The 57,470-nt window shown below is 67.8% G+C and carries 47 protein-coding genes and 1 riboswitch (1 of these 48 only partly in view); of the genes, 27 read left to right on the forward strand and 20 right to left on the reverse strand.

Annotated features, from left to right (window positions below):
- The 4 genes from radC to corA form a co-directional block, all read left to right on the forward strand.
- A protein-coding gene (gene radC / locus ABFD52_00300) for a DNA repair protein RadC (GenBank protein ID MEN6559200.1) crosses the window boundary here: on the forward strand, positions 1–133 show its final stretch. The gene continues 617 nt to the left of window position 1, outside the view; 133 of the gene's 750 nt are visible here — the last part of the coding sequence; its start codon lies beyond the left edge, outside the window; it ends in the stop codon at positions 131–133.
- A 247-nt stretch (positions 134–380) separates the two neighbouring features.
- Entirely contained in the window at positions 381–1,502 is a 1,122-nt protein-coding gene (recA, locus tag ABFD52_00305) for a recombinase RecA (protein MEN6559201.1), read from the forward strand.
- A 72-nt stretch (positions 1,503–1,574) separates the two neighbouring features.
- Positions 1,575–2,153, forward strand: a complete 579-nt coding sequence (locus ABFD52_00310; GenBank protein MEN6559202.1) for a Fe-Mn family superoxide dismutase — start codon at positions 1,575–1,577, stop codon at positions 2,151–2,153.
- Between the two features lie 146 nt (positions 2,154–2,299).
- Positions 2,300–3,364, forward strand: a complete 1,065-nt coding sequence (gene corA, locus ABFD52_00315) for a magnesium/cobalt transporter CorA (GenBank protein MEN6559203.1) — start codon at positions 2,300–2,302, stop codon at positions 3,362–3,364.
- Positions 3,365–3,368: 4 nt separating this feature from the next.
- Here the strand turns inward: corA and ABFD52_00320 are convergent, their stop codons facing one another.
- The 3 genes from ABFD52_00320 to uvrA all read right to left on the reverse strand — a co-directional run bounded on the left by ABFD52_00320 (position 3,369) and on the right by uvrA (position 7,264).
- The gene (locus ABFD52_00320; GenBank protein MEN6559204.1) at positions 3,369–3,596 is read right to left on the reverse strand and encodes a helix-turn-helix domain-containing protein; all 228 of its coding nucleotides are present in this window, start codon (positions 3,594–3,596) and stop codon (positions 3,369–3,371) included.
- Between the two features lie 14 nt (positions 3,597–3,610).
- Positions 3,611–4,180, reverse strand: coding sequence for a DUF5658 family protein (locus ABFD52_00325; protein ID MEN6559205.1), 570 nt, complete (start codon positions 4,178–4,180; stop codon positions 3,611–3,613).
- A 324-nt stretch (positions 4,181–4,504) separates the two neighbouring features.
- The gene (gene uvrA, locus ABFD52_00330; protein MEN6559206.1) at positions 4,505–7,264 is read right to left on the reverse strand and encodes an excinuclease ABC subunit UvrA; all 2,760 of its coding nucleotides are present in this window, start codon (positions 7,262–7,264) and stop codon (positions 4,505–4,507) included.
- A 110-nt stretch (positions 7,265–7,374) separates the two neighbouring features.
- Here uvrA and ABFD52_00335 point away from each other — a divergent pair, with 110 nt between their 5' ends.
- Positions 7,375–7,941 (forward strand): manganese efflux pump MntP family protein, encoded by a 567-nt coding sequence (locus ABFD52_00335; GenBank protein MEN6559207.1) that lies wholly within the window; start codon positions 7,375–7,377, stop codon positions 7,939–7,941.
- A gap of 13 nt (positions 7,942–7,954) precedes the next feature.
- On the opposite strand, the gene ABFD52_00340 is transcribed toward ABFD52_00335, so the two are convergent.
- Together ABFD52_00340 and ABFD52_00345 are read right to left on the reverse strand one after the other, a co-directional pair.
- Entirely contained in the window at positions 7,955–8,620 is a 666-nt protein-coding gene (locus ABFD52_00340) for a type II CAAX endopeptidase family protein (protein MEN6559208.1), read from the reverse strand.
- Positions 8,617–9,552, reverse strand: a complete 936-nt coding sequence (locus tag ABFD52_00345) for a prenyltransferase (protein ID MEN6559209.1) — start codon at positions 9,550–9,552, stop codon at positions 8,617–8,619. The genes ABFD52_00340 and ABFD52_00345 overlap by 4 nt, the downstream gene beginning before the upstream one ends.
- Before the next feature lie 250 nt (positions 9,553–9,802).
- Between ABFD52_00345 and ABFD52_00350 the strand changes: the two genes are divergently transcribed.
- The 12 genes from ABFD52_00350 to ABFD52_00405 all read left to right on the forward strand — a co-directional run bounded on the left by ABFD52_00350 (position 9,803) and on the right by ABFD52_00405 (position 24,970).
- The gene (locus ABFD52_00350) at positions 9,803–10,573 is read left to right on the forward strand and encodes an SDR family NAD(P)-dependent oxidoreductase (protein ID MEN6559210.1); all 771 of its coding nucleotides are present in this window, start codon (positions 9,803–9,805) and stop codon (positions 10,571–10,573) included.
- A gap of 97 nt (positions 10,574–10,670) precedes the next feature.
- Positions 10,671–11,870: a glycine C-acetyltransferase gene (locus ABFD52_00355; GenBank protein MEN6559211.1), complete on the forward strand. Its 1,200-nt coding sequence runs from the start codon at positions 10,671–10,673 to the stop codon at positions 11,868–11,870.
- Positions 11,871–11,954: 84 nt separating this feature from the next.
- The gene (locus ABFD52_00360; protein ID MEN6559212.1) at positions 11,955–15,212 is read left to right on the forward strand and encodes a S41 family peptidase; all 3,258 of its coding nucleotides are present in this window, start codon (positions 11,955–11,957) and stop codon (positions 15,210–15,212) included.
- Between the two features lie 96 nt (positions 15,213–15,308).
- Positions 15,309–15,887: a rubrerythrin gene (rbr, locus tag ABFD52_00365; protein MEN6559213.1), complete on the forward strand. Its 579-nt coding sequence runs from the start codon at positions 15,309–15,311 to the stop codon at positions 15,885–15,887.
- A gap of 96 nt (positions 15,888–15,983) precedes the next feature.
- Entirely contained in the window at positions 15,984–16,367 is a 384-nt protein-coding gene (acpS, locus tag ABFD52_00370) for a holo-ACP synthase (protein ID MEN6559214.1), read from the forward strand.
- Between the two features lie 23 nt (positions 16,368–16,390).
- Complete coding sequence (gene acsA / locus ABFD52_00375) at positions 16,391–18,091, forward strand: acetate--CoA ligase (GenBank protein ID MEN6559215.1); 1,701 nt, start codon at positions 16,391–16,393, stop codon at positions 18,089–18,091.
- 71 nt (positions 18,092–18,162) lie between these two features.
- Positions 18,163–18,420, forward strand: a complete 258-nt coding sequence (locus ABFD52_00380) for an acyl carrier protein (protein MEN6559216.1) — start codon at positions 18,163–18,165, stop codon at positions 18,418–18,420.
- Positions 18,421–18,432: 12 nt separating this feature from the next.
- Positions 18,433–19,680, forward strand: a complete 1,248-nt coding sequence (locus ABFD52_00385; GenBank protein ID MEN6559217.1) for a glycine C-acetyltransferase — start codon at positions 18,433–18,435, stop codon at positions 19,678–19,680.
- A 181-nt stretch (positions 19,681–19,861) separates the two neighbouring features.
- Complete coding sequence (locus tag ABFD52_00390; protein MEN6559218.1) at positions 19,862–20,317, forward strand: desulfoferrodoxin family protein; 456 nt, start codon at positions 19,862–19,864, stop codon at positions 20,315–20,317.
- 99 nt (positions 20,318–20,416) lie between these two features.
- The gene (locus ABFD52_00395) at positions 20,417–21,004 is read left to right on the forward strand and encodes an acetate uptake transporter (protein ID MEN6559219.1); all 588 of its coding nucleotides are present in this window, start codon (positions 20,417–20,419) and stop codon (positions 21,002–21,004) included.
- A gap of 103 nt (positions 21,005–21,107) precedes the next feature.
- Complete coding sequence (locus ABFD52_00400; GenBank protein MEN6559220.1) at positions 21,108–23,327, forward strand: M28 family peptidase; 2,220 nt, start codon at positions 21,108–21,110, stop codon at positions 23,325–23,327.
- Positions 23,328–23,362: 35 nt separating this feature from the next.
- On the forward strand, positions 23,363–24,970 hold the full coding sequence (locus ABFD52_00405; protein MEN6559221.1) for an alkaline phosphatase: 1,608 nt from the start codon (positions 23,363–23,365) through the stop codon (positions 24,968–24,970).
- A 3-nt stretch (positions 24,971–24,973) separates the two neighbouring features.
- Here the strand turns inward: ABFD52_00405 and ABFD52_00410 are convergent, their stop codons facing one another.
- The 6 genes from ABFD52_00410 to ABFD52_00435 all read right to left on the reverse strand — a co-directional run bounded on the left by ABFD52_00410 (position 24,974) and on the right by ABFD52_00435 (position 35,929).
- Positions 24,974–28,381: a family 16 glycoside hydrolase gene (locus tag ABFD52_00410; protein ID MEN6559222.1), complete on the reverse strand. Its 3,408-nt coding sequence runs from the start codon at positions 28,379–28,381 to the stop codon at positions 24,974–24,976.
- 21 nt (positions 28,382–28,402) lie between these two features.
- Positions 28,403–29,674: a Gfo/Idh/MocA family oxidoreductase gene (locus ABFD52_00415; protein ID MEN6559223.1), complete on the reverse strand. Its 1,272-nt coding sequence runs from the start codon at positions 29,672–29,674 to the stop codon at positions 28,403–28,405.
- Between the two features lie 95 nt (positions 29,675–29,769).
- Entirely contained in the window at positions 29,770–31,659 is a 1,890-nt protein-coding gene (locus ABFD52_00420) for a formate--tetrahydrofolate ligase (protein ID MEN6559224.1), read from the reverse strand.
- A 184-nt stretch (positions 31,660–31,843) separates the two neighbouring features.
- On the reverse strand, positions 31,844–33,157 hold the full coding sequence (locus ABFD52_00425) for a hypothetical protein (protein ID MEN6559225.1): 1,314 nt from the start codon (positions 33,155–33,157) through the stop codon (positions 31,844–31,846).
- Positions 33,158–33,174: 17 nt separating this feature from the next.
- Entirely contained in the window at positions 33,175–34,488 is a 1,314-nt protein-coding gene (locus tag ABFD52_00430) for a hypothetical protein (protein ID MEN6559226.1), read from the reverse strand.
- Between the two features lie 160 nt (positions 34,489–34,648).
- A complete protein-coding gene (locus ABFD52_00435; protein MEN6559227.1) occupies positions 34,649–35,929 on the reverse strand; it encodes a hypothetical protein in 1,281 nt (426 codons plus the stop codon).
- A 179-nt stretch (positions 35,930–36,108) separates the two neighbouring features.
- Between ABFD52_00435 and ABFD52_00440 the strand changes: the two genes are divergently transcribed.
- Positions 36,109–37,914, forward strand: a complete 1,806-nt coding sequence (locus ABFD52_00440; GenBank protein MEN6559228.1) for a beta-galactosidase family protein — start codon at positions 36,109–36,111, stop codon at positions 37,912–37,914.
- Here ABFD52_00440 and ABFD52_00445 read toward each other — a convergent pair.
- On the reverse strand, positions 37,906–40,593 hold the full coding sequence (locus ABFD52_00445; GenBank protein ID MEN6559229.1) for a bifunctional acetate--CoA ligase family protein/GNAT family N-acetyltransferase: 2,688 nt from the start codon (positions 40,591–40,593) through the stop codon (positions 37,906–37,908). The genes ABFD52_00440 and ABFD52_00445 overlap by 9 nt on opposite strands.
- A gap of 101 nt (positions 40,594–40,694) precedes the next feature.
- Entirely contained in the window at positions 40,695–42,638 is a 1,944-nt protein-coding gene (locus ABFD52_00450; GenBank protein ID MEN6559230.1) for a TonB-dependent receptor, read from the reverse strand.
- 58 nt (positions 42,639–42,696) lie between these two features.
- Positions 42,697–42,874, reverse strand: a riboswitch (cobalamin riboswitch).
- 610 nt (positions 42,875–43,484) lie between these two features.
- On the opposite strand from ABFD52_00450, the gene ABFD52_00455 reads away from it, so the two are divergent.
- Positions 43,485–44,906, forward strand: a complete 1,422-nt coding sequence (locus ABFD52_00455) for a pyridoxal-dependent decarboxylase (protein ID MEN6559231.1) — start codon at positions 43,485–43,487, stop codon at positions 44,904–44,906.
- Here the strand turns inward: ABFD52_00455 and tsaA are convergent, their stop codons facing one another.
- The 4 genes from tsaA to ABFD52_00475 form a co-directional block, all read right to left on the reverse strand.
- On the reverse strand, positions 44,907–45,410 hold the full coding sequence (gene tsaA, locus ABFD52_00460; GenBank protein ID MEN6559232.1) for a tRNA (N6-threonylcarbamoyladenosine(37)-N6)-methyltransferase TrmO: 504 nt from the start codon (positions 45,408–45,410) through the stop codon (positions 44,907–44,909).
- Positions 45,386–46,351: a branched-chain amino acid transaminase gene (locus tag ABFD52_00465; protein ID MEN6559233.1), complete on the reverse strand. Its 966-nt coding sequence runs from the start codon at positions 46,349–46,351 to the stop codon at positions 45,386–45,388. Before ABFD52_00465 ends, tsaA begins: the two co-directional genes overlap by 25 nt.
- A 223-nt stretch (positions 46,352–46,574) precedes the next feature.
- Complete coding sequence (locus ABFD52_00470; GenBank protein ID MEN6559234.1) at positions 46,575–47,519, reverse strand: radical SAM protein; 945 nt, start codon at positions 47,517–47,519, stop codon at positions 46,575–46,577.
- Complete coding sequence (locus tag ABFD52_00475; GenBank protein MEN6559235.1) at positions 47,519–47,722, reverse strand: DUF6485 family protein; 204 nt, start codon at positions 47,720–47,722, stop codon at positions 47,519–47,521. The genes ABFD52_00470 and ABFD52_00475 overlap by 1 nt, the downstream gene beginning before the upstream one ends.
- Positions 47,723–47,993: 271 nt before the next feature.
- Here ABFD52_00475 and queF point away from each other — a divergent pair, with 271 nt between their 5' ends.
- Positions 47,994–48,392 (forward strand): preQ(1) synthase, encoded by a 399-nt coding sequence (gene queF, locus ABFD52_00480; GenBank protein ID MEN6559236.1) that lies wholly within the window; start codon positions 47,994–47,996, stop codon positions 48,390–48,392.
- Between the two features lie 62 nt (positions 48,393–48,454).
- Positions 48,455–49,429: a DMT family transporter gene (locus tag ABFD52_00485; protein ID MEN6559237.1), complete on the forward strand. Its 975-nt coding sequence runs from the start codon at positions 48,455–48,457 to the stop codon at positions 49,427–49,429.
- On the opposite strand, the gene ABFD52_00490 is transcribed toward ABFD52_00485, so the two are convergent.
- The 3 genes from ABFD52_00490 to queC are packed head-to-tail and all read right to left on the reverse strand — an operon-like array spanning position 49,414 to position 51,051.
- Positions 49,414–50,043 (reverse strand): 7-carboxy-7-deazaguanine synthase QueE, encoded by a 630-nt coding sequence (locus ABFD52_00490; GenBank protein ID MEN6559238.1) that lies wholly within the window; start codon positions 50,041–50,043, stop codon positions 49,414–49,416. The two genes, ABFD52_00485 and ABFD52_00490, sit on opposite strands and share 16 nt — an antisense overlap.
- Positions 50,012–50,359: a 6-carboxytetrahydropterin synthase gene (locus ABFD52_00495; GenBank protein ID MEN6559239.1), complete on the reverse strand. Its 348-nt coding sequence runs from the start codon at positions 50,357–50,359 to the stop codon at positions 50,012–50,014. The genes ABFD52_00490 and ABFD52_00495 overlap by 32 nt, the downstream gene beginning before the upstream one ends.
- Complete coding sequence (gene queC, locus ABFD52_00500; protein MEN6559240.1) at positions 50,356–51,051, reverse strand: 7-cyano-7-deazaguanine synthase QueC; 696 nt, start codon at positions 51,049–51,051, stop codon at positions 50,356–50,358. The genes ABFD52_00495 and queC overlap by 4 nt, the downstream gene beginning before the upstream one ends.
- A gap of 144 nt (positions 51,052–51,195) precedes the next feature.
- Here queC and ABFD52_00505 point away from each other — a divergent pair, with 144 nt between their 5' ends.
- The 6 genes from ABFD52_00505 (at position 51,196) to ABFD52_00530 (ending at position 57,320) form a co-directional block, all read left to right on the forward strand.
- Positions 51,196–52,032, forward strand: coding sequence for a hypothetical protein (locus ABFD52_00505; GenBank protein MEN6559241.1), 837 nt, complete (start codon positions 51,196–51,198; stop codon positions 52,030–52,032).
- A gap of 50 nt (positions 52,033–52,082) precedes the next feature.
- Entirely contained in the window at positions 52,083–53,333 is a 1,251-nt protein-coding gene (locus tag ABFD52_00510; GenBank protein MEN6559242.1) for a sodium:proton antiporter, read from the forward strand.
- 277 nt (positions 53,334–53,610) lie between these two features.
- The gene (locus ABFD52_00515; protein MEN6559243.1) at positions 53,611–54,720 is read left to right on the forward strand and encodes a D-alanine--D-alanine ligase; all 1,110 of its coding nucleotides are present in this window, start codon (positions 53,611–53,613) and stop codon (positions 54,718–54,720) included.
- Complete coding sequence (locus ABFD52_00520) at positions 54,717–55,751, forward strand: ATP-grasp domain-containing protein (GenBank protein ID MEN6559244.1); 1,035 nt, start codon at positions 54,717–54,719, stop codon at positions 55,749–55,751. The genes ABFD52_00515 and ABFD52_00520 overlap by 4 nt, the downstream gene beginning before the upstream one ends.
- Positions 55,723–56,196, forward strand: coding sequence for a GNAT family N-acetyltransferase (locus ABFD52_00525; GenBank protein MEN6559245.1), 474 nt, complete (start codon positions 55,723–55,725; stop codon positions 56,194–56,196). Before ABFD52_00520 ends, ABFD52_00525 begins: the two co-directional genes overlap by 29 nt.
- 11 nt (positions 56,197–56,207) lie before the next feature.
- Positions 56,208–57,320 (forward strand): KamA family radical SAM protein, encoded by a 1,113-nt coding sequence (locus ABFD52_00530; protein MEN6559246.1) that lies wholly within the window; start codon positions 56,208–56,210, stop codon positions 57,318–57,320.
- Positions 57,321–57,470 lie beyond the last annotated feature (150 nt).

The raw sequence follows: 57,470 nt of genomic DNA on the forward strand, positions 1-57,470 counted from the left end.
CGTCTTCGCCGCCCGGGTGGTCCAGATCAAGGTCCTCGACCACATCATCATCGGCCACAACCGCTACTTCAGCTTCGCCGACCAGGGGCTGATCGACGACTACGACCTGATGTTCAACGGCCTCCCGCGATGACCACGATTCATGAAAGCGCCGGCCTTCTCCACGGATCAACAAGACCGAGACCGGCGTTTCACCCTGCGGGCAAGCCGGTCCGGCCGCATCCGCTTCGCTGCAGAGGGCGCGCAGCGCTCCGAGTACAGCTTCGCCCTTCGACGCCTTGCATCCGCAGCCGCCTTGGCTTGTGAGCGGCCCAGGCGATCGCCCCGGGTTGAAACCCCGGAGCAATCCGGGTAAACTCTGAGAGCACGAAAGGGACACGATGGCCAAGAAAGAGACGGAAAAGGAGCGAGCCGACATGGTGAAAAAGGACACGCGCGAGCCGGACCAGGTCAAGAACGCCGAGATCGACGAGAAGCAGGCCTCGCGCCATAAGGCGATCGACGCCGCGCTGTCGCAGATCGAGAAGCAGTTCGGCAAGGGCACGATCATGAAGCTCGGCCAGAAGGGCGCGGCAGTGGCCATCGAGGCCATCCCGACCGGCTCGATCTCCTTCGACCTGGCCCTGGGCATCGGCGGCTTCCCCCGCGGCCGGGTAATCGAGATCTACGGTCCCGAGGCCACGGGCAAGACGACCCTGGCCCTCCACGTCATCGCCGAGGCCCAGAAGCGGGGCGGCCAGGCGGCCTTCATCGACGCCGAGCACGCCCTGTCGCCCGAGTACGCCGCCAAGATCGGGATCGACATCGACAACCTCCTCATCTCCCAGCCGGACTTCGGCGAGCAGGCCCTGGAGATCGCCGAGGTCCTGGTCCGCAGCGGCGCGGTCGACGTCATCGTCGTCGACTCCGTGGCCGCCCTCGTCCCCAAGGCCGAGCTCGAGGGCGAGATGGGCGACGCCCACATGGGGCTCCAGGCCCGGCTGATGTCCCAGGCCCTGCGCAAGCTGACGGCCATCGTGGCCCGCTCCAAGACCTGCTTCATCTTCATCAACCAGATCAGGGAGAAGATCGGCGTCTTCATCGGCAACCCCGAGACGACGACCGGCGGCCGGGCCCTCAAGTTCTACGCCTCCCTCCGGATCGACGTCCGCCGGCTGTCCATCATCAAGGACGGCGAAAGCGTCGTCGGCAACCGGGCCAAGGTCAAGATCGTCAAGAACAAGATGGCCCCGCCCTTCCGCGAGGCCCAGTTCGACATCATTTTCGGCGAGGGCATCTCCAAGGAAGGCGACCTGGTCGACACCGGTTTCGACCTCGGCCTCCTGGAGAAGACCGGGACCTGGTATTCCTACAAGGGCGAGCGGCTCGGCCAGGGGCGGGAGAACGTCAAGAAGCTCCTCAAGGAGAACACGAAGCTGGCCGACGAGCTCGAGGAGGAGATCCGGGCCAAGGTCGGGCTGGCGGGCGGGCCGGACGGTGAGGAGAAGCCGGCCGCGAAGTGAGCTCCCTCCGTCGGCGCCTTGCTTGATTCCTACAAATCTGCTAGGATTCGGGCGGAAAAAGGAGGGACGATCATGAACTATACGCCGAAGGACTTCGCCCGGCTCCTGGGCACGCCCGGTTTCAGCGACACGCTCCTGAAGAACCACTTTGCGCTCTACCAGGGCTATGTCGCCAACACCAACAAGGTCCTGGACATCCTCGGCCTGATGGCCAAGGACGGCAAGACAGGCATGCCCGAATACGCCGAGCTCAAGCGCCGCCTGGGCTGGGAGTTCGACGGCATGCGGCTGCACGAGCTGTACTTCGGAAACCTCGGGGGCAAGGCCCCGCTCGACCCGGCGAGCCGGCTCGCCCGCGGGATCGTCGAGCAGTACGGCGACATCGAGTCCTGGGAGAAGGACTTCCGGGCCGCGGGCGCCATGCGCGGCATCGGCTGGGTCGCGCTCTACGAGGACAACGCCAACGGCCGGCTGATCAACTTCTGGATCAACGAGCACGACGCCGGCCACCCGGCCGGGTGCGCGCCGCTCCTGATCATGGACGTCTTCGAGCACGCCTTCATGCTCGATTACGGCCTGAAGCGGGCCGATTACATCGAGGCCTTCTTCAAGGCGGTCGATTGGGCCGCCGTCGGGTCGCGGCTGAAGTAGCCGGGCGGCGGATCCGGGCGGGACACGGCCCCTCCCGGGCGAAGGGCGGCGCGCGGGCCGGCGGCCCCCGGGGACGGTTTTTTTCACAGCTGGAAAATCGCGCCCCATCGGTCTATCCTTGGGGAAACGTCCGCAAGGAGCACGGCATGACCAGCGACGAGATCAAGCGATCGGAGAAGGCGGGACTCTCGCCCGGTACCCTGATGTACATCGGCGACAAGGAGCCCCGGCCGCCCCGGATCACGGTCATCGACTACGACGGCTCGGGCTTCCTCGAGAAGCAGGCGGCCGTCGTCGACGAGTGCTTCCCCTTCAAGGAGACCTCGACCGTGACCTGGATCAACGTCGACGGGGTCCGGGACGCCTCGGTCATCGAGAAGCTGGGCGCGAAGTTCGACATCCACCCGCTGGTCCTCGAGGACATCATGACCACGACCCAGAGGCCCAAGGCGGAGGACCTGGGGAACGCCGTGTTCGTCGTCCTGCGCATGATCGAATGCGACAAGGACGGGGCGGACCTGACGGCCGACCAGCTCAGCCTCATCCTCGGGCCGAACTATGTCCTCTCGTTCCAGGAGACGCCGGGCGACTGCCTCGACCTGGTGCGCGAACGGATCCGCGGCGGCAAGGGACGCATCCGCAAGCTCGGTCCGGATTATCTGGCCTACGCCATCGTCGACGCGGTCGTCGACAACTATTTCTTCGTCCTGGAGAAGCTCGGCGAGCGGATCGACGCCCTGGAGGAGGTCCTCGTCGAAGCGCCGCGCCGGGAGATGCTCCACGAGATCCACGCCCTCAAGCGCGAGATGATCGAGCTGAGGAAGTCGGTCTGGCCCCTCCGGGAAGTCGTCAGCGCCCTGGAGCGGATGGAGACGCCCTTCATCCGCAAGTCGACGGGCGTCTTCCTGCGCGACGTCTACGACCACGCCATCCAGGTCATCGACACCGTCGAGTCCTTCCGGGAGATCCTGTCCAGCATGGTCGAGACGTACCTCTCGTCCGTCTCCAACCGCATGAACGAGGTCATGAAGGTCCTGACCATCATCTCGACGATCTTCATCCCCATCACCTTCATCGTCGGGGTCTACGGGATGAACTTCCCGAACATGCCGGAGATCGGCTGGCGGTGGGGCTATCTCCTCGTCTGGGCGGCGATCGTCGCCTCGGTCGGAGGGATGATCGCGTTCTTCCGCAAGCGGAAGTGGTTCTGAGGCCTCAGGGCGCGGGCTGGCCGGCGCCGATGCCGTAGCGGCTGATCTTGTGGTAGAGGGTCGAGCGCGAGATGGCCAGGATGCGGGAGACCTCGGCCCGGTTCTGGTCGGTGATGTCGAGCAGGAAGCCGATGTAGTCCCGCTCCAGGGCCTTCAGGGTCGGGAAGCCGGCGGGGGAGGGGAATGCGCCCTCCTCGTTGAGCCCCAGATAGCGCTGGAGATAGACGTTCACGGCCGGCCGGCTCCTCAACGGGCCCTGGCCATCTGGATCTGGCGGTAGTTGTTGGCCACGACGTAGGACAGGAGGACGTTGCTGGCCGTGGTCATGATCCAGGCCATGGTCCGGTTCCTTTTGAACAGGACCTTCATGCTGACGTAGGACAGGGCCGTCGTCCCGAACTTGATCGCGGCGAAGGCGGCCGGGTCCTTGACGAATGGCCGCATCAGCGGGTTGGTCTCGACCAGGCCCGGGTATTTCAGGGCCTGGCGGGTCGAGACGTAGTCGGCGACGTTGAGACCGAGCATGATGATCAGGTTGGCCTCGAAGAGGGCCTTGCCGGGCCGGTAGGCCGGCTGCAACGAGGGCAGGCGCGGCGCGATCGTCATGTCCGCCGCGAGCGGCACCGGCTCGATGGACAGGACCTCGAGGGTCGTAGGCGCCGGCGCCGGCAGGGGCGTCGGCAGCATCATCGTCGAGGGGGTGAGGGTCGTCGGCACGATCACGTCCCAGGTGGCTTCCGAGTCGTCGGATGCGCGGGCGGGCACGGCCGCGACAAGGCAGGCCGCGAGGGCGAAGATGGCGATCTTGGCTTTCATTGGCGCCGCTCCTTTTCCTTCGTTCACGCCCTTATTATTGGCAAGAACGGTGCCAGGACCGTGGAATTATGTTAAACGAAAGATATAAAACAAGTAGCGGATATCATGCAGACGAAGTGGGTATCAACAAAAAGTATAAAAAATGAACACATTAGACAGCCTAGGGCGTCGCATCTATATTTATTATAGCTATTTATGGCCTTAATCGGCTATGCAGTTCAATAAATGAACACATAATGGACAGTCGGTAACATTTTGTGGACCCGATAATGAACGGTTTTGCTGACGTGATGCCGCGGCCCCGGCGGGGGGCTCAGGCTTCGTTCAAGCGCTCTTTCGCCGCCCGGTCCGGACCGGCTTCCCGCCGTTGGCCCGTTTGAGGGCTTCCTGCAGATAGACGGCCGTGACCGAGCCGGCGGCCTGGGCGACCTTCTCGGGCGTTCCCTGGGCCACGATCCGCCCCCCGGCCTCTCCGCCCTCGGGACCGAGGTCGATGACGTGGTCGGCGCTCTTGATGACGTCGAGGTTGTGCTCGATGACGACAACGGTGTGGCCCTCGGCCACCAGCCTCTGGAACGAGCGCAGCAGGACGGCGACATCGTTGGGGTGGAGGCCGATGGTCGGCTCGTCGAAGAGGTAGAGGATCTTCTTGCCCTTCTCGTGGACGAGGTGGTAGGCCAGCTTGATGCGCTGCAGCTCGCCGCCCGAGAGCGTCGTCGTCGATTGGCCGAGCTTGAGATAGCCGAGCCCGACCTCGACCAGCGGATAGAGCTTCCTCGTGATCTCGGGGCGTCCGGCGAAGAACAGGCAGGCCTCGGTGACGCTCAAGCCGAGGACCTCGTCGATGTTCTTGCCGTTCCAGCGGACGTCGAGGATCTCGTTCTTGAACCGCTTGCCCTTGCAGGCGTCGCAGAGCAGGCTGACGTCGGACAGGAACTGCATCTCGACGACCTGGACCCCGGCGCCCTTGCATTCCTCGCACCGGCCGCCGGCCGTGTTGAAGGAGAAGTCGCCCGGCCGGAAGCCCATGAGCTTGGCCTCGCGGGTGGCGCTGAAGAGGTCGCGGATGCCGTCCATGGCCTTGGTGTAGGTGGCCGGGATGGAGCGCGGCGACGCGCTCAGCGGCGACTGGTCGACCATGAGGACCTTGGCGATCTTGTCCCGGCCCCGGATCTCGGCGAAGCCGTTCTCGGACGAGCCCTCGAGGCCCTCGTAGAGGACGTCCTGGATCAGGCTGCTCTTGCCCGAGCCGGAGACGCCGGTGACGCAGGTGAAGACGCCGAGCGGGATGCGGACGTCGATGTGCTTGAGGTTGTGCTTGTGGGCGTCGCGGATCTCGAGGAAGGCCTTGGCCGCGCGCCGCGACGGCGGCAGCGGCACGACCTTCTCGCCGCGGATGTATTGGGAGGTCAGGGAGCCGCGGTCGCGGAGGAAGGCCGCCCATGGCCCGGCGAAGACGACCTCGCCGCCGGCCTCGCCGGCCCGCGGGCCCATGTCGACGACGTGCTCGGCGGCCCGGACGATGTCCGGGTCGTGCTCGACGACGACGACCGTGTTGCCGATGTCGCGCAGCGACTTCAGGATCCGGACCAGGCGGTGGTTGTCGCGGGGGTGGAGGCCGATCGAGGGCTCGTCGAGGACGAAGAGCGTCCCGACGAGCGAGGCGCTGAGGGCCGCGGCCAGGCTGATGCGCTGGGCTTCGCCGCCGCTCAGGGTGAAGGTCATGCGGTCCAGGGTGATGTAGTCGAGACCGACCTCCATGAGGAAGCGCAGGCGGCCGCGGATCTCCTGGACGAGCTTCTCGGCCACCTGGCGCTCGTAGGGCCGGAGCTCGAGGCGGTCGAAGAAGGCCAGGGCCTCGGCCACGGTCAGGCGGACGATCTCGCCGATGTTGAGCCCGTTGACGCGGACGCCCAGGGCCCGGGGGTTGAGCCGGGTCTTGGCGCAGGCCGGGCAGGGGACGTATTTCCGGTAGCGGCTGAGGAGGACGCGGACCTGGACCTTGTACTTCTTGGACTGCAGCCAGTCGAAGAAGCCCTTGACCCCGTAGTAGCCGTCGCCGCCGTCAAGGACGAAGCGCTGGTCCTTGGGCTTGAGGTCCCGGAAGGGGATGTTGGTAGGGATCTTGCGGCGCCGGGCCTCGGCCAGGAGCTCCTTCTGCATGCCCCTGGATTGGGGCTTGGTCCAGGGCTCGACGGCCCCCTGCTCGAGCGACTTGGACGGGTCGGGGATGACCTTGTCCTCGTCGATGACGGCCAGGTCGCCGCAGCCGTGGCACTCAGGGCAGGCCCCGTGGGGGGTGTTGAAGGAGAAAAGGTTGGGGTAGGGGTCCTCGGCGGGCAGGCGGCAGACGCGGCACTCGAGCTTGTCGGAGAACCGGTATTCGCGGCCGGACCCGGTCCGGACGAGGACGCGGCCGTCGCCCCTCTTGAGGCCGGTCTCGAGCGAGTCGGCCAGGCGCTCGCGCTCGTCGACGCCGAGGGTGATGCGGTCGACGAGGACGTCGACGTCGGCGTCGGTCTTGGGGACGGCGTCGAGGTCGACCACCTGGCCTCCGGCTACGGCCCGGGTGAAGCCGTCCTTCCGGAGGGCGGCCAGGCCCTTGTCGCGGGGCCAGGCGAACGTCACCAGGGCCCGGGTGCCGGCGGGTTCGGCCGCGAGATCGGCGATGATGCCGTCGATGGTGTCGCGGACCACGGGCCGGCCGCACCGGGGGCAGTGGACCGTGCCGATGCGGGCGAACAGGACGCGCAGGAAGTCGTAGATCTCGGTGACCGTGGCCACCGTCGAGCGGGGATTCTTGGCCGCGCCCCTCTGCTGGATGGCCACGGCGGGCGGGATGCCGTCGATGAGGTCGGCGTCGGGCTTGTCCATGCGCTCGAGGAACTGGCGGGCGTAGGACGACAGCGATTCGAGGTAGCGCCGCTGGCCTTCGGCGTAGAGGGTGTCGAAGGCCAGGGAGGATTTGCCCGAGCCGCTGACGCCGGTGACCACGATGAGCTGGTTGAGGGGGATGTCCAGATCGATCCCCTTCAGGTTGTGGACCCGGACCCCTCTGAGGATGATGCTGTCTGTCGTCGCCATAGGACCGTCGGAATCATCTATTATAGCATGGACCGGCCGCAAAGGGACCGTCGGGGTCCGTCCCTCTTTGCCCGGCTCCTCTGCTATAATGGGCCGTTCGGAGAGAACCTATGGCTTTCGTCTTCATCCTGGGAATAGCCGTGGCCCTGGCCATGGATTGCTTCGCCATCACCATGGGGATGGCCTGCGGCGGCCAAGGGCTGACGGCGAAGCAGGCCGTCCGGATGGGGGCCTTTTTCGGCGGCTTCCAGTTCCTCATGCCCGTGATCGGCTGGTTCGCCGGGGAACGGGCCCTCGGGCTGATCAGGAGCTTCGACCACTGGGTGGCGTTCGGGCTGCTGGCCCTGATCGGCGGCCGGATGATCTACGAGTCGTTCGCGATGAGCGACGAGGAGAAGGCCTGCCGGCCCGACCAGACCCGGGGCACGCGGCTGCTCGTCCTGGCGCTGGCGACGAGCATAGACGCGCTGGCCGTGGGCCTCAGCCTCGGGGTCGTCCGCACGGGCATCCTCTATCCCGCCATCGTCATCGGGATGACCAGCTTCGTCATGACCCTCGTCGGCGCCAGGCTGGGTCCGGTCCTGGGCCGTCTCGTGGGCAAGCGGGCCGAGCTCGCCGGCGGGCTCATCCTGATCGCCATCGGCGTCAAGATCCTGTTCGAGCACGCCGCCCGCTGAGACCTCCCGCTCTTTATAGGAACCGGAAGAACGGGAAGAGCAGGAAGACCGCCAGGTCCCAGGCCGTGTGGCTGACGACGTTCAGGAGGGGCGAGCGGAAGCGCATGTAGAGCCAGCCCCAGAAGACGCCGCAGACCGCGGCGGCCAGCACCAGCATGAGGTTCCCGTAGGCCAGGTGGACGGCGGTGTAGAGCATCGCGGTCAGGGCGAAACCGTAGCTGGGGCAGGTCGTGGCGGCCGCCCGTTCCTGGAAAAAGCCCCGCCAGAAGAGCTCCTCGCCGGGCCCGATGATGAGCCCGAGGAGCAGCGCGACGCGCCAGCTCGAAGAGCCGGACTTCAGGGCGTAGATGTTCGCGATACTGGCCTCGGCGAAAGAGAACAGGCGCAGGGCCAGGTCCCGGCCGATGACGAAGAGGACGTAGAGGGCCGCGGAGGAAACCGCCCCGATGGCCAGCTTCCGGCCGAGGCCGGAGCGGACGTCCTGCCGGAGCCGTCCGGCAAAACCTTTGTCGAGGAGGAGGGCGAGGACGACCAGCAGAACGATGTTCAGGGTCATCCAGGACCAGAAATCGAGCGGGCCCAGGCGCCGGAGCCGGAACAGGGCGATGAACAGGGTCGCCGCCAGCGCTCCCATCGCGCCGACGAGGAGAGAGTCCTTGCGCCTGGTCCCGTCGCTCATCCAAGCCTCAGCATGCCTTCGAGGATGACGGCGGCCGTGCTGAGCAGGCCGAAGACCAGGTTATGATCGGCGGTCGCCCCGTCGAGGATGACGAAATCCAGGGGCCGGCGCGGAGCCGACCGGCGCACGGCCCGGCCCCAGAGACGAAGCGCGCTCGGCAGGGCGAGCAGCACGAGGAGGAACGTCCAGGGCATGGGGCGCAGCCGGCCGGGGGCCAGGCGGGGCACGGCGACGAGCGCCAGGTCGATCAGGAACGGGGCGAAGATCAGGACGCCGTAGTAGGCGAGCGAGCCCCGATCGCCGAGGAATCCCGCGACGGTCCGAACGCGGCGCTCGCCGTCCGAGACGGCGTCGCGCCAGTTGTTGGCGTGGAGGATGGCGATGACCAGCAGGGCCATGGGCACGGTCCAGAGCACGGGCAGCCAGGAGAACGATCCGGTCTGGACTATCCATGCGCCGGCGCCGCCGAGCAGGCCGAAGTCCAGGAAAACCGCCAGGTCGCCGAGGGCCCTGGCCTTGAGCAGGGTGTAAGCGACGCCGACGGCCACGCCTAAGCCGCCGACCGCGAACAGGGCCTTGCCGGTCTGCCAGGCGATTAGCAGGCCCGAGACGGAGCCGGCGGCGAAAAGGAAGGCCGCCCCGCGCCGGGCCTGCCGGTCGGTGATCCAGCCGCGGACGACGGCCCCGCTGACCGGCGTCACGTCGCGGTCGAGGCCGTGCCGGAAATCGTAGACGTCGCTGAGCACGTTGGCCGCCGCGTGGAGGACCACCATGGTGGCCAGGGCCCAGAGGAAGCGGAACGGGGAGAAGCGGGCGCCCCCGGCGACCGCGCCCAGGGCCGTTCCGAAAGCGACCGGCATGGTCGAGGCCGGGAACGACCACGGCCTGCCGGCAATAAGCCATGTCTTGAGAGGCGAGGGTCTCTCTGCCATGCCTCATGTATAACACAAAATTGAAATGGGGGACATGATACCCGTTTCGCCATTTCTCCCCATATAGAAAAGGCGGGACATGATACGCGTTTCCTGATTTCGGCCCGCGGGAGATCGGCGAACGGGCGCGCCGGCGAAAGACGTGAAATCGGCATTGCATCCCTGACCCCGGCGGGCTTGACTTGGGGACGCGGGGCTCCTATGCTTGATCTCCCGCCCCGAGGCAGGGATCGTCCGGAGGAGTCACCCTATGCTTTCTCTCAAGGATAAGATCGTATTCGTGACCGGCGCGAGCTCCGGGATCGGCGAATCCGCGGCCAGGGCCTTTGCGGCTCAGGGCGCGAAGGTCCTGATGTGCGCCCGCCGGCTCGAGCGGATCGAAAAGCTGGCCCGGGCGCTCGAGCGCGAGCACGGGGCCGCCGCCCGCGCCTTCCGCCTCGACGTGCGCGACCGGGCCGCCGTCGACAAGGCCGTCGCCGGCCTGCCCGAGGAATGGCGGGCCATCGAGGTCCTGGTCAACAACGCCGGGCTGAGCCGGGGCATGGACAAGCTCCCGGCCGGCCTGGTCGAGGACTGGGAGGAGATGATCGACGCCAACGTCAAGGGCCTTCTCTACGTCAGCCGGGCCGTCGTCCCGGGCATGATCGAGCGCGGCCGCGGCCACGTCATCAACATCGGCTCGATCGCCGGCCGCGAGACCTATCCCGGCGGCAACGTTTATTGCGCCACCAAGTTCGCCGTCAAGGCCCTGTCGAACGCCATGCGGCTCGACCTCAACGGCACGCCCCTGCGGGTCAGCGAGATCGCCCCGGGCATGGTCGAGACGGAGTTCAGCCTGGTCCGCTTCCACGGCGACGCCGGGCGGGCGGCCAAGGTCTACCAGGGGTTCAAGCCGCTCGGCCCGGACGACATCGCCGACGCCGCGGTCTGGTGCGCCACGCGGCCGCCGCACGTCGACGTCAGCGAGATCGTGATCATGCCCACGGCCCAGGCCTCGACGACGCTGGTGCACCGGGCCTGACGGGGCCGGCCAACTGTCGCCGTCCCGTTCGTCCGCCTGTTTCGCGCCGTTCCCCCGTCCTGTATAATATTCCCGCGTTTTGGAAGGAAATAGCATCATGTATGGACGATTCAAAGACCATCTGACCGCCGAGCTCGACAAGATCCGCGAGCGCGGGCTTTATAAGAATGAACGGGTCCTGGCCGCGCCCCAGGGCGTCAAGATCCGCACCGAAGCCGGGGACGAGGTCCTCAACTTCTGCGCCAACAACTACCTCGGCCTCTGCAACGAGCCCCGGGTCATGGCCGCGGCCAACCTGGCCTTCTTCCGCTGGGGCTTCGGCCTGGCCTCGGTCCGCTTCATCTGCGGCACCCAGCGCGTCCACAAGGAGCTCGAGGGCCGCCTGGCCGAGTTCCTGGGCATGGACGACGCCATCCTCTATTCATCGGCCTTCGACGCCAACGGCGGCGTCTTCGAGCCCCTCCTCGACGAGACCTGCGCCATCGTCTCCGACGAGCTCAACCACGCCTCGATCATCGACGGCGTCCGGCTGGCCAAGGCCAAGCGGTTCGTCTACCGCAACAACGACATGGCCGACCTCGAGGACCAACTGATCGAGGCCCGCGAGGCCAGGTTCAAGCTCATCGTCACCGACGGCGTCTTCTCCATGGACGGCATCATCGCCCAGATCGACAAGATCTGCGACCTGGCCGACCGCTACGAGGCCCTCGTCCTCGTCGACGACTCGCACGCCACGGGCTTCATCGGCCCGGCCGGCCGCGGCACCCACGAGTACCGCGGCTGCATGGGACGCGTCGACATGATCGTCACGACCTTCGGCAAGGCCCTGGGAGGGGCCTCCGGCGGCTGCGTCGCCGGCCGGCGCGAGATCGTCGAGCTCCTGCGCCAGCGCTCCCGGCCCTATCTCTTCTCCAACTCGCTCTCGCCGGCCATCGCCGGGGCCACGGTCGAGGTCCTCAAGATCCTGGGCGAGTCGGCCGAGCTCCGCGAGCGGCTGATGTCGAACACCCGGCTCTTCCGCCAGGGCATGGAGGAGGCCGGCTTTCGCATCGTCCCGGGCATCCATCCGATCGTGCCCGTCCTCTTCGGCCACCTGCCGGACGACGCCCGCCTGGCCCAGGACTTCGCCAACGCCCTGCTCGACGAAGGCGTCTACGTCATCGGCTTCAGCTACCCGGTCGTGCCGGTTGGCAAGTCGCGCATCCGCGTCCAGATCAGCGCCGCCCACAGCCCGGACCAGATCGCCTTCGCCCTGGACAAGTTCCGCAAAGTCGGGCGCCGTCTCGGCGCTATCTGACCCGGCCTTGATTTAGCCGGCCGGAACACGTACTCTGGAGCTGTCACGTCGAGGCGGCTCCGCCCGGCGTTCAAGGAGGCATCGATGAAAAAGACCCTGACAGCGGCGCTTGTCCTGTGCCTTCTCGCGACCGCGGTCCTCGCGGCCGACGAAGGCCGGTTCTTCACCTATCCGACCATCAACGGCGGCCAGATCGTCTTCACCTACGAGTCCGACCTCTGGACCGTGAGCGCCCAGGGCGGGCTGGCCTCGCGCCTGACGACCTTCCCGGGGACGGAGAGCTTCGCCAAGCTCTCGCCCGACGGCAAGTGGATCGCCTTCACGGCGTCATACGACGGCGCCGCGGCCGTCTACCTCATGCCGGCCGAGGGCGGCGCGCCCGTCCGCCTGACCTACAATCCGGGCGGGGCCGCCGTCGTCGCCTGGACGCCCGACGGCTCCGAGGTCGTCTTCCGGTCGATGTTCGAGAACGTCGTCGGCCGCGACCCGAACCTCTACTCCGTTTCGGTCAAGGGCGGCGCACCGGCGCGCCTGCCGCTCGACCGGGGCGTCCTCGTCAGCTTCATCCCGGAGAAGCACCAGTTCCTGTACTGCCGCCGCGGCAGCGAGGAATATTATTGGAAGCGCTACAAGGGCGGCCAGTACCAGGACATCTGGCTCTACGACGCCTCGGCCAGGACCTACGCGCCGGTCACGGATTACGTCGGCAAGAACAGCTACCCGATGTGGGCCGGCGGCGTGATGTACTTCGTCTCCGACCGGACCAGCGGCATCGCCAACATCTACACCCAGAAGCTGGGCGCCAAGGACGCGGTCCAGGTCACCAAGTACGACGACTTCGACGTCATGATGCCGCAGACGGACGGCCGGTCCATCGTCTATGTCCAGGACGGCCGCCTCCACGTCCTCGATATCGCCTCCGGCCAGGACACCCGGATCGCCGTCCGGGTGCCGTCGGACCGCTGGGCCCTCCGCGACCGGGTCATCAACCCGCGCGACTACCTCCATACGGCCAATCTGGCCAACGACGGCGCGACGGTCGTACTGGAGGCCCGCGGCGACGTTTTCCGCGTCCCGGCCGGCTCCGCCCCGGCCGAGAACCTGTCCGCGACGCCGGGCACGCGCGAGACCTACCCGGCCCTGTCGCCCGACGGCAAGACGGTCGCCTTCTTCAGCGACAAGACCGGCGACTACCAGCTCTACACCCAGCCCGCCGCCGGCGGCGACTGGACCCCGGTCACGACGACCCTCGACCGGACCGTCTACCGGCTGGCCTGGTCGCCCGACGGCCGCAAGATCCTCTTCGGCGACAAGGACTATGCCATCTTCTATGTCGACCTGGTCACGAAGAAGCTGGTCAAGGTCGATTCCTCCAACCAGATGAAGAACGACGAGTTCGTCTGGGAGATGGCCGATTACACCTGGTCGCCCGACTCCAGATGGATCGCCTACAGCTTCGTCCAGGCCAACCGCAACAGCCAGATCTTCCTCTACAACATCGAAACGGGCAAGAAGGTCGCGGCCACGACCGACTTCTACGACAACCTCTACCCGGCCTTCGACGCCGACGGCCGGTACCTCTACTACGTCTCCAGCCGGAGCTTCGACCTGCGGATGGATTTCTACGAGGACAACCACGTCATCGCCGCGCCCCAGCAGGTCATGGCCGTCCAGCTGCGCGACGGCGAGGCGCCGCCGTTCGCCGGCGAGCCGGGCGAGAAGGCCGAGGACAAGGCCGCACCCGCGCCCGTGCCCTTCCGCGTCGACGCGGACGGCCTGATCGGGCGGACGTACCCGCTGCCCGTCCCGGCCGGCAACTATTTCTGGCTCAAGGCCGGCAAGGGCAAGGTCCTCTGGGCCTCGATCGACGAGTTCACCGAGGGCGAGTACGAGGACATCTTCAAGAACAAGTACGGCGCGACCCAGTGGACGCTCCACATCTTCGACATGGCCAGCCGCAAGGACGCGACCCTGGCCGACAAGGTCCGCGAATTCTCGCTCTCGGCGAGCGGCGAGCGGCTGCTGGTCCGCCGCGAGAGCGACCTCTACACGACGGCCGTGGACAAGGCCTTCGCCTCCAAGTCGGCCGGCGACAAGCTCAACCTGGGCGGCCTCGTTTACACGGTCGATGTCCGGAAGGAATGGCGCCAGATCTTCGACGACGCCTGGCGCTGGTACCGCGACTTCTTCTACGACGCCGGCTTCCACGGCCGCGACTGGAAGGCCATGGGCGAGAAGTACCGGGCCTACATCCCCGACCTCTCGTCGCGCGGCGAGCTCAACTGGGTCCTGTCCCAGATGGTCGGCGAGCTGTGCGTGTCACACACCTACGTCGGCGGCGGCGATTACGGCCCGGGCGCCGCGCCGTCCTCGCCCCTCTTCACCGGCCTGCTCGGGGCCGACCTGGTCCCCGATAGGGCGACCGGCCTCTACAAGCTGGCCAGGATCTATGGGCCGACCGACATCAATCGCAGCCTGCCCGGACCGCTCGTCCGGCCGGACGTCGCCGTCAAGGAAGGCGATTACCTGCTGGCCATCGCCGGCACCCCGCTCAAGGCCGGCGACGATTATTTCAAGCTGCTCCAGACGACGCCCGGCCGGAAGATCAAGATCACGGTCAACGCCCGGCCGGTCCCGGACGGCGCCAAGACCTACGAGGTCGAGCCTGTCCGCAGCGACCAGCAAATGCGCTACTTCCGCTGGATCGACGACAACATCAAGGCCGTCGACAAGGCCACGAACGGCTGCGTCGGCTACATGCACATCAACGCCATGGGCGGAGGCGGCATCGGCGAGTTCGACAAGTACTGGCGGGCCTTCCGCTACAAGGAGGGCGTCATCATCGACGTCCGCCGCAACTCCGGCGGCTGGACCGAGTACTTCCTCATCGACAAGCTCGAGCGCCAGCTGGTCGCCTACAACAACCTCCGCAACATGGTCCCGTTCCGCTACCCCGGCTCGGCGGGCAACGGCAACTACGTCGTCATCTCCAACGAGAACAACGGCTCGGACGGCGAGGCCTTCATCGAGCATTTCAAGGCGCGCAAGCTGGGGACAGTCGTCGGCGTCCCGTCCTGGGGAGGCCTGGTCGGCATCCTCAACCAGCAGGTGACCATCGATAACGGCACCGTCGAGCAGTCGAACAACGCCTTCTACGGCAAGGAGGGGAAGTGGTGGGTCGAGAACCACGGCGCCGACCCGGACATCCTGGTCGACAACGACCCCGGCTCGGTCATGGCCGGCCGCGATCCCCAGATGGAGAAGGCCATCGCCGTCATGCTCGAGAAGATTCAGGCGAACCCGCTCAAGTTCGCTCCCAAACCGGCCTATCCGAAGAAGTAAGAACCCGGAAAGGGTCAAACCTGCTTCTTGCTCAATAAGGAGCAATAAGCAGGTTTGACCCCCTCTTGAAAAATCGGGAAAAAGGAGGGACGAAGAATGGCCAGATCGATCCATGGCACCGAGACCGAGAAGAACCTGTTGAAGTCGTTCGCCGGGGAATCGCAGGCCCGCAACCGCTATACCTATTTCGCCAGCGCCGCCCGCAAGGCGGGATTCGAGCAGATCGCCAACATCTTCCTGGAGACCGCCGAGAACGAGCGGGAGCACGCCAAGGTCTTCTTCAAGCACCTGCAGGGGGGCGCCGTCGAGATCACCGCCGCCTACCCGGCCGGCGTGATCGGGGACACCAGGGCCAACCTCGAGGCGGCCGCGGCCGGCGAGAGGGAGGAATGGAGCGATCTCTACGCCCGTTTCGAGGCCACGGCCCGGGCCGAGGGCTTCCCGGAGATCGCGGCCTCCTTCAAGGAGATCGCCGAAGTGGAGGAGTTCCACGAGAAGCGCTACCGCAAGCTGGCCGCCAACGTCGGGGCCGGACAGGTCTTCAAGCGGCCCGCGCCCGTGAAGTGGCACTGCACCAACTGCGGCTACGTCCACGAGGGCCCGGAAGCCCCGGCCGAGTGCCCGGCCTGCCACCATCCCCAGGCGTACTACGAGCTCCTGGCCGAGAATTACTGATCTCCCGGGCCGATCCCGGCCGGCTTTGACATTTCCCCGGCCTCATTTATAATACAGGCCGTCGTTTCGAAAGAACGTGGAAAGGCACATCGCGCGTTGATCTTCGGGGCGGGAACGGACATCATCGAAGTCCGACGGATCGAGGACAAGCTCCTCCGGACCGAGAACCTCAAGGCCAAGCTTTTCACCCCGGCCGAGATCGCCTACTGCGAGTCCAAGCACTATCCCGCCCAGCACTTCGCCGCCCGCTTCGCCGCCAAGGAGTCCTTCCTCAAGGCCATGGGCACGGGCTGGTCCGGCGGCCACAAGTTCATCGAGATCGAGGTCATCGACAATCCCCAGGGCAAGCCCGAGCTCTTCGTCCACGGCAAGGTCAGGGAGTTCTGCGAAGCCCACGGCATCGGCGTCATGGAGGTCTCGCTCACCCACATCAAGGATGTCGCCTCGGCCGTCGTCATCCTCGAGAAGAAAGCCCCATAACCCGGAAGGGAGACAAAGCGCGCATGTCGAACATCGGCTCCTACGACGAACGGATCAAGGACTTCAGCTGGTCGATCGCCGAGAAGGAGCTGGGCTACAAGCCCGGCGACGTCATCAACATCGGCTGGTACTGCACCGACCGCATCTGCCGGCTGGGCCAGGCCGGCAAGGTCGCCCTCCACTGGGAGGGCTTCACCGGCGTCGAGAAGACCTACACCTACAACGACATCCGGCTGGCCAGCAACACCATCGCCGTCTTCCTCCGCGGCCTGGGGATCAAGCCCGAGGAGCGGGTCTGCCTGTTCATGGACCGCGTCCCCGAGCTCTACCTGGGCTTCCTGGGCATCCTCAAGACCGGGGCCATCGCCCAGCCGCTTTTCTCGGCCTTCGGCGACGAGTCGCTCCTCGTCCGCCTGTCCAACGCCGAGACATCGGCCGTCATCACCCAGAAGAAGCACGCCCCCAAGGTCCGCAAGATCCTCGACAAGCTGCCGCACCTGCGCCACATCATCATCGTCGACCACGACGGCGCCCCGCTCAAGGACCGCGAGGTCGCCTTCTCCCTCGAGAAGGCCGCCCCGGTCGAGCATTTCGACGTCCACCCGACGACGGCCGAATCGCCTTCGGTCCTGCACTACACCTCGGGCACGACGGGCATGCCCAAGGGCGTCAAGCACGTCCACTATTCGCTCATCTCCCAGTACCTGACGGCCAAGTGGGTCCTCGACCTGCGGGACGACGACATCTACTGGTGCACGGCCGACCCCGGCTGGGTCACCGGCACCTCCTACGGCATCATCGCCCCCTTCGCCCTGGGCGTCACCCAGTGCGTCCTCGACGCCGGGTTCTCGGCCGAAGCCTGGTACAAGTGGATCGAGAAGCGCAAGGTGACGATGTGGTACTCGGCGCCGACGGCCATCCGCTCGCTGATGAAGGCCGGCGACGAGATCGTCAAGAAGCACGATCTCTCCTCCCTCCGCCACCTGGCCAGCGTCGGCGAGCCGCTCAACTCCGAGGCCGTCGTCTGGTCCCAGCGGGTCTTCGGCAAGCCGTTCTACGACACCTACTGGCAGACCGAGACGGGCTCGATCGTCATCAGCAACTACCCGGGCATGGAGGTCCGGCCGGGCTCGATGGGCAAGCCCTTCCCCGGCATAACCGGGACCGTGCTCGACCCGGTCAGGAACGAGCCCTGCCAGACCCACGGCAAGATCGGCCTGGTGGCCCTCAAGTTCGACTGGCCCTCGCGGATGCGGACCTACTGGAACAACCCCGAGGCCTTCCAGAAGAAGTTCCGCAACGGCTGGTACATCACCGGCGACCGGTCCAAGCTCGACGCCGACGGCTACTTCTGGTTCGCCGGCCGCGACGACGACATCATCAACACGGCCGGCCACCTGGTCAGCCCGTTCGAGGTCGAGTCGGCCCTGCTCGAGCACCCGGCCGTGGCCGAGTCGGCCGTCGTCAGCAAGCCCGACCCCATCAACCTCGAGGTGGTCAAGGCCTTCGTCACCCTCAAGCCCGGCTTCACGGCCAGCCAGGACCTCGACCTCGAGATCATGAACTTCATCCGCAAGAAGCTCTCGCCCCTGGCCATGCCCCAGGAGATCGAGTTCATCCCCTCGCTCCCGAAGACGCGGAGCGGCAAGATCATGCGCCGGCTCCTCCACGCCAAGGAATGGGGCGAGGAGATCGGCGACACCTCGACGCTCGAGAACGACTGACCCATGGGGACATGTTCCGAATTCTCCGGAATCCGGTACGCGTCCCCCACTATAAGATAAGGAGCATTCCTATGGCAGACGAACTCAAGGACATCGTGCTCAATTATGTCACCAAGGAGTACCTCGAGGACGACAGCGAGCCGCTGACCTACGACACGCCGCTCATCTCGGGCGGCATCGTCGACTCGTTCTCGATGGTCTCGCTGAAGCGTTTCCTCGAGAACAAGTACCAGATCGCCATCCCGGACGACGAGGCCACGCCCGAGGCCTTCGACTCGGTCAACAGGATCGCCGCCCTGGTCGAGCGCTTCATGGCCAAGAAGGGCTAAGAGGAGGGGACCATGGCCTACAGCGACAAGGTCCGCGGCGCCTATAAGGCCACGCTCAAGGGCATCGAGGACGCCGGGCTGTTCAAGCGGGAACGCCTCATCCATTCGCCCCAGGCGGCCGACATCGAGGTCGAGTTCCCGGCCGGCTCCCCCCTCAGGAAGGTCATCAACATGTGCGCCAACAACTACCTGGGGCTGTCGAGCCACCCCGAGGTCATCAAGGCGGCGCACGAAGGGCTCGAGTCGCGCGGCTACGGCATGTCCTCGGTCCGCTTCATCTGCGGCACCCAGGACATCCACCGCGAGCTCGAGAACAAGCTGACCGCGTTCCTCGGGACCGAGGACACGCTCCTCTTCCCGTCCTGCATGGACGCCAACGCCGGCGTCTTCGAGGCCATCCTGACCAAGGACGACGTCATCATCTCCGACCGCCTCGTCCACGCCTCGCTCGTCGACGGCATCCGCCTCTGCAGCGCCATGCACGACACGATCAAGCACTCCGACATGGAGCACCTCGAGGAGAAGCTCCAGCTCCACGCCGACAAGCGCTTCAAGCTGGTCGTCACCGACGGCGTCTTCTCCATGGACGGCGACGCGGCCAAGCTCGACGAGATGGCCCGCCTCTGCGAGAAGCACGACGCCATGCTCCTCGTCGACGACTCGCACGCCACCGGCTTCATCGGCAAGACGGGCCGGGGGACGCACGAGCGCTGCGGCGTCGTCGGCAAGATCGACGTCATCACCACGACCTTCGGCAAGGCCCTCGGCGGGGCGTCCGGGGGCTGCGTCAGCGGCCGGCGCGAGCTGGTCGAGATGTGCCGGCAGCGGGCCCGGCCGTACCTCTTCTCGAACACCATCGCCCCGGTCGTCGTCGAGGGCGTCCTCAGGGTCATGGACCTGATCACCGGCTCGACCGAGCGGCGCGACAAGCTCGAGCGCAACGCCGCCTACTGGCGCAAGGGCCTGACCGAGGCCGGGTTCGTCCTCAAGGAAGGGGATACGCCGATCATCCCGGTCATGCTCTTCAACGCCAAGCTGGCCCAGGACGTCTCCCAGGCGCTCTACGACGAGGGAATCTACGCCATCGGCTTCTTCTTCCCGGTCGTCGCCCAGGGCCAGGCCCGGATCAGGACCCAGATCTCGGCCGGCCACGAGATCCACCACCTCGACAAGGCCCTGGCCGCGTTCGCCAAGGTGGGCAAGAAGTTCGACATCCTGGGCAAGACCAAGCAGGAGATCATCGCCAAGTACGGCCTGTAAAGGATTTTCCGGAAAGGGGCTGCCCCTGCACGGGGCAGCCCCTTTTTTGATGGTTCTTCTCCCGCTTCCGGGGAGCCCCTTGCGCAGGCCTGGCTCAGGGCATCTTTCTCCATTGTCATTTTCCCGGCATTCTGCCATATTGGAGTCTGGCTGGACGGAAAGTCCGTACGGGGAGGGTGACATGAAGAAGTTCTGTCTTGTGGGGATCTTCGTCGTCGTCGCGGCCATCGGCCTGGGGCCGGCCCTGCAGGCGGCCGAGGCCCAGCACGTCGCGCCGCCGGCGAAGAAAGCGCTCCAGGCCAAGCCGTTCACGATGACCGACTTCGGCCCGTGGAACGAAGAGGTGGCCAAAAAGCACGTTCCCACTGTCACGTTCGAGAAAACGGGCGCCGGCCTCAAGGTCACCGTGCGGGTCGACAACCATCCAATGGACCCCCAGAAGCCGCACTGGATCGAGTGGATCCTGCTCGAGGACGCGGACGGCCGGAAGCTCGGCGAGAAGAGGTTCAAGGCCGCCGACCCGGGCCCGGCGACCGCCGTGTTCGAGCTGCCGGCCGTGCCCGACAAGGTCAAGGCGCTCGAGCGCTGTAACATCCACGGCATCTGGCTGAAAGAGGCGGCCGTCGAGCTCAAGTGACGCGCTGGCGCCGGGCCATTCCCGCCGGCTTCGTCTTGACACTCCCCCGAAGGGTGTATTATACCTGGCCCAACGACATCCGCCCGGAGGAGCATCAAGATGGCCACGAACAGCAGCCTCGCCAATCCCGCGCCGCTCGGCCTGATGGGCTTCGGCATGACCACGGTCCTTCTCAACATCCACAACGCCGGGTTCTTCCCCCTGAGCGCCATGGTCCTGGCCATGGGCATTTTCTACGGCGGCATCGCCCAGATCATCGCCGGGATCATGGATTTCAAGAAGGGCAACACCTTCGGGACGACGGCCTTCACCTCCTACGGCCTGTTCTGGCTGTCGCTCGTCGCCATCTGGATCATCCCCGGGACGGGGGCCCCGAGCGGCGCGGTCACGCCCGCTCCCTACCTGGCCTGGTACCTGTTCCTGTGGGGCCTGTTCACTTTCTTCATGTGGTTCGGCACGTTCGGCAAGAACCGGGCCCTGCAGTTCGTCTTCCTCAGCCTGACCATCCTGTTCTGGCTGCTGGCCGCCCGCGACTGGACCGGCTCGGCGCTCGTCGGCCGGATCGCCGGCTTCGAAGGCATCGTCTGCGGCCTGTCGGCCATCTACCTGGCCATGGCCGAGGTCCTGAACGAGGCCAAGGGCCGGACCGTGCTGCCGATCGGCGTCATCAACAAGATCGTGGACTGAGGGCGTGCCGGACGGCCGGGTTCGCCTTTCCGGTATTGACCCGCCCGGGCTCCCGGGTATATAACGTCCCGGAACGTCGAACGCCGTCCCCAAGGAGTCCGCGATGTCCAAACGCCTGCCGCTCGTCCTCGCCGGCGTCGTCGCCTGCGTTCTCGCGCTGACGACCGCCGCCGCCGCCCAATACACGCCCTGGCTCTACTGGACCTTCCTGCCCCAGGCCCAGACCGACGAGATCGTCGGCGAGGCCTCCGGCGAATCAGCCTGGAACACCATCGCCGAGATCAACGCCTTCAACCGGCAGCGCTTCCCCGAGGAATTCGCCGGCAACTTCCTGGAGACCCAGGTCGTCGTCCGCAAGCTCAAGAGCTACGGCTTCGAGGGCGTCGACATCGTGACCTGCCCGGGCGGGCCGGCCTGGGTGGCCCTCAAGGGCGAGCTCTGGGAGACCAGGCCCGGGCGCCAGAAGCTGGCCTCGATCAACGACATGCTGCCCATGCTGGCCTCCGGCAGCTCGGACGCCGACGTCACGACCGAGCTCGTCTGGATCGGCCGCGGCACCGCCAAGGAGATCGCCGACGCCAACGTGGCCGGCAAGATCGCGGTCACCGAGGGAGCCCTGATGATGGCCTACGGCCCGGCCGTCGGGAAAGGCGCCCTCGGCCTCATCTCGATCAGCCTGTCCCGGCCGTATTTCGACCCGCTCCAGATGCCCTGGAACGGGATCATGACGCGGCGGCGTCCCGCCGGCCCGGGTCCCGCCGGCCAGCCCGGCCAGCCCGGACAAACGCCTCCCCCCGGCGGCGGCCGGCCCCCGGCTCCGGCCGAACAGGCCGCGCCGGCGCCCCAGGCCCAGGGCTTCGCCTTCCAGCTGAACGTCCGCGAGGGCGACATCCTCAAGCGCCGCCTGCTGGCCAACGAGAAGATCACCGTCCGGGCCCAGGTCCGGACGAAGACGGAGACGGCCGACCTCGAGAACGTCGTCTGCGCCATCCCCGGCGCCGACCCCGCCGCCGGCGAGATCATCCTCTCCGCCCATCTCTTCGAGGGCTTCCAGAAGCAGGGCGCCAACGACAACATCTCCGGCAGCGCCACCATCCTCGAGGTCGCCCGGACGCTCCAGACCCTCATCGCGGACGGCCGCCTGCCGCGGCCGAAGAGGACCATCCGCTTCATCTGGGGCCCCGAGTTCTCCGGCATCGGCGAGTGGGTCCGCACTCACCGCGAGATCATGGAGCGGACGCTCTGCAACATCAACATGGACATGGTCGGCGAGTGGCTGTCCAGGAACCAGTCGTTCTTCTGCCTGATGCGGACGACCTACGGCCATCCCCATTACATCAACGACGTCATGGAGAACTATTACCGCTACGTCGGCGAGGGCAACCGCGAGCGCATCCAGAACCGGGCCGGCGCCTCGGGCGTGCCCGTCCGGATCGTCGCCCCCTCCGGCGCGGACGAGCCCTTCGTCTATTCGATCGAAACGCATTACGGGGCCTCCGACCATGAGGTCTTCAACGATTGGGCCGTGGGCGTGCCGGGCGTCATGATGATCGCCTGGCCCGACAAGTGGTACCACACCTCGGGCGACACGGCCGACAAGTCCGATCCGACCCAGCTCAAGCGGGCCGCCGTCATCGGGGCGGCGGGCGCGTACACGGTCGCCGCCGCGGACGCGGAGGCCGCCTCGGCTATCGCCGCCGAGACGGCCTCGAACGCCGTCCGCCGGCTCGGCCATGAGCTCGCGGCGGCCCTCGAAGCGCTCAACGCGGCCACGGCCGGGACGTTCGCCGACGATTCACGCTACGCCAGGGGCATTTTCGAAGCCGCCGTCCTGAACGAGAAGGAAACGCTGGCCTCCGTCCTCGAGCTGGCGCCCGGCGACGCCGGGCTCGCGGCCGACGTGGCCCGGCTGTCCAAGTCCGTGGACGGCACCGGGGCGGCCGGCCTGGCGGCCCTCGAGGCCCGGCGGGCGGCCGTGGCCCGCAAGCTCGGGGTCAAGGCTGCGCCCATGGTCCTGACCGAGCTCGAAAAGAAAGCCGCCAGGATCGTGCCCCGGCCTACGGCCAAGGTCCGGGAGGGCGGCTACCGCGAATACCAGAAGTTCCTGACGGCCGTCACGCCCGCCGACCGGCTGAAGTTCCCCCTGGCCGGCAAGGGCCTGGCCCTGGCCAATCAAGGCGAGCTGCAGCTCCTGGTCAACGGCAGGCACAGCGCCCTGGACATCCTGAAGATGCTCGACGCCCAGAACGAGCGGCGCTCGACGCTCCAGGCCGTTCTCAACTGCCTGGAGATCCTGAAGCTGGCCGGGCTGGTCGAATGGTGAGCGGGGTCTTGGCCTTCGCGATATAATAATAAGTCATGACCTGGAGCCAGGGAAGGAGCGCGCGCGCCGCTTTCGGGGCGCTTTCCGCCACCGCTCTCGCGGCCATCCTGCTTTCGGCCGCCGCGTGCGGCGGCCGCCGCGCCCCCGCGGTCACGCACGTCATCTTCTTCATCGGCGACGGGATGTCGGCCGAGTCGGAGGTCGCGGCCAGCCGCTACCTCTACGGCAAGGACGACGGCCTGGCCTGGCAGCATCTTCCGGCCAGGGCCTACGTCGCGACCTGGGATGTCAACGCCTACAACAGCCATGCCCGGGCGGCCGGCCGGCCGCCCTATTCCCGGTCGTCGTTCGACCCCGCCCTCGGCTACGACGTCAAGACCAGCGGAGCGAAGCCGCTGGCCGGCCCCGGGATCACGCAACGTTTCCCGCCGGGTCCGGCCACCGACTCGGCCTCGGCGGCCACGGCCCTGGCCACGGGCTTCAAGACGGACTCGGGCAACATCGCCTGGCTCCCGGGCGACCCGCCCGGCGGCCGCCTGACGACCATCCTCGAGGACGCGCGGGCGCGGCTCGGGGCGGAGATCGGGGTCATCAGCACCGTTCCGTTCGATCACGCGACGCCGGCCGCCTTCGTCAGCCACAACACCGGCCGCGGCGCCTATTACACCGGCCTCAAGGGCTACCAGGGGCTGGGCCTCGCCGACGAGATCATCCTCAGGACCAAGCCCGATGTCGTCATCGGCGGCGGCTCGCCGCTCCTCGACAATCCGGGTTTCGATACCCGGAAGGGCTACATCTCGGAATCGCTCTACCGGGCGCTCCAGTCCTCCCCGGACTACGTCTTCGTCGAGCGCAAGCCGGGCCAGGACGGCGGCCGGGCCCTGGCCGAGGGGGCGGCCGAGGCCGTCCGCGAGGGCCGCAAGCTCTTCGCGCTCTTCGGCGGCAGGGGCGGGAACTTCGAAGTGCCGCAGGTCGATGATTCGCCCGGCCAGCCGCGGGTCACGCCCGGAAGCGCGGAGAACCCGTCGCTGGCGGAGGCGGCGGAGGCCGCCCTCGGTTATCTCAGTCACGGCCCCAAGGGCTTCGTCCTCGTTATCGAAGAGGGCGACATCGATTGGGCCAACCACGACAACGACTACCGGGCCATGATCGGCTGCGTCGCCGACCTCGACGCCGCCGTCCGGGCGGCCCTGGCCTTCGTCGACAAGCCGGGGGACGACGTCGATTGGACCAACACGGTGCTCCTGGTCACGGCCGACCACGCCACGGGAGGGCTGCTGCTGGGGCCGGGCGCGACGCTCGGCGCCGGCGGCTTGCCCCGCGAGGTGGCCCGCGTCGACGAGGAAGGGCAGCCTCCGGCCAAGATCGGCAGCGACCGGGGGCCGATGAACGGCCCGGTCATCAAGAAGCCCGACTATCCCTCGCCCTACGACTACCCGGACGGCGATGTTTCCTACGGCACGGCCGGGCACACCAACGAACTCGTCGATCTGGCCGTCATCGGCGCCGCGGCGCCGGACTTCATGCGCTTCCGCGGCGCCTGGTACCCCGGGCCGATCCTCGACAACACCCAGATCAACGCCGCCCTCAGGCAAGCCCTGGGCCTGCCGCCGCTCGGCCGTCATGCCGGCCGGGCGAACTGATCCCTACCGGAGCTCCTTCAGCCGGATGTCGCGGAACTCGACGATCGAGCCGTGCCCGAGGAAGCCGATGTGGCCGGAGCCGCGCCCGAGGCCGGGATGCTCGTTGTGGTCGATCGTGCCGCCGGCCGAGGCCTGGTCGAGGTCGGCGTCGACGATGGTCGAGCCGTTGACGGCGACGGTGACGCGCCGGTCCCTGACCGTGACCTCCTCCGAGTTCCATTCCCCGGCCGGCCGCAGGAAGCCGCGGCGGGCCGGGACGACGCCGTAGATCGAGCCGTGGTACTGGTACGGCCGGAGGCCCCAGTAGACAGGCGACCCGTCCTCGAGGATCTGGATCTCCATGCCGGCGTAGGCGGCGTCGCCTTCGATCGGGGCCCGGACGCCCAGGCCGTTGTTGGCGGCCGGCGTCAGCTTGAACTCGAACCGCAGGGTGAAGTCGGAATATTCTTTGGCCGTGTAGAGGTTGCCGCTGCCGCGGTCGGGGTGGATGACGATCTTGCCGTCCTCGGCGACATAGCCCTTGGTGTCGCCCGTCCAGCCCTCGAGGTCGCGTCCGTTGAAGAGCGCGACGAAGCCCTCGTCCGCCTCGGCCGGGGTCAGCCCGGGCGACGGCGCGTCGCGGGGGATCTCGCGGAGGAAGATGTTCCGGAAATAGAGCGGATTGCCGTGGGCCTGGAGCTCGATCTGCCCCGCCGGGTAGATGGGCATGGCCCTCTCCCAGTAGTTCTCGAGGGCGACGTTGTCGACGACGAGCTTGTCGTTGAGATAGACGCTGACGCGCTCTCCGATCATGATGACGCGGAACGAGTTCCACTCGCCGGCCGGGCGGTCGGCCCTCTCCGAGGGGACGCTCTTGCCCTTCTGGTTGTTATAGAGGCCGCCGGAGCCGACGGGATTGGCGGCCGGGTCCCAGATCTGGACCTGGGGCGCCCCGCGCAGGTAGATGCCGCTGTCGCCGCCCTTCTCGATCTTCCAGTCGACGAGGAGCTCGAAATCGCCGTAGTCGGAGGCGGTGCAGAGGCTTTCGCCCTTGCCGTCGAAGACGAGGACCCCGTTGACGACCCGCCAGTGGGCCCGCATCCGCTCGTCGGCCGCGACCTGGGCGGCCGCCAGCTCCTGGGCGGTCATCCCGGCCCGGGCCGGGGGATCGGCGACCAGGCCCTTCCAGCCGTCGAACGTGCGGCCGTCGAAGAGCGGGGTGAAGCCGCCCTGGCGCAGGCGGGCGACGATGATCTCGTTGACGCGGGCCTTCTCGGCCGGGTCGTCCGTCCGGGCCTCGACGCGCCGGAGGGCGGAATAGGCCTCGTGGCCGGAGAGCCAGCGCTCCTGCGGCGCCTGCTCGGACGTCAGCTCGAGGAGGCCGGCCGCGGCGGAGTCGCCGAGGGCCGGATCGTCCAGGCAGCCGGCCAGCAGGCGCAGCGACTCGGGCTCGCGGATGGCGGCCGCGCCCGGGAGGACGGCTTTCTTGTCTGCGTTTTCGAACTTCTGGGCGAGCAGGTCCTGTAAGAGGGCGAGCCTCCGCTGCCCGGTCATGTTCGCCTTCCCGACCAGCCGGACGTAGCCGTCGACGGCCAGCAGGCGATAGCGCTTGCTCGCGGTCGTCGCGGCGATGCGCAGCAGCTCGCCGGCGGCGGCATAGTCGGGCCATTGGGACAGGGCATAGACGGCGGCGGTCTGGACTTGTGTGTCAGGATCGCCCGTCGCGGCCAGGACGGCGCTCATCGCCTTTTCCCCGCCGACATTCGGCAGGACGCGGAGGATGACGGCCTTGCGGCCGGAGGAGGCGCCGCTCATGAGCTCGACGAGCGCGGCCCCCAGCCGGGACGGCTCGGCACCGCGGACCGCGGCCGCGGCCACCGCGTTCTGGAGGTTGACGATGTCGTCGGCGTCGGCCGCCCGCTCGAGCATCTCCACCAGGCGGGGGAGGTCGCGTTCGCCGGCCAGCCTGGCCAGGGCGCCCAGGGCCGAGGCCCGGGTCGCCGGGTCGGGGTCGGCGGCCAGGGCGAAGACGCGCCCGATCTCGCCGCGGGCGCCCTTTTCGCCGAGAAGGTCGATCAGGACGGCCCTGCCGGGATGCGGGGTCGGATCGATGAGCTCCGCGGCTCTGGGCGCGACCTCGTCGGCCCGGTACTGGAGGAGCGCCGTCTTCAGCGCGGCGGCCTCGGCCGGACCGGCGGCGCCGATGAGCCCGAAGAGGTCGGCCAGGACCGACGGCCCGCCCAGCCGGACCGCCGCGGGAATGGCCGCCAGCCGGACGATCTCGTCGCGGCCGCGCAGGGCTTCCCGGACGACGGGCAGGGCCGCCGGATCGCCCCGCCTTCCCAGCATGGCGATGATGGCCGCCTCGAGGTCCGGGCTCGCGGACCTGGCCAGCTCGATCCATTGCCCCGTCGCCGCCGCGTCGCCGGATTTCTCCGCCGTCCCGAGAGCGGCGCCGCGGAGGGCCGGATCGGAGCTCGCGGCGGCCCGGACGAGATCGGGCAGGGCCTTGTCGCCGAGGATCGAGACGACGAGGCTCAGGGCGCCCGCGGCGACCTGGCTTTCGGAGGGCCGATCATAGGATCTGAGGAGAGCCCGGGCCGAGGCCAGGGCGTCGGCGGTCCTTCCCGACTCGGCCAACCGGCGGGCGTAAAGGAGATAGAGGCCCGGGGCTTCGGCCCTCTCGCTCCAGGACGCGGCGACGAGGACTTTGCCCAGGACCGGCCCGGCGACGGGATCTCCGATGTTGGCCAGCGCGGACCGGGCGGCCCGGCGCAGGCCTTCGTTGCCGGCGTCGGCCAGGCGGAGAAGCTTCCAGACGGCCTCGCGGCTCCGCATCGCGCCGAGGCCGTCGATGATCGCCAGCTTGGCGGCGGCCGGCGCGGGATCGAGCCCCTTGAGCATGGTCTTGGCCGCCTCGGGGCCGCCGATCGCCTGGAGAGCGGCCACGGCCGGTCCGGCCAGCGCCTCGTCCCGGAGACAAGGGGCGAGCGGCTTGACCGCCTCCGCCTTTCCCGCGGCCTGGACCTGGCTCAGGAAAAAGGATGCGACGTCCTTGTCGGCGCTCGACGCGAGCGATGCCAGGACGGCCTTGACGAACATCAGGCGCTCGGCCTCGGCTCCGCTCCTGGTCACATAGACGGCCAGGCCGTTCGCGGCGAAGCGGGCCTTGGCGTCGTTCCCCGCGCCGGGAGGGAGAACGCGGGCGAGCGTCTCGGCCAGGCCGGCCGGGCCGAGCTTGATCAGGTCGGCGCAGAGGGCGTCGCGCGCCGCTCCGTTTTCGGCCGGGAATCGCTCCACGACGGCCGAGACCCGGGCCTTGAGATCGGCGGCCGTGGCGGAGGCGCCCCGGCCGTAGGCCGCGAGGGGACCGGAGGCGAGGAGGGCGATCGCGGCGGCCGCGAGGACGACGGGGGCGAAGGGCTTCTTCATGGCGATCTCCTCAAGCTCTCGTTACAGGCGCCACGGCGCCCTCATGGGCTGCCCGGCCAGCCGGTTGGCCGCCTCGTCGCCCGGAAAAGTCTCGGTCGCCGGATCGTACCGGAGCGGCCGTCCCAGTTGGACGGCGATCTTGGCCAGGTTGACGATGGTGCAGGAGCGGTGGCCGTTCGTCTCGTTGAGGGCGAAGCGGGTCCGCGTCCGCACGGCCTCGGAGAAGTCCGTGAGCTGCGGCTCGGGATCGGGCAGGGCCGCCAGCTTCTCCCGCAGGTCGGGGATGTCGGATCCGAAGCCGCGGTAGAGCTTGCCCTTCGGGCCCTCGAGGAAGGGCGCCGACTTGTCCCGGTTCTCGCCGTCGAGGACGATGAGGCAGCCGTCGGCGTACTTCATCTCGATCCGGCGCCAGCTGCCGCAGGCGTCCGGATGCTGCTGCGGGCAGTCGGCCGCGATCTCGACCGGGCTTTCGCCGTCCTTGTCCAGGATGTATTGGACGGGGTCGAGGTAGTGCATGCCCATGTCGCCGAGCCCGCCGCCGTCGTAGTCCCAATAGCCGCGGAACGTGCCGTGGACGCGGTGCGGGTGGTAAGGCTTGAACGGGGCCGGGCCGAGCCAGAAGTCGTAGTCGAGCTCGGGCGGCACCGGCTCGGGCCGGGCGTGGGTCAGTCCGCTCCAGTAGAACTTCCAGTCGAAACCGGTCGTGGCGCTGACCGTGGCCCTGATCGGCCAGCCCAGGAGGCCGTTCTGGACGGCCTTCTTGATCGGCTTGACATCGGTGCCGAAGCCGTAGAAGCCGCCGGTGAAGCGGAACCAGGTGTTGACGCGGAAGATCCGGCCGGCTCGGCGGACGGCGTCGACGACGGCCCGGCCCTCGGCGATCGTCCGGGTCATGGGCTTCTCGCACCAGACGTCCTTGCCCGCCTCGGCCGCGGCGATGGAGATCAGGGCGTGCCAGTGGGGCGGGGTGGCGATGTGGACGATGTCGATGTCGGGGCGGGCCAGGACCTCGCGGAAATCCGAGTAGCCGTCGACGCCGGGGCCGGCCAGCTCCAGGGCCGATCGGAGGTGCTCGCGGTCGACGTCGCAGACAGCCCGCAGGACCGAGCCCGGATAGCCGAGGTGGCCCCGGCCCATGCCGCCGACGCCGATGACGGCCTTGGTCAGCGTGTCGCTCGGGGCGAGATAGCCCTGGCCGCCCAGGACGCGGCGCGGCACGATGGTGAAGGCCGCGGCGGCCGCGGCGCCGGCGCGGAGGAAATCGCGGCGGGTGAAACGGCGGGAATGACGCATGGCACGAACCTCTCGAAGGGACATACCCGGCCATTATAACAAAGAACGGGGTGCGCGCCGAAGGCCAGCGTCCCCGGGCCGGCGGCGCGGCGGCCTCAGAACAGGCCCTTGACCTTGCCCGTCTCCAGGTCGAGATCGACGTCGAAATAGACGGGCCGCGTCGGCAGGCCGGGCATCGTCCTCATGTCGCCGCAGAGGGGATAAAGGAAGCCCGCCCCCACGCTGGCCCGGATGTCGCGGACGGGCAGCAGGAAGTTGCGCGGCACGCCCTTCCACTCGGGATTGTGGCTCAGGCTCAGGTGGGTCTTGGCCATGCAGATGGGCAGCCGGTCGAAGCCCAGCTTCGTATAGAGGGCGACCTTGGCCTCGGCCTCGGGCGCGTACTCGACGCCGGCGGCGCCGTAGATCTCGGTCGCGATGGTCTCGATCTTCTTCTTGATGTTCCAGTCGAGCGGGTAGAGGAACCTGAAGCCCGACGGCTTCGCGCAGGCGGCCATGACCGCCCTGGCCAGGGCGACGGCCCCGGCCCCGCCGTCCGCCCATTGGGTGGAGGCCACCGCGTCGTCGGCCCCGACGGCCAGGGCGGCCTTGCGGATGAGCTCGATCTCGGCGTCGGTGTCCGTGGTGAAGCGGTTGACGGCCACGACGACCGGCACGCCGAAGCGCAGGGCGTTGCGGATGTGGGCCGTGAGGTTGGCCAGCCCCTTGGCCAGGAGGTCGAGGTTCTCGTCCGTGTACTCGGGGGCGAGCGGCTTGCCGGCCACGACCTTGGGCCCGCCGCCGTGCATCTTCAGGGCCCGGACCGTGGCCACCAGGACGACGCAGTTCGGAACGAGGCCGCTCGTCCGGCACTTGATGTCCATGAACTTTTCCATGCCGCAGTCGGCCCCGAAGCCCGACTCGGTGACGACGTAGCCGTCCTTCCCGACCAGCCGCAGCGCGATCTGGTCGGCGATGACGGAGGAGTTGCCGTGGGCGATGTTGGCGAAGGGGCCAGCGTGGACGATGGCCGGCGTGTTCTCGACCGTCTGCATGAGGTTGGGCATGATGGCGTCCTTCATCAGGACGGTCAGGGCCCCGCCGACGCCGAGGTCGTCGGCCGTGACGGGCTGGCCCGCCTTGCTCGTGCCGATGACGATCCGGCCCAGGCGCTCCCGCATGTCGGCCAGGCCCGTGGTCAGGGCCAGGATGGCCATGATCTCCGAGGCGACGGAGATGTCGAAGCCCGTCTCGCGCACCATCCCTTTCTCTTCCGGGCCCAGGCCGATCTTGACGACCCGGAGGAAGCGGTCGCTGATGTCGACGACCCGGTTCCAGGTGATGCTGGCCGGGTCGATGTCGAGGCGGAACATCCGGCGCTTCTCGTCCGGCGTCAGGTCGGCCGGGTTGGTCTTGTCGATGCCGAGCTTCTTGAGGCGGCGGAGCATGATCGGGGAGAAGCGCCGCTCGCCCTTCTTGCTGGCCGGGCAGAAGGCGTTGAACAGCTTCTCGTCGTCCTGGGCCGATTCGTGGAGGATGCGGACGTCGATGGCCGCCGCCAGGAGGTCGTTGGCGGCCGTGACGGCGTGGATGTCGCCGGTCAGATGGAGGTTGAAGTCCTCCATGGGCACGATTTGGGAATAGCCGCCCCCGGCGGCGCCGCCCTTGATGCCGAAGGTCGGGCCCATGCTCGGCTGGCGGACGACGGTGACGACCTTCTTGCCCAGGTGGGCGCCGAGGGCCTGACCTAGGCCGACCGTCGTCGTCGTCTTGCCCTCGCCCAGCGGCGTAGGCGTGATGGCCGTCACGTCGATGTAGCGGCCGAGCGGCTGGCCCTTGAGCCGGTCGAGCACGTCCAGGTGGATCTTGGCCTTGTATTTGCCGTAGAGATCGAGGTCGTCCTCGCCGAGACCGAGGCCGGCGGCCACCTGGACGGCCGGAAGCAGATCGGCGGACTGGGCGATCTCGATGTCGCTGGGGACAGGTCGGGCGATCTTCACTGACATAGGCGGTCTCCCTTCTCCCGTTTTCCCGGCAAGGTGCCTATCGTAAGCAAAAGGCCCGGGGAAAAGCAAGCCCACGATGCCGGGAAACGGGAATGGCGGAATTGCGGGACATGCCCCTTTTCTCTTAAAAGGATCGCGTCCCGGGAAATCCCGGCGGGGGCCCGAATTGGCGAGGACCTGTGGGCTAGAAGCTGATCGAGATGCTGCGGCCGCCGTTGCCGAAACGCGGGTTGACGACATTGCTCTTCATCGAGCCGAAGGAGAAATTCAGCCCGACCGAGAACGAATAGTCATAGCCCGTGGCCAGCTGCCTCTGGCGGAGCAGGATGTCCTCGTAGGACGCTCCTCCGGACGAGAGGGCCAGCTGGTCGCGGATCCGGCTGTAGCTGCCGTCGACCTCGAGGTTCAGGCCGCGCCAGATGCGGAATTCCAGCTCGCCCTCGAGCTCGACCCGGTTGTACTTGAAGTTTTGGAAGAAGTTGGACCCCTGAAGCTGGAGCGAGGCCTTGCCCCAGGGCTGGACGACCTCGTAGGCGACGCTCAGGGCCTCCTGCAGCAGAGTCTGGGCCGTCTTGAAATAGACCGTCTCCTCGTAGTAGCTCGCCCGGGTCAGCCCGATCCGGTAGAGGATCCGGAGCTGGCGCTTGGTCGATTCCGAATAGGGGAAGACGTCGTACTCGAGGGCCGGGGTGGCGCTCATGGACATCTTGAGATTCGAATAGGTCGAGGACTCGGCCTCGAGGTAGCCTCCGGCCGACCAGTGCTCGCCCAGGCTCTTGACGACAAGGCCGGAGGCGCCGCGGCCGTGGGTCGAGCCTTTGTAGACCGTGCCGTCGCCGAGGTCGAACCTGTAATCGCTCCAGTTGCCGTAGACCTGGGTCCTGATCTTGAGCGCCGGCGTCGTCCGGCTGGCCGAGGCCGAGGCGTAGTAGGAGCCGCTCTTGTACTGGGTCTCGCCCGAGACAAAGGCGTTGCCGCTCAGGCTGAAGACCCAGAAGTCCCACTTGTCGTTGACCGCGGTCGGCTTGGCCTGGTCGAGGAACTTGACCGACAGGTCCTTGGCCGCGGGCGTCTTGGCCGCGTAGCGGAGGAGACCCAGGCGGACCAGGGCGGTCACCCCCTTGCGGACGTCCTCGGGCTTCTCGTCGCGGCCGGGGGCGTAGGTCAGGACGTTGTCCTGGCCCTGGAACTCCCCGAGGCCGGAGATCTCGATGCGCAGCCGGCCCTCCGGCGGCGGGCCCGCGGGCGCGACGGCGACCCGGACCTGGGCGGCGTCCAGGGAGGGGACGAAGGCGGCGAACTGGATGTCGGCCCGGACGGCCTCGATGTCGCCGCCGGGCCAGTCGAGGAAGACCCTCAGCTGCGGCGGCTGGGGCGGTCCGGCCGGCCCAGCCGGCACGGGCGGCCGGACCTGGGCGCTTGCGGCCGGGGCCAGGACGAGGACGAGCCCGGCGAGGATCGCCGCGGCCTTGAGGCGGCGGGTGGGGATAGTCTTCATCGCGTCTCTCCCGGACCCTAATTGATGTTGATGCTCAAGCCGCCGCCCCCGGTCGAGCCGAAGCGGGGATTGATGACGTTGGTGAAGATCGAGCCGAACTGGAACTGGAAGCCGACGGCGGCGAAATAGTTGTCGTTCATCGGCAGCTCGCGGAGGCGCAGGAGCTGCTCCTCGTAGGTCGGTTCGCGGCCGAGGAGGGAGAGCTGGTCGTGGATCCAGGAATAGCTGCCGATGACGTAGACGCTGAGGCCCTTGTAGAGACGCAGGTTGACGACGCTGAACGTGTCCACGCGGTACTTGGCGAGGTCGTGAAGGTAGTTCGACGCTTCGGCGCTGACGCTGATCGTGCCCAGCTTTTCGCGGAGGTCGAGCGACAGCGACAGGGACTCCTGAAACAGCGTCTCCCGGAGCTTGCCGTAGATCGTCGCCTCGCGGTAACGGACCGGGATGACGCCCAGCTTGTAGAGGGCCCGAAGCTGGCGCCGGGTCGACTGGGAATAGGGGAAGAAGTTGTATTCGACGGCCGGCGCCAGGTTGAGACCGAGGTCGACGTTGCTGTAGAGCGAGGACTCGACCTCGACGTATGCGCCGGCCGACCAGTGCTCGCCCAGGCTCTTGACGAACAGGCCGCTCAGGCTCTGGCTGGACGAGGTGCCGGTGACCGTCCCTTCCTCGGTCTCGTAGCGTTCTCTCGAGGCGTTGACGGACAGCCCCAGCTTCAGCTTCGAGCGGAGGGTGACGCGGTTGGCCGAGAAGGAGCCGTAGATCGAGCGGCTGAGGTAGCTCTCCTCGCCGGAAAAATAGCCTTGGCCGGACAGGCTGAAGACCCAGGAGCGCCAGCGGTCGGGTCCGGCCGGGCCGGCCGTGGGCCGGGCGTAGCTGACGGCGATGCGGCCGGCGATCGGGGTCCGGGCGACGAAGCTCATCAGCCCCAGCTTCAGGGCCTTGACCATCCCCTTGCGGACCTCGTCGTCGGTGTCGGTCTTGGACGAGAAATATTTCTGGACGTCGTGGAGGTCACGGCAGTCGTTCTGGCCGATGAAGGTCATCGTGTACTCGATCCCTCCGCCGCCCGTGCTCTGGGTGCTGACCAGGACATGGACCTGGGCCTCGAGCCGGTCCCGGACGTAGTTGACGAAGGTGATCTCGGTCTTGACGTAATCCAGGTCGCAGCTGTCGCAGTCGAGGAAAACCCTGACGGCGGACTTCTTCATCTCGTCGATGGCGGCCTGGGCCTCCTGAGCGCCCGGGAGGGGCGCGGCCGAACCGCGGCCGAGGACCAGGATCAACAGGCAGGCCAGGATGATCGCGGCTCCGGTCACCTTCCTCATGGGCGTTCTCCTCAGCCGCACGGGCCCGGGGCCGCGGCCGTCAGCGTTGTTGATCGGGAACAGCAGCAATTACCATGCCACGCGGAGACCGCCCGCCTGAGGGAAGACAGACTCCAGGCATCTTTAATTTATACGCCCCGGCGTAAGAAATGTTTACATGTCAGAAGAAATAGTAGGCCGCCAGAAGGAGGCGGAGGTTGCGGACGAAGCGGGCGTCCCGGACCTTGCCGAAGAGGTCGGGCATGCCGTATGAGGCCGCCGTCAGCTCGACCTCGCCGGCGAAGCGCATCTTGCCGGCATTGTAGACCAGCCGCGGCGAGAGACGGCAGATCTCGTCGATGTTGAAGCCCCGGGCGTAACCGACCCCGCCGATCTCGTGCGGCGAGCCGAGATTCTTGGCGTAGCCCGCGAAGAGGCCCGCCTGCCAGGGCGTTCCCGCGGTCTGAACCTCGGTCCAGAGAGAAAGGGTCGCGATGGGCGTGTAGGACCAGTCTCCCCGGGCCTCGTCGACCACGTCCCGGACGGCGTAGCCGCCGAGCATCGTCAGGTGGTGCAGGTTCTGTCCCCAGACGGCTTCGGCCTTCCAGGACCACTTGGGCCACCTCTGCTTGAAGAAGGCCATGGCGGCCAGGCCGGTCAGGGACTCGTCCGTCGGGTAGCCGAGGGCGGTGACGATGCGCGGGGCCAGCCGCATGATGTCGGCCCCGATGCCGGCCACGGTCTCGGTCTTCCGGGCCGCGTCCTTTTTCCCGTACTGAAGCTTGAGGTTGAATTCGGGGAGGGCGGCATTCCGCAGGTAGACCGAGCTCGCCCCCTCGGGGCCGTTGCTGACGAAGTCACGCTGGGCCAGGGCCGTCGCGGACAGGCTGAAGCCGCCGATGATCCGGGTGAAGCGGACCTGGGGGCTGCGGTTGAACGGCTGGAATGGCGCGCCGGTGTTGAACGAGACGACGTCGGGGAAGCTCTCGGTGACGAACATCGGGTGCCAGAACTGGCCGATCATGAGCTCGGAGCGCGCCCAACTGAGCTTGAGGAAGCCGTGGCGGAGCCGGAAGCCGTTGAGGTCGCTGTCGGAGGTGCCGAAGAACTCGGCTTCGATATAGGCCGAGGTCCTGGCCCCGAGCGCATCCGGCCCGGTGATCGTCCCGGCCAGCCGGGTTTGGATGGACAGGATGTTGAACGTGTCGCGGGCGTTGACGTCCCCGCCGTCGGGCCCGAGCGACGGGCCCTTGGGGAAGAGCAGGTAATGGCCCTCGCGGATGGCCGTCGTCTGGCGTGTATCGTAGAAGATGTCGGTCTTGACGAAGCCGGACAGGGTGATCCCGAAGGCCGGCTTCTTGGCTTCCTCGGAGGCGGCCCCCGGCGCCGGCGCGGCCGAGAGGGCCGGGACGAGAAGGGCGATGCGAATAACAAGAACGAGGGCGAAGCGCGTCTTGGTCATATCGGGCTCCCCGGCCGCCGGGCCGCCAATAAGAGGGGGTCAAACCTGCTTGTTACCCATTATTGAGCAAAAAGCAGGTTTGACCCCATCCGGAAGGGGATTATAACGGCCGGGGGCCGAAAGTCAATTGTGTGATAGAATCGACGGGTCGCGACGAGATACCCGTTCGGGAGGGCAGCATGAGGTTTCGCAGGATCGCGCTCGCCGCTGCGCTGGCCGGATCGCTCCTGGCGCCGGCCGCTCCGCAGCGGAGCTTCCGCCTCGGCGAGAAGGATTTTCTCCTCGACGGCAAGCCCTTCCGGATCATGGCCGGAGAGATGCACTACCAGCGCATCCCCCGGGAATACTGGGCCGACCGGCTGACCAAGCTCAAGGCCGCCGGCCTCAACACGGTCGGGACCTATGTCTTCTGGAACCTCCTGGAGCCCGAGCCCGGGCGTTGGGACTTCGCCGGCGCGAACGACCTGGCCGCCTTCGTCCGGACCGCCCAGAGGATCGGCCTGTGGGTCATCATCCGGCCGGGTCCCTACGCCTGCGCCGAATGGGACTTCGGCGGCCTGCCGGCTTGGCTCCTGCAAACCCCGGACATCAAGGTCCGCTGCTCCGATCCCCGTTACCTCGCGGCCTGCGAATCCTACATCCTCAGGCTCGGCGAGGTCCTCGGCGACCTTCAGATCCAGCGGGGCGGGCCCGTGATCATGGTCCAGGTCGAGAACGAGTACGGCAGCTACGGGAACGACCGCGATTACCTGCTCGCCCTCAAGGGTTTCTGGGAGCGGGCCGGGCTGGAGGTCCCGCTCTACACGGCCGACGGCGCGACGCCCTACATGCTCGAGGCCGGGTCCATCCCGGGCGCGGCCATCGGGCTCGACCCGGGGACGAGCGAGAAGGATTTCGCGGAGGCCGCCCGTCTCGAGCGGGGCGTGCCCGTCTTCTGCAGCGAGCTCTATCCCGGCTGGCTGACGCACTGGGGCGAGCCCTGGGCCCGGGTCAAGACCGAGGACTTCCTGCCCGAGCTGCGCTGGCTTCTCGACCACGGCAAGTCGTTCAGCCTCTATATGTTCCACGGCGGGACGAATTTCGGCTTCACGGCCGGGGCCAATTTCAGCGACCGGTACCAGCCGGACGTGACCAGCTACGACTACGACGCGCCGCTCGACGAGGCCGGCCGGCCGACGCCGAAGTATTTCGCCGTCCGCGATCTGCTGGCCCGCTATCTGCCCAAGGGGACCGCGCTGCCCGACCTGCCCGAGCCCCTGCCGACGATCAGGGTCCCGGCCATCGCGTTCGACGAGAGCGCCTCGGTCTTCGACAACCTGCCGCCGGCCGTCCGCGGCGCCCAGCCCGGGCCGATGGAGTCGTACGGCCAGACGGGCGGCTTCATCCTCTACCGGACCAGGCTCCTCGGCCACCGCGGCGGCAACCTGGCCGTCGCCGATCTCCACGACTACGCTACCGTCTTCGTCGACGGCCGCTTCGCGGGGACGATCGACCGGACCAAGGGCGAGACGACGGGTTTGGAGATCCCCAGGGCCGAGCCGGCCAACGAGACGCTCGACATCCTCGTCGAGGCCATGGGCCGGATCAACTACGGGCCGCGCCTGCTCGACCGCAAGGGCATCACCGACCGCGTCACCCTGAACAACATGACCCTCATGGGCTGGGACGTCCACCCGCTGCCCCTGGACGCGGAGTACCTGGAGCGGCTGCGCTTCGCCCGCCGCCCGGCCGAGCGGCCGGGCAACTTCTTCCGCGGGCGGTTCGAGCTCGCGGCCGTCGGGGACACCTACCTCGACATGAGCGGCTGGAAGAAGGGGGTCGTCTGGGTCAACGGCCACAACCTCGGCCGCTACTGGGAGATCGGGCCGCAGAAACGGCTGTTCTGCCCGGCTTCCTTCCTGACGACGGGGACGAACGAGATCGTCGTCTTCGACCTCCACGCGCTCAAGCCCGCGACCGTCGCCGGCTTCCAGGACCTAGAGTAGGTCCTTCGAGACCTCGACGAGGGAGCTCTCGAGGTCGTTGACGATGCGGAAGCCGCGCTTCTCGAAGACGGCGATCATGCGCGGGTTGTCCGTGGCCGTGATGGCCGTGACCTTCCGGACGCCCCATTCCCTGGCGATGCCCAGGCAGCAGTCCGTGACCAGGCCGCCCAGGCCCTTGTCCTGCCAGGCGTCCTGGACGAGGACGGCGTACTCGGCCGCGTCCCGGCCGGGCTCGGCGACCAGCCGCCCGACGCCGATGAGCTTGCGGTCCGGGCCCTCGCCGGCCTCGGCCACGATGGCCAGCTCCCGGTCGTAGTCGATGTAGCAGTACCGGCTGGCCACTTCATGGGATTGCCAGAAGAAGAAATAGCGGAAGCGCGAGTAGATGGATTCCCGCGAACAGCTGGAGAGCAGGTCCAGCCACAGCGATTCGTCCTCCGGCTTGATCGGCCGGAGCGTGATCGGGGTGCCGTCGCGCATCCGGGCCCGGCGGACGAACTCCTCGGGGTAGGGCCGCAGGGCCAGGTGGGCATAGGGGCGCTTGGGGTCCTCGACGGCGTTCCGGTCGCCGAGGACGCGGGCGTCGAGCGCGACGACGCCTTCGGCCGTGACCAGGAGGGGGTTGATGTCGAGCTCGGCCACCTCGGGGAAGTCGGCGGCCAGGCAGGACAGCCTGACGAGGGCCTCGACCAGCTTGTCGACGGCCGCGGCCGGTCGCCCGCGGTAACCGTAGAGGAGCGGCCGCATCCGCAGCTCGTCGAGCATGCGCCGGGCCAGGCGCTCGTTGAGGGGCGGGAAGCCGATGGCCCGGTCGCCGTAGATCTCGGCGGCCGTGCCGCCCATGCCGGCCATGACCACGGTGCCGAAGGTCGGATCTTTCTTGACGCCCAGGATCATCTCCAGGCCTTCGCCGGCCCGGATCATCTTCTGGACGGTGACGCCCTCGAGGCGGGCCGCCGGGGCCCGGCGGGCGACCGTCTCCATCATGCCGGCGAAGGCGGTCCGGACCGCCGCCGCGTCGCCGAGATCGAGGGCGACGCCGCCGACGTCGGTCTTGTGGGTGATATCGGGCGAGAGGATCTTCAGCACGACCGGGTAGCCGGCCGCGTCCGCGGCCCGGACGGCTTCCCCGGACGTGGCCGCCGGGACCGGGCTGGTGACCGGGATGCCGTAAGACGCCAGCAGCTCCTTGGACAGGGTTTCGGACAGGGCGCCCCCCGTCCGCGTCAGGAGGCCGGCGAACCTGGCCCGGAGGACCTTGCGGTCGACGGGGAAGTCCACGGAGATGTTCCTGGGCGTCTCGTAGAGCGTCTCGAGGTTGCGGGCGTAGGAAACCAGGGTCATGAAGGCCTTGACGGCCTGTTCCGGCGTCTGGTAGGTGGGAATGCCCGCTTCGTTGAGGAGGTTCGTGCCTTCGCGCATGGCCGCCCCGCCGAGCCAGGCGGCCAGGACCGGTTTGGCCGTCACGGCGGCCAGGGCACAGACTTCCTTGGCCACGGCCGTCGGGTTGGTCATGGCCTGGGGCGTGATGATGACGAGCAGGGCGTCGACGGCGGGGTCCCGGAGCACGATCTGGGCCGCTTTGGCCACCAGCTTGGACTTGGCGTCGCCCAGGACGTCGACGGGATCGCGGCGCGACCATTGCGGCGGCAGCGAGGCGTCGAGTTCGGCCAGGGTGGCGTCGGACAGGCGGGCCAGCGCGCCGCCCGAGGCGACGAGGGCGTCGGTGGCCATGACGCCCGGGCCCCCGGCGTTCGTCAGCACGGCCAGGCGCGGGCCCTTGGGGATCTTGGGCCGGCCGACGAGATCGGCGCAGTCGAAGATCTCGCCGATGTTGAAGACCCGGGCCAGGCCCATGCGCTGGAAGGCGGCGTCGTAGACGGCGTCCTCTCCGGCCAGGGCGCCGGTGTGGGAGGCGGCCGCGGCGGCCGATTCGGGGAAGCGGCCGGCCTTGTAAACGACGATGGGCTTCATGCGGGCGAAGGCGCGGGCCGCGGTCATGAACTTGCGGGCGTCGGAGATGGACTCGATGTAGAGGAGGATGGACCGGGTCGCCTCGTCCTCGCCGAGGTAGTCGATGAGATCGCCGAAATCGACGTCGATCATGTTGCCGGTCGAGATGAAATGCGAGAAACCGAGCTTTTCTTCGGCGGCCCAATCCAGGACGGAGGTGCAGAGGGCGCCGGACTGGGAGACGAAGGCGACGTGGCCGGGGCGGGGCATGGAGCCGGCAAAGCTGGCGTTGAGCGGCAGGCCGGGCGAGATGATGCCCAGGCAGTTCGGGCCGAGGACGCGCAGGCCGTCGAAGCGCCGGGCCTCGGCCAGGACGGCCTGCTCGAGGGCCAGGCCCTCCGGGCCGGTCTCGCGGAAGCCGGCCGAGACGACGATCAGGCCGCGGATGCCGGCCTCGCCGCACTCGCGCACGAGGGCCGGGACCTGGGCCGCGGCGGAGCAGATGACGCCGAGGTCGGCGGTCTTGGGCAGCGAGGCGACGTTCTGGAAACAGGGGATGCCCATCACCGCCTCGGTGGACGGGCTGACGGGATAGACGACGCCGCGGAAGCCGCCGCCGATCAGGTTGGCCAGGATCCGGCCGCTGACGCTCCTGGGATTGGGGCTGACGCCGACTAGGGCGATCCGCTGGGGTTTGAAGATCTTATCGAGGGTCTGAATGTTCATCGACCCTCATTTTACCAAAATGGGGGACATGATACCTGTTTCCCAATCTCAAGCAGCGATCGGCCGGATGAACGCCCGACCCGCGGCAGGGGCGGGGAAGGTCAGATCGTCATCCGGAAGCCGGTGCGGGCGGCGAGGCCGGGTGAGCCGTAGCCCCAGACGGTCTGGTAGCGGGCGTCGAGGATGTTGTCGACGCGGAGGAAGATCTGGAGCCGCGGGCCGACGGGGGCCGTCACGACGGCGTTCAGGAGGACGTAGCCCGGCAGGGCGACAGTCGGGTACGGGTAGGCGCTGTAGTCCCGGTCGAGGCGCCGGCCGACCCAGAGGGCTTCGGCGGACAGATCGAACCGGCCGAAGAGGCGGCAGCCGGCTTCGGCCGAGAACTTGTCCCGGGGCCGGCGCAGCAGCTCCGTGCCCGCTTCCGTGTCCCGGGCCGAGAGGCGGGTGTAGGAGGCCCGCAGCCGGGCGCCCTCCGCCGGCGCGGCCTCGGCCGAGACCTCGAGGCCCCTGGTCCTGGCCCGGCCGATGTTGACGTAGCCGGCCGCATAATCGAAATCGACCAGGTCGCGGAACGCGTTCTCGAACCAGGTCAGCCCGAGGAGAACGCGGCTCCCGGCCAGGCGCTGCTCGATCCCCGCGTCCCAGCCCAAGGCCCGCTCGGCGCGGAGCGCGGGATTGCCCACCGGCCCGAACGAGGTCGACGGCGCGAAGAGCTGATAGAGGGAGGGCGACTTGAAGCCCGTCCCGATGGTCGCCTTCAGGCGCGTTCCCGTGGCGGGGATGACGTAGGCAGGAGCGACGCGGAACGTGACCGAGGCGCCGGCCCGGCTGTGGCGGTCGGCCCGGACGCCGGCCGTGAGGAAGAAGCGATCCCGCGTCTCCCAGTGGTCGAGCAGATAGACTCCGGCCGAGCCGGCCCGGGCCGAGGGGAAGCTCGACTCGTAAGGGCCGTAGGCGCTCACCGAGACGTACCGGGACCGCCCCGTTTCCTCTCCGATCTCCAGGCCGGCCGTGAGGGTGTGCGACGGCCGGAGGAACAGGTTGTTCTGCCAGTCGAGCTTGAACAGGCCGCTGCGGTAGAGGCCCTGGTCGCTTTCGTCAGGATGCGCCGCGTCGATCGGGTTGTCGTTGTCGCGGCGGGCGCCGACCCAGGAGAGAGACAGCGTGCGCTCCCAGCGCCCGTCCCGGGCGAGGTCCCGGTACTGTCCGCGGACGAGGAGGCTGCCGTACCTCTCGACGCTGTTGGGGTCGTCCCCTCCGGGGCCGCCGAAATTGTCGAGCTCGGTCCGGTCCCGGACGGCCCGGACGGTGAGGGCGAGCCGGGACTCCGGCCGCGGCGCGTAGCCGAAATGGGCGGCCAGGCTCAGATCCCGATAGCCGTCCTTCTCCGTGTTCCCCGCATAGGACGAGGAGGCCGCCGACACGCCGGCGGTCCGCTCGTGGAAGAAGGCCAGGGAGTACTCGGTCCTGGAGCCCGACCCGGACAGGGCCGCTTCCGCGGCCGCCGTGCCGAGGGTGTCGGTTGACGAGGCCAGGGTCAGGCGGGGCCGGCCCCGGCCGGCCCGGGTGATGATGTTGATGACGCCGCCGAGCGCGTCCGACCCGTAAAGCAGGCCCTGCGGGCCGCGGAGGATCTCGATCCGCTCGACCTGGCTGAGCGGCAGGTGCGAGATGTCGTAGGAGCGCGAGGGATTGATCGGGTCGTTGAGCTCGACGCCGTCGAGGAGAAAGAGGGTGTGCTCGCTGTTGGCGCCGCGGATCGAGACCGAGGCCGCCGCCCCCGGGCCGCCGTTCCGGGCGGTCGAGAGGCCCAGGACGTCCTCGAGAGCGTCAAGGGCGAAGGTCCGGCCGGTGCGCGCGAGCTCCTCGCCGCTGACGACGGCGAGCGAGCTGCCGACCTTCTTTTCCGGGGTCTCGAGGCGCGTGGCCGTGACGACGACATCGTGCTTGAGGGTCGCGCCGGCCTGGACCTGGGCATCCTGGGCGAGAAGAGAAAAGGGGAAGAGCGCGGCGAGGGCCGCGGGGACGAGGATCCTTCGGATCATGGCAGGAGCTCCATTGCCGCCCCCGCCGCTTTTCGCTCTCCGTCTTCCACCCGAAGACCGGACGACCGAGGCCTTGACAAGGTATCCTGACTCCCGGATCGTCCTCCTCCCGAGCCTTCCAGCCTCGCGGCCGTGGCGTTCCTCGGGATTCGTCCCCGGATACAGTAGCGGGGGCTGTGTCCGCTTATAACGGACTTCCCTTCGAAAAAGGCCGTCGCCATGATAGGACAATTTTCCCGTCCGGTCAAACGATTAGTCCGGGACAGGATGAAACCGGTCGGCTCTTCCCCCATATTTCGGCTCCCTCCCGCGGCGGCGGGAGGCAATACCCGGTTTTTGAACTCGGCCCCCCGGCTCAGGAGGGAGGCCGCCCTGATCCGCGCCTTCAGATCAGGGCAGCCTCGACGAGGGATTGGGGTTTATCGACGATATCTGAAAGGAGGTCTTGGCTGGCCATTCTCGTCACTCATTAGCCAATACCGCGGCGGGAGGGATTTCGTTGCATGCCGGGAAGGCCGGCGGGGCTGGAGAGAGGGCGGACGATCAGGCGGACCTTCAGGCAGACAGACAGAAATGCAATTTTGTGATTTTTTTTCTGAACCCCGCTCGCTAACTATTTCCAATTATACCACAAGCCGCCGGGGGATTCAACCGTTTTAACCGAGTTTCCATAAATTGTGCTCCTGGCCGGCCGCCGGGCGGCTTTCAGGGCTAAAAGAGGCCCTTTTTGCCGCTTTCCGCGGATTCTGCTTCGGCGGCCTTCCGGCCTGGAGGTTTCCCCTGAAAAAAGGTATAGTGAACAACGCTTTCGGGGCGGGGGAAACGGCCCTGATCGGGGAGTTCTTCATGAAAAACGAGGATTTTCGTCGTGCCGGGCACCAATTCGTGGACTGGATCGCCGATTATTTCGCGAATATCGAGAAATACCCCGTTGTCTCGCGCCTCGAGCCCGGGGACGTCAAGAAGATGATCCCGGCGGTGCCGCCCGTGCGGGGCGAGGCGATGGAAGCCATCTTCAAGGATTTCGAGGATATCATCCTGCCCGGCGTCACCCATTGGCAGCACCCGGGCTGGTTCGCCTACTTCCCGGCCAACAACAGTCCCGCCTCCGTCCTCGGCGAGCTCCTGACGGCCGGGATCGGGGCCCAGTGCATGTCCTGGCAGACCTCGCCCGCGGCGACCGAGCTCGAAGAGGTCGTCATGGACTGGCTCCGGCAGATGATCGGGCTTCCGGTGGGGTTCTCGGGGGTCATACAGGACACCGCTTCGACGTCCACCCTCTGCGCCATGCTTTCGGCCCGGGAGAAGGCGACCGGCTTCGGATCGAACGAATCCGGCCTGCCGGGCCTGACGCCCCCGCTGACGGCTTACGCCTCCGAGGAGGTCCACTCGAGCGCCGACAAGGGGGTCCGGATCGCCGGGATCGGCAAGATGAACTTCCGCAAGCTGCCTACCGACGGCCGCTTCGCCCTGATCCCGGAGAAGCTCGAGGAGGCCCTGATCCGGGACCGGGAGGCCGGGCTCGTCCCGGCCTTCGCCATGGCCACGGCGGGCACCACCTCATCCGGGGCCATCGACCCCCTGCGGGCCGTCGGCGAGATCTGCCGGAAGCACGGGGTCTGGTTCCATATCGACGCTGCCTGGGCCGGGACGGCCGCGCTCCTGCCCGAGAAGCGCTGGATCCTCGACGGGGCCGAGCTGGCCGACTCCCTCGTCTTCAACCCCCACAAATGGATGGCCACCAATTTCGACTGTTCGGCCTACTTCGTGCGCGACCCGGCCGCCCTCGTCCGCACCTTCGAGATCCACCCCGAATACCTCAAGACGGGCGTCGATGCCAAGGTCAGGAACTATCGCGATTGGGGCATTCCGCTGGGCCGCCGCTTCCGGGCCCTCAAGCTCTGGTTCGTCCTCCGCAGCTACGGCGTCGAGGGCCTTCAGGCCATGGTCCGCGAGCACATCCGGCTGGCCGGGCTGGTCAAGGACTGGGTCGAGGCCGACCGCCGCTTCGAGCTCCTGGCGCCGGTCGACCTCGGGCTCGTCTGTTTCCGGCTCAACGACGGCCGCGGCGAGGCCGGCCTCGACGAACTCAACCGCCGCTTCCTGGCCCGGATCAACGCCGGGGGCACGGTTTTCCTGACCCACACGACGCTCCGGGACCGGTTCACGCTCCGGTTCGTCGTCGGCGCCCGGACGACCGAGGAGCGCCATGTCCGGGCCGCCTGGGACGTCGTCTCGGCGGCCGCGGCCGCGGTCCTGCGGCCCTGATCAGCGCCCGGGGCGCCGGTCCCGCCGTGCCCGCTGTGTCCGGCCCGTCCGGATATGCGACTTCCGGTCGCGGCCGGTGTACGGCTTGATGTCGAGGACGGGCGTCCCGTCGATGAGGTCGAGGCCTGAGACCTCGAGGACCCGGCCGTTCCGGCGAAGGAGCTTGAGGACGCTCAGGCCGAGAGGATTGGGGCGGTGCGGCGACCGGCTGGCGAAGACGCCGCGCGGCTCGGTCTCGCCGGGCGGGGTGACCTTCAGCTTGGCCCCGCCGGCCCGGTGGAACTGGAACAGGACGATGATATGGGAGAAAGCCTCCAGGCCCTCGAGGCCGGCGGCGAACTCCGGGCAGACCTCGATCTCTCCCTTGGACCGTTCGAAGAACCGGGCCGGGGCGAAAGCCGGCGGAGGCAGGTCGGCCGGCTCCCTGTAGGGCGAGCGGACCACGCCGATCGGCCGCAGCCGCAGCGGCCGGCCGGGCCTCACTTCCCGACGTACGTCAGCCACTTCTCGTAGCGCGGATCGCGGCCGGAAGCGGCCTCGGCGAAGGCCTTGATCATGCCCAGGGCGACCGGGCCGGGCTTGCCCGCGCCGATCGTGTGCTTGACCGACGGGGCGGTCGTGTCCGACGCGTCCGTGACCTCGACGATGGGGATGACCTCGACGGCGGTGCCGCAGTAGAAGGCCTCGTCCGCGCCGAACAGGTCCTCCTTGGTGATCGGGCCGACCACGGTCTTGTAGCCGAGATCGCGGCCGAGCTCGAGGAGGCTCGTCCGGGTGATGCCTTCCAGGGCCGATTCGAGCCGGCCGTTGGTGACGAGCGTGTTGTCCTTGACGATGAAGACGTTCTGGCCGGGCCCCTCGGCGATGCGGCCCTCCATGTTCAGGAAAATGGCCTCGTCGTAGCCCTTCTCGCGGGCCTCGAGGCCGGCGATCGTCGACTGGACATAGACGCCGCCGAGCTTGGCCCTCATGTTGAACTGGGTATGATGGACGCGGCGCAGGGGGATGATGCAGGCATGGACGCCCCGGTCCGCGTTCTCGCCGAGGTAGGCGGCCCATTCCCAGGCGCTGATGGCCAGCTCGACGGGGCAGGCCTTGGGCACGAGCCCGAGGTTGCCGTAGGAGTAGAAGAACAGGGGGCGGATATAGCAACTGTCGAGCCCGTTGACGCGGACCGTGTCCAGGATGGCCTTGGTGACCTGCTCATCGGTGTACGGCACGTTCATCTTGAGCACGCCGGCCGAGAGGAAGAAGCGGTCGTTGTGCTCCCGGAGCCGGAAAACGGCCGGGCCCTTGGCGGTGCTGTAGGCCCGGATGCCCTCGAAAACGCAGCTGCCGTAATGCAGGGCGTGCATCATCGGGTGGAAGCCGCCCTCCGACCAATCGTAGAATTTGCCCTGATACCAGTATTTCTTGGCCTTGGGGAAGTTGGTGTTGGGAAACATGGGGACTCCTTTGCGGACTTGAACCCGGGCGTCGGGTGGGATCCTTGTTAGGGAAGGGCCGCTCGCTCCGGAGATGATAGAAGCTTGTTTGAAGAAGGCACGACCTCGTCTAACGATGGGGGGAAGATGGCCCGGGCCTTCGTTAGAAGAAATATTATCACAACGGGCGGGATCCTGTAAAGCCGAACGGGGGCCCGAAAGACGCGCCCGTCAAAAGAGCCCGTCAGGCCCGCCCGGCGGGGCCGCCGTAGTAGTAGGTTTTTCCCCCGTGGACGCGTTTCGCCACCCGGACTCGCCCGAGGAGCGCGGCGAGGGCCTTGAGCACCTCGTCGCGGTGACGGCCAAGGGCGGAAGCGATGTCGGCGGCCGTCTGGGGACGCCGCCGGACGGTGGCCAGGATGGCCTTTTCGAGGCCGCCCGCGGCCGGGGCCTGCTTTCTTTCAGGAAAGGAGGCGACAACCTCCGCCCGGGGGCCGAGCCTGGCCCCTATGCGGGCCAGGGCGGCCGGGCTGAGCGGCGCGGCCCGAAGGTCGGCGGGGGGCCGGACGACGGTGTTGAGCTCGATCCGGTCCGGACGGATGCGGGCCACAGCCGCTTCGAGGGCGCGGACGGCCGCCGGGGAGTCGTTGACGCCCTTGACCAGCATGACCTCGAGGCGGATCTGGCCGGCGAACTCCTCGCGGAAGCGGGCCAGGCCTTCTATGATCCGCCGGTTGTTCAGGGACCGGTGGGGCCTGTTAACGCGGCGGAAAAGCGGCGCGGAAACGGCGTCGAGCGAGGGCACGACGACGTCGGCCGCGGCCAGCTCGCGGCGGACGTCCTTGCGGTTGAGGAGCGTGCCGTTCGTCAGGACGACGACGGGGACCTTGGTCATCTTCTTGATGGACCGGATGAGGAGGCCGAGGTCCCGGCAGAGGGTCGGCTCTCCCGAACCCGAGAAGGTCACGGCGTCGATCCGCTGGCCGGAGCCGAGCGCCTCCCGGACCTGGGCCAGGATCTCGCGCGGCGGGAACCAGCGACCGCGGCGCACCGTGGTCCGGCCGGTCGAGCCGAGCTGGCAATAGACGCAGTCAAGGGTGCAGGTCTTGAAGGGGATGACGTCGACGCCCAGGGAAAAGCCCAGGCGCCGCGAGGCCACCGGGCCATAGACGAAGCGGCGGCCGGCCATCAGGCCCGGTCCTTGTAGATCTCGATGAACCGGCGTAGGGACCGGTCGTATGTCCGCTCGTCCTTGTCGGGGAACAGGCAAGCCGGCAGCTCCCGGTTCCGCCAGTGGTAGGCCAGGCAGTCGCAGCAGACGCCCTTCCGGCTGCATGGCTCATACGTGCAGTTGCAGCGGGTCCTGTTCTTCGCGCTCTTGCATTCGCTCATGCGGGGCCTCTTTATAAAGGAAGTTGCTTCCCTATTATAGGGATTCCCGCCCGTTCGGGAAATGTCCCGGTTTGCGTTGCCCTGATTTATTGAATTGACACGTGTCCTGGTAGGCAAGGGAACGCACCATGGAATCCGCCCCGATCGCCTGTTGAAAAGGCGCCCGATCCTTCCGTGAATCCCTGCCCTCGTCCAGATGCATACGTGACACCTTGTCCGGTCCGGCCGATTCGTGTATCATAGGCCCCTTCAAGGAGTTAGTGAGGAACCCATGCCAGGATACACGGACCGCGAGGCCAAGGCCGGTCTCGATGCCAAGCTGCCGCCGATCGAGACCTTCGCCAACCAGTTCCCGGATTACGAGATCACGATCGAGTTCCCCGAATTCACCTCGGTCTGCCCGAAGACCGGCCTGCCCGACTTCGGAACGATCCAGATCCAGTACGTTCCCGTCGGGCGCGTCCTCGAGCTCAAGTCGCTCAAGGAGTATTTCCTGGCCTATCGCAACCTGGGCATCTTTTACGAGAACGTCGTCAACCGCATCCTAGAGGACATCGTCCGCGCCTGCAAGCCCGCCGGCGCCCTCGTCCGGGGCGAGTTCAATCCCCGCGGCGGCCTGACCTCGGTCGTCGAGGCCCGTTATCCGAGGTCCCGGCGGCGGCGGCCCTGAGGGGCGGTGCCGGCCCGCGCCAGGACGTCACTCCCGCCGGGAAGCGACCCCCTAAGAATATCATGGACCGACCGACTAACGGCTCCCGCATGGGCCGGACCGACCTGCTGATGCTGCTGGTCGTCCTGCTCTGGGCCGTCAACGTCTCGGTCATCAAGATCGGCCTGCGCTCGCTTTCGCCCCACGCCTTCAACGCCGCCCGCCTGGTCCTGGCCGCGCTCGCCTACGCCGTCGTGCTCGCGGTCCGGCCGGCCCGGCCCGGCCGGTCCCGCCGGGGCGACGGCTGGAAGGCCGCCGCCCTGGGCCTGCTGGGCATCACGTTCTACCAGGTCTTCTTCATCAGGGGCGTCAGCCTGATGCCCGCCTCGACCGCCTCGATCGTCATGGGCACGAGCCCCGTCTTCATCGCCGTGCTGGCCACGGTCTTCGGCGAGGAGCGCATCCCGCCGGCCGGCTGGGCCGGCATCGCCATCTCCTTCGCCGGATTCATGCTTGTCGTCGCCGGGGAGAACGGCGGGCTGGCCTTCACCTGGGAGGCCTGGCGCGGGGCCGTGCTGATCCTGGTGGCCAATGTTTTCTGGGCCGGCTACACGGTCTTTTCCCGGCCGCTCCTCGAACGGAACTCGGCCTTCCGCGTGGCCGGCCAGGGCGCCATCTTCGGCACGGCCGTCTATCTGCCGTTCGCGGCCAGGGACCTGGCCCGGGTCTCCTGGGACCGCGTCCCGTGGCAGGGCTGGGCGGCCATCGCCTATGCCGGGCTCATCGCCATCTTCCTCTGCTTCGCGATCTGGTACGAATCGGTCCAGGCCGTGGGCAGCGCCAAGACCGGGATCTACAGCAACCTGTCGCCCATTCTGACCATCTTCTTCGCCGGTCTTCTCCTCGGCGAGCGCCTGGCCGCGCTCCAGGCCGTCGGCGCGGCGGTCACCCTGGCCGGGGTCTACCTCACCCGGTCGGGCTACCGGTTCTTCGAGCGGAAGGGCGCACCGGCGATCGAGGCGGGCGGCGGCCGGCGGGCCGGTCAGCGGAACCCGTAGATCTTGTGGAGCTGGACGGAGAGGCGGAGCCCATCGATCCCGGCCCGGCCGGCGTCCTCGAGAAGGCGGACGGCCTTCTTCATGCTCCACCCGGCGTTCGATTCGGGCTGGAGGATGACCGGCGTCGTCAGCGGGAAGGCGGCCCTCACGGCCCGGACGTCATCCAGGCAGAGAGGGCGGCAGACGACGAGCTTGACCTCGCGGGCCTTTTTCCGGGATGCCGGGTGGACCGCGTAGCCGGGCGGCTTGGGCGAAACCGAGAGCCAGTCCGCGTCGGGATCGGGAGGGAAGGTCCCGTTCGATTCGATCTGGACCAGGAAGCCCCCGGCGTGGAGGCGCTTGACGAGCGGCCGGACGTTCTGGGCCAGAGGCTCGCCGCCCGTCAGGCAGACCCAGGTCGTGGGATATCCGCCGCGGAGGCGCTCGACCTCGGCGGCGATGGCCTCGACGGACCACTGGCGGCCGCCGCGCCAGGCCGTTTTCGTGTCGCAGAAGCCGCAGCGGAGGTTGCAGCCGGCCAGCCGGACGAAGATGGTCGGCTCGCCCTGGCGCAGGCCTTCGCCCTGAGGCGAGGCGAAGATCTCAATCGTCTTCAGCGTAGGCGGCCGACGCATCCTCGGACTCCCAGACGGTCACGGCTTCGACCGGGTATTTCTTTCTGAGCTCGCCGTAGAAGTGGCGGGCCAGGTTCTCTGCCGACGGATTGAAGGCGAAGACCTCGTTGAGCAGGGCGTGGTCGGGCAGCACGGCGGCCAGGTCCTTCTTGATCTCGGTGAAATCGAAGCCCAGGCCGGTCCGGTCCAGCTCGCGGACGGCGATGGCGACCTCGACCTGGAAGGTGTGGCCGTGGACCTTCTCGCACTTGCCTTTGTATTCCTGGAGATAATGGGCGGCCGAGAACTTGTCCCGGACCTTCAGCGTCCAGCTCATCGGGAACCTCCCTTTCGCAGGCGGGCCAGGAGCGGGTCCTCGCGGCCGACGGCCTTCCAGGCCCGGGCCCGGAAGCGGCAGGACGAGCACGTCCCGCAGGGGCGCTCCGCGCCGGCGTAGCACGAGACCGAATAGGAATAGTCGGCGCCGAGGCCGAGCCCCAGCCGGATGATGTCCGTTTTGCCCAGGCCCAGGAGCGGCGCGAGGATCCGGGGCCGGGGCCCGCCGAACGCGGCCCGGGTGCCGGCCCGGACGGCCCGCTCCATGGCCGTGACGAAAGCGCGGGTCGTATCGGGGTAGTCGGGCGAATCCTCGACGTGGAAGCCGCAGACGAGATCGCGGATGCCGCGGGCCTCGGCCCAGGCGGCGGCCAGCGCCAGGAAGATGCCGTTGCGGAAGGGGACGTACGTCGCCGGCGGGCCGGCCGGCGACGTGGGCCGGCGGGGCGAGCGGGGGAGGGGGATCCGGGGATCGGTCAGGGCCGAGCCGCCGACCGGCCGGAGGTCGACCTTGAGGATAGTATGCGGGACGCCCAGGCGGCCGGCCGTCTTCCGGGCCATCGCGATCTCGACGCGATGGCGCTGGCCGTAGTCGAAGGTCAGGGCCCGGACGTCGTCGCACCGGGAGCGGGCCCAGGCGAGCGCGGTCGTGGAATCGAGCCCGCCCGAGAACAGCACAACGCAGGATCTCACGTATTCGACTCCGCCCCGATGATAATGGACGGCGGGGGGAATATCAACCCGGCCATGGCGGCGGAAGGAGCGGGGCGGCCCCCGGCGCCCGTTCCCGTTGTTTGACAGTCCCGGGAGGGGGTGGTATATCTTGAGGTTCCGAAGATGAGCGAAGAAAAGATCAAGGAAGGCGTCGCCGGGGTCGTCCGGATCTACGAGCTCCTCGACCGCGTCCGCACGCGGCGGGACCTGGACATCCGGGACGATCAGTTCGATTTCACTGTCATGCTCGAAGCCGCCCGGTACGCGGGCCGGCGCCGCATCCCCCTGAGCCTGATCGATACCGGCCGGCTCGGCCTCGAAGAGATGGAGTCCCTGGCCAAGGCCGGCGCCCGCATCCTGACGTCCGACGAGGCCAGGCCGCGGGCCGCGGAATGGGAGATCCTGCAGCGGGCCAGCCGCGACGGCGGCACCCGCCTTTCCGTGCTCTGGAACGGCCCGCTCTCCGAGCCCGAAGGGGCGGGGGCGATCTCGCTCCAGGCGCTGACCGACCTCCTCGAGAAGGGGGTGGACTTCCATGTTTCGAACAGGACCCGGCCCCGGGACCCGGCGCGCCTGGCCGAGCTGGCCGCGGCGGCCCGCAAGGGCCGGGCGTTCTTCGTCATCTATCATGCCGGTCCCCTGGCCGAGGGCCTGGCCGCGCCGGCCGCGCACCGGGCCTGGATCCACTTCTCCGACGGATCGATCGCCGACGGGGCGGCCGGGGCCCAGGCCGTCGTTCTCGCCGCGGCCGCGGCGAAGGCGGGCTCCCGGGCCGTCGTCCACATCGAGCGCGGGCTCGGCCGGGAGCTCCTCGAGGAACTTTGGGAGGCCGGGGCGGCGCTTCTTTTCCGGACGCCGCCGAGCGACGACCGGTCCCTGCTCCGGCCGATCGAGCGGAAAGCGGCCAGGCGGAAGCTTCCGGCCCGCGCCTACCGCATCTCGACCGCCTTCCTGCCCTGAGCGCTCCGATCCCTTGAAAAACGGGGGCGTTCCGCTACAATACGCCTCTTATGGACGCGCACCAGCTGGGACAGACACTGCCGCTGTGGGGGATCGTTCCCTTCGTGGGGCTCCTCCTGTCCATCGCCTTCGTGCCGCTCAAGGCCCCCCATTTCTGGGAGAGCCACAAGAACAAGGGACTGGTCGCGTTCCTCTGGGCCCTGCCCGTCGCCGGCTACTTCCTCCTCAACGCGCCGCATGAGCTGGCCCTGTCGATCAAGGACTACGCCTCGTTCCTGCTCCTGCTCACGGCCCTGTTCATCGTCTCCGGCGGCATCGTCCTCAAGGGCGACCTCAAGGCCACGCCCGAGGTCAACACGCTGTTCCTCCTGGTCGGCGCCATCCTGGCCAATTTCATCGGCACGACCGGCGCGAGCATGCTCCTCATCCGGCCGCTGCTCAAGACCAATTCCGAGCGCAAGTTCACCAGGCACATCCCGATCTTCTTCATCTTCCTCGTCTCGAACATCGGCGGCCTGCTGACCCCGCTCGGCGATCCGCCGCTGTTCATGGGCTTCATCAAGGGCGTGCCCTTCTTCTGGACCCTGCGCCTGTGGCCGATCTGGGCGACCATGGTCGGCGGCACGCTGCTGATGTTCTACATCTACGACGGCCTCCAGTACCGCAAGGAGGCGTGCCGGGACCTGATCCGGGACCGCCGGCGGGCCGAGCCGCTGCGCCTGACTGGGACGATCAACTTCGTCTGGGCGGCCGGGATCGTCGCGGGCATCTTCCTGCCCTTTCCCCAGCGCGAGGGCCTGCTCATCCTCATGGCCGTACTGTCGCTCCTGACGACCCGGCGCCAGTGCCGGATCGACAACGGCTTCAACTACAACCCGATCCTCGAAGTGGCCATCCTGTTCGCCGGCATCTTCGTGACCATGACCCCGGCGCTCCTCATTCTGAACGCCCGCGCCGGCCAGCTCGGCCTGTCCCATCCCTGGCAGTTCTTCTGGACGACGGGCGCCCTGTCGTCCTTCCTCGACAACACGCCGACCTACCTGGCCTTCCTCTCCATGGCCCAGGGGCTCGGCCTCCACGGCCCGGTCGCGGGCATCTCGACGGTCTTCCTCCAGGCGATCAGCGCCGGCGCCGTCTGCATGGGCGCGAACTCCTACATCGGCAACGGCCCGAATTTCATGGTCAAGGTCATCGCCGAGGAATACAAGCTGAAGATGCCGTCGTTCTTCGGCTACATGGCCTACTCGATGCTCTTCCTCGTGCCCCTCTATGTCGTCGTGACGCTGGTCTTCTTCAGGTAAACCGTCCGGCAACCCCGCCATGAACTCCTTGTTCGATCTCCTCCTGGACGGGACCGCGGCAGCGGGCCGTCCGCGCCGGCCCGGTTTCGCTTCCGGCGGGACGGCCGGCCGCGCGGCGACGCTACTAATAGCGCGGGCGGAGGCGCCTTCTACAAAAAAAAGTGGTCGCCGGCCAGAAAAGACTTGACAATTGGTTCAAATGCTCTATAAATGAAAATGAATTTGAAGAACGGTCGCGAGGAACGACGAAAGATCCAGCGGAAAGAGGAATTCAACGATGAAAGTCGCTTTGCTGTATAGCTCGAAGGCCGGCATGGAGGCCACTCTCTCCTGCCGCCGCGACGAGCACAAGGACGAGGAGGACGAGCCTCCACTGCCGAACGACATGCTCGCCGAGTGCGACTCGGACGAGACGATCGCCGCGGTCGGGCATGCTCTCCAGGAACGACACCAGGTCCTCTTCATCGAGTCCGATGAGAAGGCCTACGGCCGGCTGAAACGCCAGCGCCCGCACCTGGTCTTCAATATCGCCGAGCGCGTCATCGGCCCCAACCGCGAATCGCACATCCCGACCGTCTGCGAGATGCTGGACATCCCCTACACCGGATCAGACCCGCTGACGCTCGGCATCTGCCTCGACAAGTCGCGGGCCAAGGAGATCCTGTCCTACCACCGGATCCCCAACCCGGCCTTCTGGATCGTCGAGTCGGCCGCGGCCATCCCGGCGAGCGTGCGCCTGCCGGCCATCGTCAAGCCGCTGACCGAGGGCTCGAGCAAGGGCATCAAGAACAATTCCCTCGTCCGGACGCTGGGCGAGCTCTACGAGCGCGTCGACGAGGTCGTGACGGCCTACAAGCAGCCGGTCATCGTCGAGCGGTTCCTGGCCGGCCGCGAGTTCACGGTCGGCGTCCTGGGCAACGCGCCGAACTACGAGGTCCTGCCCATCGTCGAGATCGATCACGGCCAGCTCCCCGCCGGGGCGGCCCCCATATATTCCTATGAGGCCAAGTGGCTCTGGGACACGAGGGAAAAGCCCCTCGAGATCTTCAAGTGCCCGGCGCCCATCCCCGGCGTCCTCCAGGCCAAGATCGAGGACATCGTCGCCCGGACCTGCGCGGTCCTGCGCATCCGGGACTGGTGCCGGGTCGACGTCCGGCTCGACGAGAAGGGCGAGCCCAACATCCTCGAGGTCAATCCGCTGCCGGGCATCCTGCCCCGCCCCGAGGACAATTCCTGCCTGCCCAAGGCGGCCCGGACCGCCGGGTATTCCTATTCGGACCTGATCCACAGGGTCGTGGAGGAGGCCGCCAAGCGCTGCGGCCTCCGTCAAACGCGCGTCCGGCCCGCGGCGAGCGAACGGCCGGCGGTCCTCGCGGATCGTGCATGATCCCAGCCCCAACGATCGCCATCGTCTTCAACGCCTACGAACCGAGACCGACAGCGGCGGCGGAGCGTTTGTCGGAGGAGTCCGTGGCGGAGATGGCCCAGCAGGCGCACGACGCCGTTCGCTCGCTGGGGCTCGGCGCGACGCTCATCCCGCTGCAGAGGAGCCTGCTCAACTTCGCCGGCCGGATCCGGGAGGTCAACCCGGACGTGCTGATCAACCTCTGCGAGGGCTACTACGGCCGGCCCCAGTGGGAATCGAACGTGGCCGGGATCTTCGAGCTCATGAGCCTGAGCTTCACCGGGAGCGCGGCCAAGACCCTGGCCTTCTGCCAGGACAAGTTCAAAGCCAAGGCCGTGCTCCGCGCGGCCGGGCTGCCGACGGCGCCGGCCCAGCTCATGATCACCGGGGACGAGCCCCTGGAGCTGCGCTTCCCGCTCATCGTCAAGCCCAACGCCGAGGACGCGAGCCTGGGCATCTATCCTCACTCCGTCGTCCGGGACGAGCCGGCGCTGCGGCAGCAGGTCCGGCGCTGCCTGGACAATTATCGGCAGCCGGTCCTGGTCGAGGCCTTCATCGACGGCCGGGAGTTCAACGTCTCGGTCATGGAGGACGGCGCGGTGACGCCGCTGCCGGTCTCCGAGATCGATTTCTCGGCCTTGCCCAAGGACATGCCGCGCATCCTCGGCTACGAGGCCAAGTGGTTCGAGGACAATCCGCTCTACCAGAAAACCCCGCCCATCTGCCCGGCGCCGATCGACGACGAGCTCCGGGCCAGGCTCCAGGGACTGGCCGCCGCGGCCTTCCGGACCATGGGCTGCCGGGACTACGCGCGGGTGGATTTCCGCATGGACGCCAAGGGCCGGCCGTTCATCCTCGAGGTCAATCCCAATCCCGATATCAGCACCAACGCGGGGTACGCCCGGGCGCTCAAGGCGGCCGGGATCGAGTACGCCGGGTTCTGGAGCGTCATGGTGCAGAACGCCCTGGCCAGGAAGGTCGTCAATGATCCGGCGGATGCAGGCGGGCGATAAGGCGGCCGTGCTCGGGCTCGTCCGGGCCACGGGCTTCTTCACGGAGCCCGAGGTCGTCGTGGCCGAGGAGCTCATCGACGTTTTCCTCGACCGGCCCGAGCAGAAGGATTATGACGTCGTGGTGGTCGAGGACCAGGCCGGGGCGCCGGCCGGCTATCTGACCTGGGGCCCGACGCCGCTGGCCGAGGACGTTTACGACCTCTACTGGATGGCCGTGGCGCCTGCCCAGCAGGGCCTTGGCCGCGGCAAGGAGATGGTCCGCTGGCTCGAGGCCGAGGTCGGCCGCCGGAACGGGCGGCTGATCCTCATCGAAACCTCGTCGCAGCCGAAGTACCACGGCACGCGGCAGTTCTATATCGGTTTGGGGTATCGGGAGGTCGCCCGGGTGCCCGATTATTACCGGCCCGGCGACGATCGCGTCATATACGCGAAGTATCTTCGTTAGGAGTCATGGAGATGGACGACTGGCAACGACTGCTCAAAGGCGCTCTCAGGAAGCCCGAGGAGATCGCCCAAAAGTTCGGTCTTGACGTCGAGGAGGTCCGCCGGATCGCCAAGGTGTTCAAGATCCAGATCACGCCCTACTATGCCGGGCTGATCAAGGAGCGGGGCGACGCCATGTGGCGCCAGATGGTCCCCGATCCGGCCGAGCTGAAGGAGGACACGGGGGTGGCCGACCCGCTCGAGGAGGACGCCGATTCCCCGGTGCCGAGCATCGTTCACCGCTATCCGGACCGCTGCCTGTTCCTTGTCTCGCACAGCTGCGCCTCGTATTGCCGCTTCTGCACGCGGAAGAGGAAGGTCGGCGATCCGTCGAAGATCCACCCGCGCTACATCGAGGACGGGCTCGCCTACATCCGGGCCCACGAGGAGATCCGCGACGTCATCGTCTCGGGCGGCGACCCGCTCATGCTCAGCGATCGCCGCCTCGAGGCGATCATCAAGGGCCTCCGGGCCATCCCGCACATCGAGATCATCCGCATCGGCACGCGCGTGCCCTGCGTCCTGCCTCAGCGGGTCACCGAGAAGCTCGCGGCCATGCTCAAGAAGTACCACCCGCTCTACGTCAACGTGCATTTCAACCACCCCGACGAGATCACGCCGGAATCGTCCCGGGCCCTGGGCCTGCTGGCCGATGCCGGCATCCCGCTGGGGAACCAGACCGTGCTGCTCAAGGGCGTCAACGACGACCCTCTGGTGATGCGCCGGCTCATGCAGAAGCTGCTGTCCGTGCGGGTCCGGCCCTACTACATTTACCAGGCTGACTACGTCTCGGGGACCGAGCACCTGCGGACGAGCGTCGAGAAGGGACTCGAGGTCATGGAGAACCTGCGCGGCTGGACCTCCGGATTGGCCGTGCCCTACTACTGCATCGACGCGCCTGGAGGCGGCGGCAAGATCCCGCTCCTGCCGAAATACCTGCAGTCCATCACCGACGAGCAGGTCGTCCTGCGCAATTACGCCGGCGAGTTGTTCGTCTATCCGCAGGTGAAGACCAAGCCGAAGCGCCGGCCCCGGCCGGCCGTCGCCCCCTGCTACAGCTTCGAAGGCGGCCCCCCGATGCCATGATGGGGGACCAATAAGAGCGGACCGAACCTTCGCAAAGAGGGGACCAGGTCTTCGTAAAAATCCGCTGCGGCCCGCTCCTGCCGCGATCCGTACTGGCCGCCGCGGGGTGAACCGCCCGCCGCAGTCAGCCCCGGCCGGGGCCGTCCAGGT

The sequence above is a fragment of the Acidobacteriota bacterium genome (genome assembly GCA_039683095.1).
In the GTDB taxonomy this organism is placed as follows: Bacteria; Acidobacteriota; Aminicenantia; order Aminicenantales; family Saccharicenantaceae; genus RBG-16-66-30.

What these genes read in the sequence shown, in the direction of transcription:
- recA (MEN6559201.1), top strand. Translation starts at nt 381, where the DNA reads ATGGCCAAGAAAGAGACGGAAAAGGAGCGAGCCGACATGGTGAAAAAG.
- ABFD52_00310 (MEN6559202.1), top strand. Translation starts at nt 1,575, where the DNA reads ATGAACTATACGCCGAAGGACTTCGCCCGGCTCCTGGGCACGCCCGGT.
- corA (MEN6559203.1), top strand. Translation starts at nt 2,300, where the DNA reads ATGACCAGCGACGAGATCAAGCGATCGGAGAAGGCGGGACTCTCGCCC.
- ABFD52_00325 (MEN6559205.1), bottom strand. Translation starts at nt 4,180, where the DNA reads ATGAAAGCCAAGATCGCCATCTTCGCCCTCGCGGCCTGCCTTGTCGCG.
- uvrA (MEN6559206.1), bottom strand. Translation starts at nt 7,264, where the DNA reads ATGGCGACGACAGACAGCATCATCCTCAGAGGGGTCCGGGTCCACAAC.
- ABFD52_00335 (MEN6559207.1), top strand. Translation starts at nt 7,375, where the DNA reads ATGGCTTTCGTCTTCATCCTGGGAATAGCCGTGGCCCTGGCCATGGAT.
- ABFD52_00340 (MEN6559208.1), bottom strand. Translation starts at nt 8,620, where the DNA reads ATGAGCGACGGGACCAGGCGCAAGGACTCTCTCCTCGTCGGCGCGATG.
- ABFD52_00345 (MEN6559209.1), bottom strand. Translation starts at nt 9,552, where the DNA reads ATGGCAGAGAGACCCTCGCCTCTCAAGACATGGCTTATTGCCGGCAGG.
- ABFD52_00350 (MEN6559210.1), top strand. Translation starts at nt 9,803, where the DNA reads ATGCTTTCTCTCAAGGATAAGATCGTATTCGTGACCGGCGCGAGCTCC.
- ABFD52_00355 (MEN6559211.1), top strand. Translation starts at nt 10,671, where the DNA reads ATGTATGGACGATTCAAAGACCATCTGACCGCCGAGCTCGACAAGATC.
- ABFD52_00360 (MEN6559212.1), top strand. Translation starts at nt 11,955, where the DNA reads ATGAAAAAGACCCTGACAGCGGCGCTTGTCCTGTGCCTTCTCGCGACC.
- rbr (MEN6559213.1), top strand. Translation starts at nt 15,309, where the DNA reads ATGGCCAGATCGATCCATGGCACCGAGACCGAGAAGAACCTGTTGAAG.
- acsA (MEN6559215.1), top strand. Translation starts at nt 16,391, where the DNA reads ATGTCGAACATCGGCTCCTACGACGAACGGATCAAGGACTTCAGCTGG.
- ABFD52_00380 (MEN6559216.1), top strand. Translation starts at nt 18,163, where the DNA reads ATGGCAGACGAACTCAAGGACATCGTGCTCAATTATGTCACCAAGGAG.
- ABFD52_00385 (MEN6559217.1), top strand. Translation starts at nt 18,433, where the DNA reads ATGGCCTACAGCGACAAGGTCCGCGGCGCCTATAAGGCCACGCTCAAG.
- ABFD52_00390 (MEN6559218.1), top strand. Translation starts at nt 19,862, where the DNA reads ATGAAGAAGTTCTGTCTTGTGGGGATCTTCGTCGTCGTCGCGGCCATC.
- ABFD52_00395 (MEN6559219.1), top strand. Translation starts at nt 20,417, where the DNA reads ATGGCCACGAACAGCAGCCTCGCCAATCCCGCGCCGCTCGGCCTGATG.
- ABFD52_00400 (MEN6559220.1), top strand. Translation starts at nt 21,108, where the DNA reads ATGTCCAAACGCCTGCCGCTCGTCCTCGCCGGCGTCGTCGCCTGCGTT.
- ABFD52_00405 (MEN6559221.1), top strand. Translation starts at nt 23,363, where the DNA reads ATGACCTGGAGCCAGGGAAGGAGCGCGCGCGCCGCTTTCGGGGCGCTT.
- ABFD52_00410 (MEN6559222.1), bottom strand. Translation starts at nt 28,381, where the DNA reads ATGAAGAAGCCCTTCGCCCCCGTCGTCCTCGCGGCCGCCGCGATCGCC.
- ABFD52_00415 (MEN6559223.1), bottom strand. Translation starts at nt 29,674, where the DNA reads ATGCGTCATTCCCGCCGTTTCACCCGCCGCGATTTCCTCCGCGCCGGC.
- ABFD52_00420 (MEN6559224.1), bottom strand. Translation starts at nt 31,659, where the DNA reads ATGTCAGTGAAGATCGCCCGACCTGTCCCCAGCGACATCGAGATCGCC.
- ABFD52_00425 (MEN6559225.1), bottom strand. Translation starts at nt 33,157, where the DNA reads ATGAAGACTATCCCCACCCGCCGCCTCAAGGCCGCGGCGATCCTCGCC.
- ABFD52_00430 (MEN6559226.1), bottom strand. Translation starts at nt 34,488, where the DNA reads ATGAGGAAGGTGACCGGAGCCGCGATCATCCTGGCCTGCCTGTTGATC.
- ABFD52_00435 (MEN6559227.1), bottom strand. Translation starts at nt 35,929, where the DNA reads ATGACCAAGACGCGCTTCGCCCTCGTTCTTGTTATTCGCATCGCCCTT.
- ABFD52_00440 (MEN6559228.1), top strand. Translation starts at nt 36,109, where the DNA reads ATGAGGTTTCGCAGGATCGCGCTCGCCGCTGCGCTGGCCGGATCGCTC.
- ABFD52_00445 (MEN6559229.1), bottom strand. Translation starts at nt 40,593, where the DNA reads ATGAACATTCAGACCCTCGATAAGATCTTCAAACCCCAGCGGATCGCC.
- ABFD52_00450 (MEN6559230.1), bottom strand. Translation starts at nt 42,638, where the DNA reads ATGATCCGAAGGATCCTCGTCCCCGCGGCCCTCGCCGCGCTCTTCCCC.
- ABFD52_00455 (MEN6559231.1), top strand. Translation starts at nt 43,485, where the DNA reads ATGAAAAACGAGGATTTTCGTCGTGCCGGGCACCAATTCGTGGACTGG.
- ABFD52_00465 (MEN6559233.1), bottom strand. Translation starts at nt 46,351, where the DNA reads ATGTTTCCCAACACCAACTTCCCCAAGGCCAAGAAATACTGGTATCAG.
- ABFD52_00470 (MEN6559234.1), bottom strand. Translation starts at nt 47,519, where the DNA reads ATGGCCGGCCGCCGCTTCGTCTATGGCCCGGTGGCCTCGCGGCGCCTG.
- ABFD52_00475 (MEN6559235.1), bottom strand. Translation starts at nt 47,722, where the DNA reads ATGAGCGAATGCAAGAGCGCGAAGAACAGGACCCGCTGCAACTGCACG.
- queF (MEN6559236.1), top strand. Translation starts at nt 47,994, where the DNA reads ATGCCAGGATACACGGACCGCGAGGCCAAGGCCGGTCTCGATGCCAAG.
- ABFD52_00485 (MEN6559237.1), top strand. Translation starts at nt 48,455, where the DNA reads ATGGACCGACCGACTAACGGCTCCCGCATGGGCCGGACCGACCTGCTG.
- ABFD52_00490 (MEN6559238.1), bottom strand. Translation starts at nt 50,043, where the DNA reads ATGCGTCGGCCGCCTACGCTGAAGACGATTGAGATCTTCGCCTCGCCT.
- ABFD52_00495 (MEN6559239.1), bottom strand. Translation starts at nt 50,359, where the DNA reads ATGAGCTGGACGCTGAAGGTCCGGGACAAGTTCTCGGCCGCCCATTAT.
- ABFD52_00505 (MEN6559241.1), top strand. Translation starts at nt 51,196, where the DNA reads ATGAGCGAAGAAAAGATCAAGGAAGGCGTCGCCGGGGTCGTCCGGATC.
- ABFD52_00510 (MEN6559242.1), top strand. Translation starts at nt 52,083, where the DNA reads ATGGACGCGCACCAGCTGGGACAGACACTGCCGCTGTGGGGGATCGTT.
- ABFD52_00515 (MEN6559243.1), top strand. Translation starts at nt 53,611, where the DNA reads ATGAAAGTCGCTTTGCTGTATAGCTCGAAGGCCGGCATGGAGGCCACT.
- ABFD52_00520 (MEN6559244.1), top strand. Translation starts at nt 54,717, where the DNA reads ATGATCCCAGCCCCAACGATCGCCATCGTCTTCAACGCCTACGAACCG.
- ABFD52_00525 (MEN6559245.1), top strand. Translation starts at nt 55,723, where the DNA reads ATGATCCGGCGGATGCAGGCGGGCGATAAGGCGGCCGTGCTCGGGCTC.
- ABFD52_00530 (MEN6559246.1), top strand. Translation starts at nt 56,208, where the DNA reads ATGGACGACTGGCAACGACTGCTCAAAGGCGCTCTCAGGAAGCCCGAG.